Raw genomic sequence first — 55,192 nt, 5'->3', positions numbered from 1 at the left:
CCGCCATGCCGTTCGAGGCCGCGCTCGCCGAGCTCGAGGAAATCGTCGGCCGACTGGAGCGCGGAAACGTCGCGCTCGAGGACTCGATCGCGATCTACGAGCGCGGCGAGGCGCTGAAAAAACATTGCGAGACCCTGCTGCGGAAGGCGGAGGCGCGCGTTGAGAAAATCACGCTCTCGGCCGACGGGCGTCCACGCGGGGTCGAACCGCTGGATGTCGACCGCTAGCGAAGGCGACGACGGGCGTTTGTTTCTGCGCCTCGTTTTCGTGTAAACCGTCGCAGAGGATGGGGACCGCTCCCCAACAGGCTCCGATTGTGAATCACACCTTCCCTTCATCGTCCAAGACACCCCTGCTGGACCAAGTCGTCGACCCGCACGCGTTGCGGCGGCTCGAGCCCACGCAGTTGCGGCAACTCGCCGACGAGCTGCGCAGCGAGACCATCGACGCCGTGTCGGTGACGGGCGGCCATCTGGGCGCGGGGCTCGGCGTGGTGGAGCTCACGGTCGCGCTGCACTACGTGTTCAACACGCCGGATGACCGGATCATCTGGGACGTCGGCCACCAGGCTTACCCGCACAAGATCCTGACCGGCCGGCGCGACCGCATCCGGACGCTGCGGCAGGCGGGCGGGCTCTCCGGTTTCACCAAGCGGACCGAAAGCGAGTACGACCCCTTCGGGGCGGCGCATTCGTCGACTTCGATCTCGGCCGGCCTCGGCATGGCGGTGGCCCGCGATCTGGATGGCCGCAAGAACAACGTCGTGGCTGTTATCGGTGACGGCGCCATGTCGGCCGGCATGGCCTATGAGGCGATGAACAACGCCGGCGCGATGGATTCGCGGCTGATCGTGATCCTCAACGACAACGACATGTCGATCGCCCCGCCGGTCGGGGCGATGTCGGCCTATCTCTCGCGCCTCTTGTCCGGGCGCACCTACCTGACGCTGCGCGACATCGGCAAGCAGGTGACCGGGCATCTCCCGAAGCGGCTCGATCGCACCATCACGCGCGCGGTGGAGCATGCGCGCGGGTTCCTCACCGGCGGCACGCTGTTCGAGGAGCTCGGCTTCACCTATGTGGGGCCAATCGACGGGCACAACCTCGAGCACCTGTTGCCGGTTCTGAAGAATGTGCGCGACGGGCAGGCCGGGCCGGTGCTGATCCACGTCGTGACGCAAAAGGGCAAGGGCTACGCGCCCGCCGAGGCGAGCGCCGACAAGTACCATGGCGTCAACACCTTCGACGTGGTGACGGGCGCGCAGGCCAAGCCCAAGGCGAACGCGCCGTCCTACACGCGCGTCTTCGCCGACAGCCTGATCAAGGCCGCGCGCGCGGACGACAGGATCGTGGCCGTCACGGCCGCCATGCCGTCCGGCACGGGCCTCGACCTGTTCGGAAAGGAATTTCCGACCCGCACCTTCGATGTCGGCATCGCCGAGCAGCATGCGGTCACGTTCGCGGCCGGGCTCGCGACCGAAGGCTACAAGCCGTTCTGCGCAATCTACTCGACCTTCCTGCAGCGCGCTTACGACCAGGTGGTCCATGACGTCGCGATCCAGCGCCTTCCGGTGCGCTTCGCAATCGATCGCGCCGGGCTGGTGGGCGCTGATGGGGCGACGCATGCGGGGTCGTTCGACGTCGCCTATCTGGGCTGCCTGCCCGACATGGTCGTGATGGCGGCCGCCGACGAGGTCGAGCTGGTCCACATGACCGCGACCGCGGTGGCGTATGACGGGGGCCCGATCGCGTTCCGCTATCCGCGCGGGGAAGGCGTCGGGCTGGACCTGCCCGAGGTCGGGACCGTGCTGGAGATCGGCAAGGGCCGCATCATCCGCGAGGGCTCGCGCATCGCCCTGCTGTCGCTCGGCACGCGGCTGGCAGAGTGCCTCAAGGCGGCCGACGATCTCGCCGCCATGGGCCTATCGACCACGGTGGCGGATGCGCGCTTCGCCAAGCCGCTCGACGCCGCGCTGGTGGAGCTTCTCGCCCGCGAGCACGAGGTGCTGATCACCGTGGAAGAGGGCTCGATCGGCGGCTTCGGCTCGTTCGTGCTGCACCACCTCGCCGAAGTCGGCGCGCTGGACAAGGGCCTGCGCGTGCGCAGCCTGGTCCTGCCCGATGTCTGGCTCGACCACGACAAGCCCGAGCGCATGTACGCCCAGGCCGGCCTGGACGCGCGCGGGATCGTCGCCAAAGCGCTAGAAGCTTTGGGGCGCGACGAGAGCGCCGCCGCCAAGGCGGCGAGCCTCATCGCCTAAGCACCCCGTTCGCGTCAGGAGCAGGCCCGGTTCATGGTGGCCAGGGCGGCCGCGGCTTCGGCCATCGGGATCTCGACCGTGCGATCGGGCGACTGCACCACGATGGTGCGGGCGGACGCGAGCTCGCGCCACACCCACCCGGTGGTCGGAACCGGGACCCTGAAGTGCCACGCTGCATCAGGCTCATCGTAGACGAGATCGGCCGATACGGGGCCGTGCGCCTTGCCGTTGACCTCGATCGTGAGCATCGAGTCACGCGGCTTCACGGAGGCCGGCAGGCCGCCATGGTCGTTGGTGCTGCGAAACTCGATCTCGGCCACGTGAACGCCCGGCTTGCACATCACGAGAAATTCCATGTCGCCAAGTTCTGGCGACGGCTTGAGCCCGGCTTGCAAGACGCCGTCGCCGAGATGCTGAAGGCTCCAGGCAGGCGGGGCGGCGCTCGCGGAGCCTGCCGAAAAGGCAGTCGCGAGCGCCAGGGTCAACTTGATCAACTGCATGAAAGAAACTCCCAGTCCGCAGAACCAAAAATAACCTAACGAAAAAAAATGAATCGTTTCGGCCGGCGTTACTTCAAATGCGTACCACCGGCCAGAACAGGCGCGCCCTTACTTGATGACCGCGCAGGCCAGCCTTGCGCCGGAATTGCCGATCGGCTGCGAAGCGTGGTCGTCCTCGCTGGCGTGGATGACGAAGGCCGAGCCGTCGGCGTCCTTGAGGCCGTTTGCGCCGGTCAGCTTCACGAAAGGCGTGAAGAACTCGGCGTTCACCGATCCATCCGCCGCCGCGAAGAGGTTCGGCGCGTCGCCATTGTCGGGCCCCTCGGCGTTCAGCAGGCCGTGCTTCTTGTTGTCGTGGTTCACATGCGCCTTGGAGTTCATGAACTTCTCGGTGTCGCTGCAATCGCCGACCGCGTGCAGGTGCGAGCCGTGCCAGCCGGGCGACAGGGCGCCGGCCTTGAGAACGACCCTGATCACCACGCCCGCCGCCGAGCCGCGCAGCTGGATCGCGCCGATGGACGCGCCCTTGTTGTCGACCATTTCGGCCTGAGCCGTTTCCTGGGCGGCCGCTCCGGCGACGAACCCGGTCGCCAGGGGCAGGCTGGCGAGAACGGCAAGAACGAGGCGCTGCATCGAGATCTCCCTTTATGGTCATTGCCGCCGAAAGGCTTCGCCCCCGGCCGGGGCATGCTATAGGACCGGCCATTCCAACCAAAGGGCCTCGCCCGCAACCTGATGTCGCGATTTCGCCGATGAGCCGCCCCTCGCACGACGATCAACGACCCGCGGGCGGAGCTCGCGCTGCGAGCCGCGCGGATCTGTCGCTCGTGGAGCGCGGCTTTTTCGAGAGCCGCGCCAAGGCGCAGGAGGCCATCGCGGCCGGCCTCGTCACGGTCAACGGCGTCATCGTGCGCAAGCCTTCCGAGACAGTCGCGGCCGGCGCCACCGTGCGGGCGGAGCAGCCCTATCCGTGGGTATCGCGCGGGGGCTTGAAGCTCGCGGCCGCGCTGGCGCGGTTCGGCTACGACCCTTCAGGCGGCGCTTGCCTGGACGTAGGCGCCTCCACGGGCGGCTTCACGCATGTGCTGCTGACCCTCGGCGCGCGGGCGGTCACGGCCGTGGACGTCGGTCACGGCCAGCTGCATCGCACGGTGGCGGCCGACCCGCGCGTCATCTCGCTCGAAGGGCGGGACGCGCGCTCGATCGAGGCCGCGGACCTCGCCGAGGCGCCGTCGCTCGTCACCTTCGACCTCAGCTTCATCTCGCTGCGGCTCGTGCTGCCGCACGTGCTCCCGCTCGCGGCGCCGGACGCCGCCATGGTGGCGCTGATCAAGCCGCAGTTCGAGGCAGGCCGGGCGAATGTACGCAAGGGCATCGTCAAGGACCCGGCGATCCATGTCGCGGTTTGCGACGACATCGAGAAGCTCGTGCGCCGCCTCGGCTGGCGACCGGACGGCGTGATCGCATCGCCCGTGCCGGGCGGCGACGGCAATCTCGAATTCCTCATTGGCGCCCGACGCGGCGCGGCAACGGATAACCATGGCTGAGCGGCTCACCATCGAACGGCTCGGCCAGAGGGGCGACGGCGTCGCTCTGACGGATCGAGGGCCCGTTTACGTGCCTTATGCGCTGCCGGGCGAAACCGTTCTGGCCGAGGTGGCGGGAGACCGCGGTCGGCTCGTCGTACTGGAAACCGCGGCCCCGAGCCGGGTCGCCGCCCCCTGCCCGCTGTTTGGGACCTGCGGCGGTTGCGCGGCCCAGCACATGGGCGCGCCGGATTACCTGGCCTGGAAATCTGGCCAGATCGCCGCGACCTTGCGGCAGGCGGGCGTCGAGACCGAAATCCGGCCCATGGTTCATGCGCACGGCGCAGGGCGGCGCCGCGTGGTGTTTCATGCGCGCCGGGTGGAGAGCGAAGGCCGCAGCCGAATGGCGGTGGGCTTCATGGCGGCGCGTTCGCACGACCTTATCCCGATCGCGTTCTGCCCGCTGCTCGTGCCGGAACTCGGCCGCGCGCCCGAAGTGGCGCTCGCGCTTGCGGAAGCCTGCGCCAAGAGCGCCAAGCCGCTCGACATCCAGGTCACGGCGACGCTGGGCGGGCTCGACGTCGACCTGCGCGGCCATGGCCCCGCCTCGCCGCGGCTGCGGACCGATCTCGTCCAGCTTGCAGAACGGCTCGGCCTCGCCCGCCTGACCATGCATGGCGACCTGATCATCGCGCTCCGGCCGCCCGCCATCCAGATCGGCCGCGCCCAGGTGGAGCCGCCGCCGGGAGGGTTTCTCCAGGCCACCGCCGCCGGCGAGGAGGCTCTCGCCTCGCTGGTGCTGGAGGCGATGCCAAAGGCCAAGAAGGTCGCCGATCTCTTCGCCGGCGTTGGGCCGTTCGCGCTGCGCATCGCCGAGCGCGCGGCCGTTCACGCCGTCGAGGGCGAGGCCTTCGCCCTTCAGGCTTTGCAGGCCGCCGTGCGGCGCACGCAGGGCCTGCGGCCCGTCACGGTGGAGACCCGCGACCTCTTCCGGCGGCCGCTCGTGACGCTGGAGCTGAAGGGCTACGACGCCGTGGTGTTCGATCCGCCGCGCGCCGGCGCGGAGGCGCAGGTCCGGCAGATCGCCGGGTCGGCCGTCCCGACCGTGGTGGGCGTTTCGTGCAGCCCGTCCACCTTCGCGCGCGACGCCGCCATTCTGGTGGGAGGCGGCTATACGCTGACGCGTGTTACGCCGGTCGACCAGTTCCTTTATTCAGCCCATGTGGAACTCGTCGGCGTCTTCGAGCGCCCTCGGGCCAGCCGGGCCCGCCCTACCCTGGGATAGAACGATGCAGGACTCACCGCTCCCCGCCGCCGCGTCCGTGGTCTCGCAACTGGCCGCCATCGTGGGCGAGAAATACGCCTTCGCGGACCCGCAGGAGATGGCGCCCTATCTGGTGGAGTGGCGTGGGCTTTACCGGGGCAAGGCGCTTTGCGTCGTGCGGCCCGGCTCCACCGATGAAGTCTCGCGCGTGCTGGCGCTGTGCAACGCTCAGGGCTGGAAGGTGATCCCCCAGGGCGGCAACACCGGCCTCGTCGGCGGGCAGGTGCCGCACGAGACCGGCGACGAAATCGTGTTGTCGCTCACCCGCCTGGACCGCGTCCGCGAGGTGGACCCGCTGTCCGACACCATGGTGGTCGAGGCCGGCGTCACCCTGCTGCGCGCCCAGGAGGCCGCGCAGGCGGCCGACCGACTGTTTCCGTTGTCGCTGGCGTCCGAGGGCACCTGCACGATCGGCGGCAATCTCGGCAGCAACGCCGGCGGCACGGCCGTGCTGGCCTATGGCAACGCCCGCGACCTCGTGCTCGGCCTGGAGGTGGTGCTGGCCGACGGCCGCGTCTGGCATGGGCTCGGCAAGCTGCGCAAGGACAACACGGGCTACGACCTGAAGAACCTCTTCATCGGCGCAGAGGGCACGCTCGGCGTCGTCACGGCGGCGGTGCTGAAACTCTTCCCGCGCCCGCGCCAGATGGTGACGGCCCTGTGCGGCCTGCCCACGCCGGCGGCGGCGCTGGCCCTGCTCGGTCGCGCCAAGGCGGCGGCCGGCAACGGCCTGACGACGTTCGAGCTCGTGCCGCGGCTCGGGATCGAGATGTCGGTCAACCACATGGGCTGCCGCGACCCGCTGGACGGCGCGCATCCCTGGTACGTGCTGATCGAGCTTTCCTCGGCGCGCGACGAGGCCCTGGACGGCGCGCTCGAGGAGATCCTGGGCGCAGCCATGGAGGCCGGCGAGGTCGAGGACGCCGCCATCGCGACCTCGCTGGACCAGCGCAACGCCCTGTGGAAGCTGCGCGAGACGCTGTCGGAGGCGCAGGGCTTCGAGGGCGGCTCGATCAAGCACGACATCGCGCTGCCGATCGCCACGATCCCGCAGTTCATCGCCGAGACCAACGCGGCGCTGGAGCAAGCCATGCCGGGGTGCCGCCCCCTGCCCTTCGGCCATCTGGGCGACGGCAACTTGCACTACAACGTGACCCAGCCGGTCGGCATGGAGAAGGCGGCCTACATGGCGCAGTGGGACGCCATCAACCGCGTCGTCCACGGGCTCACGGCGCGCTATGGCGGGTCGATCTCGGCCGAGCACGGCATCGGCCGGCTGAAGCGACATTTGCTGGCGGAGGTCAAGGACCCGGTGGCGCTGGAGATGATGCGCGCCATCAAGGCGACGCTGGATCCCAAGGGCATCCTCAATCCCGGCAAGGTTCTGTAGGGCCCCACGCGCGCGAGCGATCGCGGCTTTGCGTGGATTGCTTAACGATCCGCAAACGCGAATGCGGCAGCCTTGACCCGCGCGCGCTTCGCGCGCCGGGAGAACAGCCGTGGCCGTGGGCGGCGTCACACCCATCAAGCCGGCCCTGCAGGCCGCAGCCGCCGAGGCGCTGACGCTCGAACCGGGCGCGGTCGTGGCCGCCCGCGTGGCCGCGATCACGCAGGAGGGGCTGGCGACGCTGATCACCGCGCTGGGTCCGCTGCAGGTCTCCGGGGCCGAGAACCTGCAGGTCGGCGCGAATGTGCGGCTCGCCGTGCTCTCGGCCGGGCAACAGCCCGCCGTCCAGGTCGTTCTCGACCCTGCTTCGTCGCCCGCGGCCGCCCGTCCGTTGCCGCCCGCCGCCACGGTGGAGCGCGCGCCCGCGCCGCTCCCGGCTTCGGACCCTCTCCCGTCGGCGACGCCCGCCACGGCGCTCGCGGCAGCTCTGGTGCGCGCCGACGCCACGCAGGCGCCTGCCTCGCAGCTGGTCAGCCTGCTCCGGAACGCACTTTCTGATCCCACCGTCGCGGCGTCCCTGCCCACGGCGGCCCGTGCGGCCGCGACCGCCCTTGTCGGGCGGGCGCTGGACGGCGGCGCGCCGATCGACCCCGTGACCCTGCAGGCCATGGCGCAGTCGTCCGGGCTGTTTCTGGAAAGCAGGCTCGCCACCGGCCGATCGCCGCGCGTCGCGGACGCAAAGTCCTTGCTGCTGACGCTCGCAAAGGCGCTGGTCGGGGCCGTCCCGGCCGTTGACGAACCAGCGCCGATCGACGAGCAGACAGGCGCGGCGGTCGGCGAGCGTGGCTTTCAGCCGCCGCGCCGCAACCCTGTCTCCGATCTTGACCTGCTGGCCGCCAAAGACATCGCGGGCTCGCCCAAGCCGGCCCAAAGCATCGCGGCGCCGGCGCGCAGCGCCGCCGAGCAAGTCGACGACGCGACCGCGCTCGTGGACACGGTTCTGCCGCTCGCGCAGGCGTTGCGCGCCGCCGCTTCGCCGATCGGCGACGCGCGCATGCTGGCGCACGCCTTGCGGGCCACGCTGGCGGCCGGAGGCGATCCCATCCCGGCCGACCTCGGCGAGACGCCGCCGGGATCCCCGGCTCCCCCGTCGCATCCTCGCGACGCGCCGCCGCGAGCCGACCAGCCTCCACGCCCGTCTTCGCCGGCCCTGCTCGCCGACACACCCGTCACGGACGCACCGCTGCAACGCATCGCCGAGCAGGTGGAAGCGAGCATCGATCGCATTCGCCTGTCGCAGGCGGCCTCGCTGCCGCTGAACGAGACGGACAGCACCCCGCAGCAGGCGCGTCCGCCGGGCCAGCAGGGCTGGGTTTTCGACATCCCGATCCTGCTACCGCGCGAAACCGCGAACGCGCAAGTTCGCATCCGCAACGAGGGATCGCGCGGCGGCGCGGCGGGCGCGTCGGCGCCGCTCTGGACGTTGGAGTTCGCGATCGACACATCGGAGGGCGGCCCCGTCCATGCGCGGCTGGCTCTGGGCGCGCAGGCGCTGGGCGTGACGCTGTGGGCCGAGAAGCTGGAAACACGCGCGCGCCTCGAAGCGGGCGCGGACGCGCTGCGCTTTTCGCTGGTGGACGCCGCCTTCGAGAACCCCGAGATCGCCGTGATCCCGGGCGCGCCACGCCGCCCGGCTTCCCCGCCCGGCGGGCGGCTGGACCAGCGCTCATGAGCGGAGCCTCGCCCCCGAAAGTCGCGGTCGCGCTCGAATATGAACGCGGCAAGAGCCGTGCGCCGCGCGTCACCGCCAAGGGGCGCGGCGCCGTGGCGGATCGCATCGTCGCGACCGCGCAGGAGCACGGCGTGGCCGTCGAGGAGAACCCGCTGCTGGCCGAGGCGCTCTCGCGCGTGCCGCTGGACGAGGAGATCCCGGAGGAGCTCTATCGGGCGGTCGCGGCGGTGCTCACCTTCGTGCTGCGGGCGACGCTGCGGCAGCGGTGACCGTGCGCCTCAGGGCTGCGCCACGGCGGCGGCCGGAGACGCGACATAGCTCCAGGGCCCGACCTCGTCGGCGCCGCCGGGCGTCACGCTCCACCCCTGGCTGCGATAGAACGCCAGCGCGGGCAGGTTCTTCTGCTGGCACTTCAGCCAGACGCGGGGCCCGAGCACCTCGAGCGCATGCGCAAGAAGACGCCGGCCGACGCCCGTGCGGTGATGATCGGGGTCCACGAACAGCAGGTGGATGAAGCGCTCATCCGGGCAGATGGAGAGCAGGCCAACCACCTGGCCCTCGCGCTCGGCGACCAGAACGGTCTCGTCCTGCGAATCGCGTTCGAAATCGGCCAGCGCGAAGCTCGTCGCCGGCCGCCACGGAAAGGCGACGATGCGGGCCCGGACGTAGATCGACGCGCAGGCTGCGCGATCCGAGGGCCGGTAGGCCCGGACCATCAGGCGCGCATCGATCGAGGCCGTGCCGTTCACCCGGGCCGATCCTAGAAGAGGCTGCCCTGCGCATCGCCGATCCCCGCCTTGCGGGGCGCCGGCGCGGGTTCGCGACGCGGCGGCGCGGGGCGCGGCGCGGCGGCGGCGCGGCGTTCGGGCTGGGGCAGTCGGGGGTCGCAGGGCTCCATCTCGATCACGTCGTCTGGGCAGGGCCGCACAAGGCGCAGCGCCGGGCCGGGATCCTCGTTGGCGCAGTCCAGCCAGAGGTCGAACTGCTCCGGCTCCAGGATCACGGGCATGCGATCGTGGATCGCCGCCATCGCGCCGTTCGCGCCCGTGGTGACGATCAGGGCCGTGTCGATCTCGCCGCCATCCGGCGACACATAGGTCTCCCACAGGCCCGCGAGGCCCATGGTGCGGCCGTCCCGGCGGCGGATCAGGTAGGGCTGCTTGCGCGCCGCCTTGCCCTCGCCTTCGCGCCGCCACTCGTAGAAGGCGTCGGCGGGCACGATGCAGCGGCGTCGCCGGATGGCGTTGCGGAACGCAGGCTTGGTCGCGATCGTCTCGCCGCGCGCATTGATCAGCAGCGGAAACGCCTTGGTGTCCTTCACCCAGGACGGAATGAAGCCCCAGCGGACCAGCCGGAACGAACGCTTTCCCTGGTCGGATGCCACCATGGCGATGGGCTCGGTGGGAGACACGTTCGTGCGCGGGGGAAAATTCGGCTGCTCCTCGTACTGGAACAGCGCGCGGATCTGGTCGGGCGAGGCGGTCAGGGCGAAGCGGCCACACATCGGGTCAATCTGGTGGCTTACGGCCGTTCGCGCAAGCCGGGCGCACTGCCGCGCGGCGCTCAGTTGCGCTGGCGGTGAGGCGTCCTGACTTCCTCGCCACCGGCGATCGGCTCGTCGGCTGCGCCGGTGGCCAGGCGGTGCTGGAAGCGCAGCATGGCGGCGGCGAGGCGGCCGGTATCGGTGGATGGATCGGCGAGGCTCGCCTCCGTCGCGTCGCACCAGGCCGCGCAGAGCTGGCGCACCTGCTCGGCGCCGACATTGCCGGCGGCGCTTTTCAGCGCATGACTGGCCTGGCGGAAGGTCTCGGAGTCGCGCTCCTCGCGCGCCCGGATCAGCGTCGCCATGGTCGCGGAGGCGGAATCGAGGAAGTCGCCCGTCAGTTCGGCCAGGAAGGCGTCGCCGCCCAGCTCGCGCAAGACGTCGCGCGCGGCTTCGTCGATCTCGCTGCCGGACAGGTCGGCGCCGGGCGCCTCGGCCGGACGCTCGCTCGCCGGGCGTGCGCCGACCACTTCGGCGAGCTTGGCGAGAAGCACGTCCTGGTTGATCGGCTTCGTAACGCAGCCGATCATGCCGGCTTCGCGGCAGCGCGCCTCCGTTTCGGGCGTGACGTCGGCCGTGAGCGCCAGGATGGGCGCGCCGCCGTCGGAGCCGCGGCCCACGCGGTAGAGCCGCGCGGCGTCGATGCCGTTCATCACCGGCATGTTGACGTCCATCAGGACGACGTCGAAGTCCGACGCCTCCAGGGCCCTGAGCGCCTCCTCGCCATTGTTGGCGAGCGTAACCACGATCCCGGCCTTGCCGAGGATCAGGCTCGCAACCTTCTGGTTCACGAGGTTGTCCTCCGCGACCAACACGCGCAGCCCCGAGAGCGAGACGGGAGCCATGGTGGGCGCGTCCTGGCGGGCGCCGCCCGCCTTGTCGACAATGGCGAGCGACCAGGCGAGCGCGTCGGCGTCCGGCGCGACGGGCGCAACGGCGTTGATCAGAGCTTCATCAGCCGGATCGAGCGCGAAGCCGCGATCCGGAGCCGCCAGCAGAACCGTGGGTCCGCCGACCTTGCGGTCCGCCGCGAGGGTTTCGGCGACGTCGCGCCAGCCCGAATCGGCGCCGTCCAGCACGATGACCTGGCCGGTCATGGAGGTTGCGCCCAGTGGCGCGATCACGACGCCGCGGCGGGTCAGCGCATTCGTCCAGCGCTGACGGAAGCGTTCGTCGGTCGAGACCAGCGAGACCACCGCGGCGCTGGCCGGTTCCGTCGTGGCGTCGGCCTCGAACGGCCATTCAAACCAGAACGTGCTGCCCTGGCCCGGCTCGCTGTCGACCCCGATCCTGCCGCCCTGCGCCTCGACGATGCCCTTGACGATGCTGAGGCCGAGCCCGGTGCCGCCGAAGCGGTCGATGATGGTGGCGTCGGCCTGGGTGAAGCGCTCGAAGATGCGCTCGCGGGCCTCCGAGGCGATGCCGATGCCGGTGTCACGCACCTCGAAGCGCAGCAGGCCGGGCGCGCCCGACGGCCCGGCCGCGATCACCACATGGCCGGACGCCGTGAACTTGACGGCGTTGCCGGCGAGATTGACCAGCACCTCGCCCAGCTGGCTGGCCTGCCCGCGCAGGCGCAGCGGCGCGCCCTCGCCGATGAACACGTTGACCTGGAGGTCCTTTTGCCGCGCCTGGACGAAGACCATGTTGCGGGCCGCGAAGAGCGCCGCCGCGAGGTCGAACGATACCGGCGGGGCTTCGCCCTGCTGGGCCTCGCGGCGCGACAATTCCAAAAGCTTGTTGATCAGCGTGAGCAGCGACCGCCCCGCGGCCCCGATGGCCCGGTTGAGTTCGGACTGGTCGCCCTGCAGCCGGCCGTCGTCGAGCAGGTCGCTGAAGCCGATCACGGCGTTCAACGGCGTGCGCAGCTCGTGGCTGACGCTGGCCAGAAAGAGGCTCTTTGCCCGGCTCGCAGCCTCGGCCTCGGCCTTGGCCTGGTTCAGCTTGCGGATCAGCGTCGACACATACGCGGGAAGCGCCGCGAGCGCGATCAGGAGGCCGATCGAGAGAGGCAGGTTGTCGCGCCAGAACGGCGTCACGGCGATTACGGTGGTGAAGCCGACAATGGAAACGACCGAGGCGGCGAACAGGTAGGACACGCCGAAGCGAAATCCGTTGCCCAGAATGACCCAGAGATAGATCGGGTAGATCGCGGCGGCGGCGTCCCCTCCCGCATAGGCGCCGAAGGACAGGCTGCCGAGATCCACCACGATGGCGACAAGGCGGCGCACCGGCGACGCGCCCGGCCGCATGATCAGGTGCCAGATCAGCAGCAACGTGACGACGTAGTGCCCGGCGAAGACGCGCCAGGACTTGGCGAGCATCGCCGAAGCGCCCTCGTGGCCTACAGCGGCCGCGATGCAAAGGTAACCGAGCACGAGCGACAACAGCACGACGCGATTGATCGTCATCTCGTGCTCAGTGTCGGGCCTGCGCCGCAACGCATCGCGCAGGACGCGGATTCGCCGCCCTAAGCTCTCGCGCGTGTTCACCAAGTTGCACCTCCGTTGGCGCATCCTATGGTTGTAACGTCTGCCATCAGGTTGATGGATCAGACACGTTTTCCGACAGAGTTACCGTTTCTTTAATCAGTGCAGGCTTAAAGATTACAACCTGTGGTCGCATTTTCGGCGAACCAGCGAGGTGTTCCATGCCCGAGGCACGCAAGCGCGTCCTCGTTGTCGACGACGATCCCACATTCCGGAAGATCGCGGAACGCGCCCTGACGGATGAGGCTGTCGAGGTCGATACCGCTGAAGATGGATCCGTTGCGATCGGCAAGCTCGGCGCGGCACATTTCGATCTCGTGATCGTCGACCTCGAAATGCCGCGCACCGACGGGTTCGGCGTGATCAAGCACGTGCGCGGCGACGCGCGAATGACGACGACGCCCATTATCGTGATCACCGGAAAGACCAATCTGAGCGCGATCGACAAGGCTTACCAGCTCGGCGCATCCGCTTTCGTATCGAAGCCGGTGAACTGGCGATTGCTGCCCTTCAAGGTCAAGGACACGCTTGCCCAGGGGCCTCATGCGAAGCCCATCCGATAAGCGCGACTGAGGCTTAGGCCGAAAGCGCCAGTGCCTCATGGCGGCCCATTATGGTGGCCAGATGCGTCCGGCTTTGCGCGCGCATCTTCTTCATGACAGTGCGCAGGTGGACCTTCACGGTGCTCTCGCACATGTTCAGTTCGTAGGCGATCAGCTTGTTCGGCTTGCCGCGGCGCAGCGCCTCGACCACGGCGGCCTGGCGCGGCGTGAGCGGCGGAAGGCCGGCGACGGCGGCCGGCCTGACGACCTTCGCGGCCGGGCCCGGATCCAGCGCCTGCAGGGCCGAGGCCGGCGCATAGGTCCCGCCGGCCATGACGAGCCGGACGATGTGAAGCAGGAGATCGAGGCTGACGTCGCCCGGAACCACCGCCGCAGCGCCGGCCCCGAGAGCGCCGATCATCGAGGCGGCGTCGCCTTTAGCGCAAAGCGCGATCACATGATCAAAGCCGTGCGGGCCGCGCAGGGCCGTGACGTCCGCCACCAAAGCGGCCGATCGCCCTTCGCCGCCGTTGATCAACGCAATCCGCAGGCGGCTGCTTGGCATGCGGCCGCGCCTAACCGGCGGCAGCGCCGCGGAAGCCGTGATCGAGAAGGCCTTGTCGGCCTCCGCCAATGCGGCCGCAAGGCATACGCGCATGATCTCGCGGGAATCGACGAGCATGAGCTCGATCCGATCTTCTTCTCCGGCTTTTGGCTGCATGACCGAACGGACAGATTGTTTCAGCACGAGCCAACTCCGAAGATTCCGGCGCAGAAACCGCGACACCCGCCGAGAAGTTGCAAACGGCTTGCCGACAACCGTGGTTCGTTTCGAAACGACCCGAGCGCCGGGCTGGTCCGACTGTTGCATCGTGGCATGGACGCAACCGCCGATATGTGTCAGCCGTCACAAGCCGGATGCATTACGGCCCGATTTGTCCGGTTCTGATGCGCCCGCCGAAACGCGACCGAGGATTTCCATTGCTCCCGACATTCTTCACGCGCCCGCCGGGCCGAACCGCATACAGGGCCGCAAAGCTGACCGCGCTCGCGCTGGTCGCCATCATCGTGATCCTGTCCGTGGTGCCCGGGGCCGATCGGCCGCATACGGGGGCGTCCGGGCAGTTCGAACATTTCATGGCCTATTCGGGCGCGACCTTCCTGATCGGGATCGCGGCCGCGCGACCGCCGACGTTGGCTTTGCCGCTGGCTTTCTCAGCCCTCGCCGCAGTGCTCGAGTGGGTTCAGCTGTTCATTCCGGGCCGGACGTCGCAATTGATCGACTGGGTTGCGAGTTCGTGCGGTGGCGCGTTCGGCGCGTTGCTGGCGGCGGCGGCGCTATGGGTGATCCGTTCGGCGTGGCGGGCGCGGGCCAGCCAATCGGCGGCGGATTGACGTGATTTAGCGGGGACAAGTTGAGCGCCGCTCGCGCTGGCGCTGGCGCGACGGGCTGATCCGGGCTGAATTGACGACCCATCCTCCGGCCATCCCTCGAGGCAGTCATGATTTCGTTTCTCGTTCGCGCACTCGTGATCGGCGCCGGAGCCACCGCTTTGATGGACCTCTGGGCCCTGTTCCTGTTCCGCAGCTTCGGGATCCCGCTCGCCAATTGGGGATTGGTCGGCCGCTGGTTCAGCCACCTGCCCTCAGGGCGCGTGTTTCACGACGACATCGCGGCGGCCGAGGCGCACCCCCGCGAAGTCGCGATCGGGTGGATCGCGCATTACGCGATCGGGGTGTTCTACGCGGGCGTCCTGCTCGCGATCCTACCCGGATGGGCGCAAGCCCCGACATTCGCGCCCGCGCTGGCGCTGGGGCTCGTGACCGTCGGGGCGGGCTGGTTTCTGCTGCAACCCGGCATGGGCGCCGGCTGGGCCGCCTCCAAGCGGCCGAACGCGATGCAGATCCGCGGCTTGAACATCGCCGGCCATGTAGTGTTCGCGCTGGGCCTCTACGGGTCGGCGCTGGCATTGCGGGCGGTGGCCTGAGGCTCGGCGAAGTCGAACAACGAAGGCCCCTGGCCCGCATAGCCCTCGATCGCCAGCAGGCGCAGCTTGGACGCCGCGCCGCCCGGAGCCGAGAAGCCCCCAGTTCTGCCCCCAGCCGCCAGCACGCGATGGCATGGGACCACGATGGGAACCGGATTGCGGCCGAGCGCCTGCCCGACGGCCCTGGCCGCGCCGGCTTCGCCAACCGCGGCGGCAACTTCGCCATATGTCATTGCGCGGCCGGGCGGGATCGAGCGCGCAACGGCGTAGACCTTGCGATGGAAGTCCGGCGCGGCGCGCAGATCGACCGGAATGAAGCCGAGATCCACCTTCTGCCCCTTCAGCAAGCGCTGGATCGCGTCGACGGCGTCGGCCAGCCATTCCGGATCATGTTCACGCTCGCCGGCAGCCGGAGAGGCCGAATCACCCTGCGGAAGGGCGCCGCCCGGCAACCACAACCTCGAGATTCCGCGGTCCGTCCAGGCCAGCGCGCAGTCGCCGATCTCGGTTTCGAAGATCAGGCGGTTGGTCACGACGTCGCGCCCTCCCTAGCGAGGCTGTTCATCCTGACAGCTCCGAAACGGGTTGTAGGGCCTGAAATCGGTGCAATGACCACAGGCCGATACAGTATTCAGGACCGCGAACAAGATCACCCAAGTCGTCAGCCGCGCCATCGTCAAACTCCGCAACTGCGCAGCTCAAGCTGCGCGATGACTTTCACGTTAAGATTTTATTAACCATGAGATGCTTGCCTTCGCTCGAAAGGATATCATGAATGTCCAGCCAATCCTTCTCTTTCGACGAGATCCCGGCTCCGCCGACCGGCCCTGAACTAATGTCGGCCATCAACGAACCGCTGCCGCCCTATCTGGTGCGGCTCGTCCATCTGATGGACCGGATCGAGCGGCGCGAGCAGCCGGCGCGGTCGACGCCGCTGCCGGATGCCGTGCCGGCGTTCGAGCCGGTCGTCCGCCGCAAGTCTTGAGCCCCGATCTGAACTGAATCCGTGGGGGCCGCGTTGGTGGGCATGCGCAGTCCTGCTTTCGCCTCCCTCCTGGCCGCCGCTTGCGTGGCAACCCCCGCGTTCGCGCTCGACCAACCCGTGGTCTGGCGCGACGACACCGGTTGCGCCTATCTCCTGACGCCCCAAGGCGGCATCTCGCCCCGGTTGAAGCGCGATGGCGTTCCGGACTGCCCGGACGCCACGCCCGGGCCGCCGCTGACGTCTGCACCGATCATCTCCGACAACGCGGTTCGGGAGATGCAGCGTGGACTTGATACGCTGCGTCGCGAAGTGGAACGGCTCGGGGACCGGCTGCGGCGTTGAACAGCCAAGGAACGCCCGATACAATCGTGCGTTGAGGCGGACGATGTTGCGTTTTTTCCGGCACCCCATCCATCGCGCCACCGCGGTCGTGCTGCTTTGTGCGGCCGTGCTCGGCTATGAGACGCCAGGCCTCATCGTAGAGCCGAACATCACATCCGCCATTCTGGTCGGCGCTGCCGTGCTCGGCCTCATCTTCGTGGCCTACAAGCTCCTTTCAGCCCGCCGTCGGCCGGTGGCGTGAACGCCGTCGGTCCTGGACCGTCGCAAGTTGGTTAAAGACTGACTGAGACGATCCTCAGTATTCGACGCTGATCTGGCGCCGCCCTGCAATCCTTCATCTTTAATGTTGGGACATCTGATCAGGGAGATCATGATGTCCCGCGTTCTCCGCGCGGCCGCGTTGACGGCCGTGATTGGCTTCAGCAACGGCGTCGCGCATGCGAGCCCCACTCCATCGCCGGGCGACCAGGCCCGCAGCCTGCCGCAGGCGACCGCTCTGGGCGACGGCGAACTGACGCTCGCGCCCCTCGCATTCGTTCAGTTCTGCAACGCCCATGCGGACCAGTGCCGGCCCGCCGGCGAGAGCGAGATCGCCCTCACGCCCGCGCGCTGGAGCGAGATGGCCGCCGTGAATGCGGCCGTGAACGCCCGCATCGCGCCGAACGCCGGCAAGGACGGCTTCAAGTGGTCGCTGGATACGCGTTACGGCAACTGCAACGACTACGCGGTGCAGAAACGTTCGGCGCTGATCGCGCGCGGGTTCCCGGCCAACGCCTTGTCGCTCGCCGCGGTGGTGACAGGGTCGGGCGAAAATCATCTGGTTCTCACCGTCCGCACCGACCGCGGCGACTTCGTGCTCGACAATCTGCGCGGGCGCGTCGTCGCCTGGAACCTCTCGGGCTACAAATGGGTCAAGCGCCAATCCGCGGCGCAACCGCGCTACTGGGTGTCACTCGAGCCCAGCCGAGCAGCGCGCCCGACGATCGCCCGGACCGCTCTGCCGGTTCGGCGCGGCGCGGAAAAGCCGGTGGCCAGCGCCTCGGCGGATCTCAACCCACTCGCCGCCGAGAGATGGACGCTGCGCGGCGGCGTGGACGGCTGAGACGGCCCCTCCCCCGATTTGCTTCTCCGATGTTCAGCCCGCCGCTCCCACGGCGGGCTTTTCGCTTGGCCCGCCACCAGAGGCCGACTGCAGGCGCCTGCCCAAACGAAAAAGCCGCCAGCGGTGCGCCGGCGGCTAAAGTCATTCGTCGCTGCTGAGCCGCAAACGCGGCTTTGCTGAACCCTACGGGCGACCGTTCAGGCGCAGGCGCTCCGTGCGTCGTCGCCCATGCGAACCACGGCGCCGTCGCGCCGCTCGGCCGCGTCGAGCGCGCCTCGCAGGGCGGCCACCATCTGGTCGGTCATGGCGTTCAGGTCGATTTCCACCACGTCCTCGGCGTCATCGGCGCTCACATCCGCGTCATCGCCCGGACGCGAGCCGCGCAGCAGCAGGGCCGCGACGCCGGCGCCCGTCAGCGTCCAGGCGCCGACGAAAGCGGAGACGAATGCGGCGGCGACGCCGAAGTTCAGGCCAGCCGCAAACCCGATCCCGCCGCCCAGAACCGCCAGGATCGCCCACATCGCCGCCATCTCACCCTCCTAAGGTCAATGCTGCGACGCCGGGGCCGCCTTCGCCCAAACCGGTAGCGCGGCGGCGGTTCAACGGTTCTGAGAAGGATTGATTCAATTTGAGCAACTCAGGCAGATGCGCCAGTCGCCGTGGCGGCGTGGTGAAAGGAGCGTTGCCAAAAGGCTCGGCGAGCATTTCCGTTCGCCAAGCTGTGCTTTACATCTCGGCTCTCAAAGGTTGAGGCACGCCTTGCGATTCGCGATTGCCGCCTGCGGGAGACGCGCGTGAACAGGCCGATCTGGGGCGACGCCGGCGTTCTGGCGCGCGTTGCATTGATCGCCGGCGTCTTGCTGGCCGCCGCGATCGGATTGGTCGCCACCATGGGCGACCGCCTGTCCCAACCTCCCGCCCCTCCACCGCCGCCGGTCGAGATTGCGGCCCCGCCTCCGGCGCCCGCGCCAGCTCCCAAGGTTCCCCCGCCGGCGGTTCTCGCGGTGGTTAGCGTGGAAGGGCCGTTCGACCCGATGGACTCGGTGTCGTTCTCCTCCAAGCCGAACGGCGAGATCGTCCTCGACGAAGTGACGGGGCCGGGGGCCGAAGCCGTCTGCGCGGATAGCGCCAAGTTGCGCTGGGCCTGCGGGCTTCGCGCCCGCGCGGCGCTCGCGAACCAGCTGCGCGATCAAACGCTCAGTTGCGAAGTCCTCGAGCGGCTTGAGAAACGACGCATTCGCGCCCGTTGCAAAGGGCGCGACGGCGACCTCGCGCGGATCATGGTCGCCAATGGGTGGGCGCGCCCGGCGGCCGGCGCAGAGCCCAAATACGAGCGCGAGACACAGGCCGCCAAAGCGGCGGCCGCGGGACTGTGGTCCGGCGGATGGACGGTCGTCCTCGAAGGACGGCCCGCGCGTGGGGCGAAGCCGAAGAGCTGAGGATCCTCGTCCAGCGAAAGCGGCGCGAGGCGTCCGGCCTCGTTCGGGGAACATTCAGGCGGGCCAACACGTTATAGCCCTGCAATGCTCAAGGCTCCGCCGGTGCGGCGGATTGTCTGAGCCTTGCCGCTGGACGGCAGATCGCCATCAGAAAGCGGTCGAATTCCGGCGTCCAGTTGATCAATAGGGCGACGAATGAAAACCTTCATCATATTTCGCCCGTGAATTCGCCGTCCGCTCGCCCTAGGCTACACCCAGCCTGAGCTTGGCGGATCAGGAACCGGAGCTGCGGAACCGTCGACGTGGCTAGGCATTCAAACGGACCAGGAGAAGACCCATGAGGATGTTTGCAACGGTGGCGTTCGCCTCTCTCGCCCTTGTGGCTGGAGCGGCTTCGGCTCAGGCGCAGTATTACTATGATGACGAACCTGACACGCCCATTTTCTACCGCAACGGACAGCAATGCCAGCAGGCGTCGTCCGGACGCGTTATCTGCCGGCCACTACGTCGTGAGCGCTACGGCTACGGCTGGGGTGGCGGGTATGGCGGCGGATACGGCGGCGGGTACGGGGGTGGCTACGGTTATCGTCGCGGCTACTCGGAAAATCCCGTCTGGTACCAGAACGGTCGACGCTGCCAGCAGGCTTCGTCCGGCCGGGTCATCTGCCGCTAAATTCGTCCTACCCCGACTCCGCCGGCCCGCCGGCGGAGTCGTCTCGTTCATCGAAGTCCACGTGGATGCACGCCAAGTCGCGGGCCCACGCGCAACCGGGAGGCGTCCTGCATGAGCGCCTATCCGGCCAACGCCGCAGAGCGGACCGGGCAACCCGGAATCATCGCAGCAGGCTCGACACGCAAGGCGCTGTCGCCGGCGCAAACCGTGACGCTCGACTGGACGCGCGGCATCGCGGCGCAACTCGTCCTGATTGGGCACTTCCTCTCGCTGAACGGCGTCGCCTCCCCGTTCACGATGCAGGATCTCGGCGTCATCCTGTTCTTCGTGATGTCCGGCTTCCTGATCGCCGCCAGCGTGGCGTCCAAGCCGAGCGACTATGACTATGGCGACTTCCTGATCGACCGAGCCGCGAGGGTCTTCACACCCTACGTGCCTGCCCTCGCCTTCCTGTGGCTTGCGGGCGTGTCCTTCGCCAAGGACGGCCCGACCGACCTCGTCACGGTTCTGGCCAATCTCTTCATGCTGCAGGATTTCCCCCTGCACGAGCGCTGGGAGTGGTTTCCGACCTTTGACCGGGTCGGCCCCGGGCGGACCCTGTGGTCCATCGCCGTGGAGTGGTGGTTCTATGTGGGGCTCGGCGCGCTGATGCTGCGCCGTCGGCAAAGCCTTTGGCCCTTTATTCCGCTGTTCCTGCCCGCCTTGGTCGTCTGGCACCACCAGACGGTGAGCGGCCGCCTGGCCTTGACGTGGATGCTCGGCGCGCTGGCGGCGTCGCTGTGGAGCCGCATGCCGCGCAACGCGCCTGTCTGGGCCGCATTGGCGGCGTCCTTCACGGCGCTGGCCGTGTTGCGCTGGGATGCTGTCGAGGGCCAATTCTACGATTTCCAGCTCAACGTGCTGATCGGCGCGAGCCTGTTCTCGTTCCTGCTGGCTGTGGAACGGCTGCAGCCGCCCGCGTGGCTCGCCCGCTCCGGGCGGGGTCTGGCCGCGTTCTCGTACTCGCTGTACCTGACCCATCTCGCATTCAGGTACTTCCCGTTCTGGACGGGCTTGGCAGCCGCGAACCTGCTTGCGATCGGGCTGTGGTGGACGGTGGAACGTCACCACCGGGCCGTCGCGCGTGGCCTGCGCACCCTGCGTAAGCGGCTCGGGCGGACGAATCGGCAGCCCCCACAATTGTTTCAGCCGACAAGCTCAAGGCCGAAGTGGAACCGCCCGGCCTTTCAAACGTCGTCGTTCGACAATCAGATATGTTCACGTGAGGGAGTAGAAACTTGAAAAAGACCGCAGCAATCGTCATCGCCGCCGCCGCAGCCTGGCTCGGAGCCTCTTCGGCGCAGGCCGCGCCGTTCCCGGTTGCGCCGCTTGCGGGCGCCGAGGATGGTCTCGTGCAGACCGTCCAGGAGAATCCCATCGTTTATCGCAACGGTCGCCAGTGCCAGCGGGCTTCGTCCGGCGCGGTGGTGTGCCGGCCGGCCGGCGGCGGCTACGGCTACGGGCGTGGTTATGACCGCGGCTATGGCCGGGGTTACGGACGTGAATACGGCCGTGGTTACGGCTATGGCCGCAGCGAGAATCCGATCGTTTACCGGAATGGCCGCCAGTGCCAGCGCGCATCGTCCGGCCGGGTGATCTGCCGCTAAATTACGATCTCGCTCCGGATCGAGCGCGAGCGCTTGATCCGGCTGCCGATCTGCCCCACTAGAGCGTCCGACCTCCTCAGGTCGGACGCTTTTTTGTTGTCGAGACGGCTGCTGGTCGCGTTCGCCAACGAGCTTCGCGGCAGGGACAATGACGAGCAGCGCATCGAGACCGGCGCATCCCTGGCGAAAGCTGCTGGCGGGATTCTTCGCCGCGCTGGCGCTGATCGGGGTCGTGCTCGGCGGCGCGCTCGCGGCGTTCGACCCCTACGGGGCCACGCCGCTGAGACGCAGCGGCGAACCGGCGCTGATGGATCTCAACCAGCGCTACATGTACCCGCAAGTGATCCGCACGCACCTGTTTGATGGGGCCGTATTCGGCACCTCCACGGTCAGGTTGCTGGATCCCAAACAGCTCGATGCGGCATTCGGCGCGCGCACGGCCAACTTCGCCATGAACTCGGCGACCGCTTGGGAGCAGGCGCAGATCGCCGCCCTGTTTCTGCGCGAGACGGCCGAAGCGCGGATCGCGATTTTCGGGATCGACCCGCTCTGGTGCGCCGAGGATGCCGACAGCGCCGAAAAGCGGATAACGTCGCGGGGATTCCCCGACAGCTTCTACGACGCGAACCCCTGGAACGACTGGCGCCACCTGTTCAACTTGCGCTCAATCGAGATCGCGTGGCGGCTGGCTCTCCACCGCCTCGGCCTCATGGCGCCCCGCCTGCCGCTGAACGGCTACGAGGTCTTCACGCCCGACGAGCGCGCCTATGATCTCGGGCGGGCGCGCGTTCACATCTACGACGACACCGGATTTAGTCGCGACGCACCCGCGAATGCGCCTCCGGCCCCGGACGTCGACCGCGCCGTGATGCGGTTTCCGGCTCTCGCATGGCTGGACGACCTGCTGGCGCGAACGCCCGCCGGCGCTATCCGCCTCGTGGTTTTCCCGCCGGCCCATGCGGCCGGAATTTACCCTACGGCGAGCCGCGAGGGCGCACGGTTGGAGGAGTGCAAGGCGCGGGTCGCCGCGATTGCGGGCATGAGAGGCGCGACGATGGTCGACTTTCGGTTGTCGAACCCGATCACCCGGGACGATTCCAACTTCTGGGACCACCTGCATTATCGGCTGCCGATCGCGCGTCGAATCGAGCAGGGCCTCGCCGACGCGTGGGCTACGGGCCGCGACGATCCGGACGGCTTCTACAAAGTGCCGACATGGAGCGGCCGCTCCGCTTCATGAGGCATGAACGCGAATTGCGCAGGCTGCGATCAAGCTCCATAAGGCGGGACTGCTCGGAGCCCTGACGCATGGTTGCCTCCTTCCCCCGCACGGCCGAACAAGCCTCTACCGGCGCGCCCGGGTCGATGCTGGCCGATCTCGCGACGGCCTGCCTCGTGGTTGTGTTGCCGGTTCTGATGATTTTCGCGAACAGGTCGTCGCCGCTCGTGCTCGGAATTGCGGCGGCGCTGGCGCTTGCAGCCGCGCTGGCCCGCTCGGGCGCGCCCTCGCTCCTCGGCTCGCTGGGATCCATGCTGCGCACGCCGGAAGCCTGGGCTGGATCGGCGTTTCTGGTTTGGGCGCTCGTTTCGATCCTCTGGAGCGTCGATCGGCGGTCCTCCTTGGCGGCCTATGGCGAACTGATCGCGCCGCTGGCGGCCGGAACCCTGCTCGCCGCTGCGCTGCCAAGCCGCCTGCCCGGCTGGGCGACGCCGGCGCTGGCCGTCTCTCTTGCGCTGGTGACGCTGGGGGTCGCGGTGGAGATCCACTTTGATTTTCCCATCCGACGCCTCTGGGGCGGCCGGCTCGAAGACTATGTGATGAACCGCCCGATCGTGACCGCCACGTTGCTGTTCTGGCCGCTGGCGGCGGCGCTGCGCGCGCGGGGGCGCAACGGGTTGGCGTTGGCGATCTTCGCCGTGGTAGCCGCCGGGGCCATCGTATCGACCAGCGGCACCTCCAAGCTGTCGGTGTTGGTCGGCGCCGCCGCATTCGTGTGCGCGCTCGCTGCGCCGCGGCTTGTCAAGGCGCTCGCCGCCCCCGTGCTGGTGCTCGCGATGGCGGTGCAGCCGGTGTTCGGGCTGGCGCTGTCGCGCGCGATTCCTGAAAGCGGCATGTCGGCGCTGAGCTCCGCGCATGCTCGGGAGCGAGTCGATATCTGGATCACCTTCGGCGAAGTGGCGATGCGCAGGCTCGCGACCGGGACGGGCTTTGGATCGTCGCCGAAGCTCGACAAGGATCCGGTCGCGCTCGAAGTTCCGGAGCGGCACCGCGCGATGGTGGCGGTCGGCCATCCCCACGATGCGTTGCTGCAGGCCTGGACGGAGCTCGGGCTTCCGGGCGCGCTGATCGGCATCGTGCTGCTCGGGCTGGTCGGTCTGCGGCTGGCGCGCCTGCCCAACGCATTGCTGCCGGAGCGGGCCGCCTGCGCGGTGGCCGTGCTGGCGATCGCGATGGAAAGCCACGGCGCCTGGCAGGGCTGGTGGATCGCGGCGGTCGCGGCAACCACCCTGCTGTTCCCCCGGCTGCAACCAGAACACCCGGCCGGCGGCGCGGACACGCTTGCGGCGACGGTCCCGGAGCGATAAGGCACGGCTCCCAAGCAGAAAGGCGCCGCCGTGGAGCATGATCGCAGGATCGCCGTTATAGGCCTCGGTTACGTGGGCCTGCCGGTCGCGGCGTCGTTCGCGCGGGCGGGAGCCCAGGTGATCGGCTTCGACATCGACCGCAAGCGGATCGCGGAGCTCTCGGCCGGGCATGACCGCACGCGCGAGGTCGAAGCCGCCGATCTGCGCGGCCTGCGGCTCACAGCCGATGCTGCCGATCTTGCGGACGCTGATTTCTTCATCGTGACCGTGCCGACCCCGATCGACGATGCGCGTCGGCCGGATCTCGGGGCCGTCCTCAAGGCGTCAGAAACGGTCGGCCGAGCGCTCAGACAGGGCGGCATCGTCGTATACGAATCCACGGTCTATCCCGGCGCGACCGAGGAAGACTGCGTGCCCGTGCTGGAGCGCGTTTCGGGCCTGCGCTGCGGGCCGGATTTCCGGGTCGGTTATTCGCCCGAGCGGATCAACCCGGGGGACAAGGAGCATCGCTTCGAGACGATCACCAAGGTGGTGTCCGGGCAGGACGACGAGAGCCTCGACATCATCGCGGCGGTGTATGGGTCCGTCGTGAAGGCCGGGGTCCACAAGGCGCCGTCCATCAAGGTGGCGGAGGCCGCCAAGGTGATCGAGAACACCCAGCGCGACCTCAACATCGCGTTCATGAACGAGTTGTCGGTGATCTTCCAGCAGCTCGGCATAGACACCGGGGACGTGCTGACGGCGGCGCGCACCAAGTGGAACTTCCTGCCTTTCAGCCCCGGCCTCGTCGGTGGCCACTGCATCGGCGTGGATCCCTACTACCTCACCTACCGGGCCGAGCGCGCCGGATGCCATCCCGAGGTGATCCTCGCGGGACGCCGCATCAATGACGGCGTCGGCCAGCGCGTGGCGCGCGAGTGCATCCGCATGATGCTGGCGGCCGGCAAGGCCAACCCGACGGTCACGGTGCTGGGCCTGACCTTCAAGGAGAACGTGCCGGACACCCGCAACTCCAAGGTGGTCGACATCATCGCGGAGCTGAAGAATTTCGGCGTCGCGGTCGCGGTTCACGACCCGCTCGCCGACCCCCGCGACGCCGAGCATGAGTACGGCCTGTCATTGACGCCGCTGGACCAGCTTGCGCCGGCCGACGCCGTGATCCTGGCTGTGCCGCATGCGGAGTTCGTCCGCGACGGCTGGTCGCTCGTTGGATCGCTTCTGAAGCCCGGCGCCACCACGGTGATCGACGTCCGCGGCGCGCTGCCACGCGATGCGAAGCCGGAGGGGCTGGAGCTGTTCCGCCTCTAGAGCTTAGGGCGCGCTGCCCCGGTTCTCCTTGCCGTCATTGCGAGCCGGAGGCGAAGCAATCCAGCCTGAAGGCCCGGTGGTCAGGCTGGATTGCTCGCTGGCGCTCGCAATGACGGGAGGGTGTCAACAACATCCCGCCGACCCTCCGCCGTTATCCCCGGCGACCTGCGCAGCAGGTCGGGAAGGGAATCCAGAGGCCATGGGCGCTCACCTCTGGATCCCCTTCCCGGCGCTGCGCGCCGCCGGGGATGACGGAGAGAGTCGAGCGTCACCCGACGCGCCACTCGTTGACGTACCAGTCAACGAAGGCCTTTACGCCATCGTCCACGGTGGTGGATGGGCGGTAGCCAGTCAGGCGCTCCAGCAGGTCGGCGTTGGCGTAGGTGGCCGGAACGTCGCCGGGCTGCATGGGCATGTAGTTGCGCTGCGCCGTGCGGCCGAGATGCCGTTCCAGGCAGGCGATGTAGTCCATCAGTTCCACTGGCTGGCCGCCCGCGATGTTGACGACGCGGAAGGGGGCGGCGAGCGACGCGCCGGTGAGCCGTGCCTCGTCCTCGTCCGCCGCGGTGGACGGCACGACGTCCAGCAGGCGCGCCATGGCTTCCACGAGGTCGGTGACATAGGTGAAATCGCGGCGCATCGCGCCCTGGCCGTAGATGTCGATGGGCTCGCCATCCAGTATCGCCTTGGCGAACTTGAACAGCGCCATGTCGGGCCGGCCCCAGGGACCATACACGGTGAAGAAGCGCAGCATCGTGGTGGGGATGCCCCACAAATGCGCGTAGCTGTGCGCCATGTGCTCGGTCGCCCGTTTGGTGGCGGCGTAGAGCGTCATCGGCATGTCGGCGCGCTGGTCCTCGGTGAACGGCATCGTGGTGTTGGCGCCGTAGACCGAGCTGGTGGACGCCATCAGCAGGTGCTTCACGGCGAGCTCGCGGGCGAGCTCCAGCACGTTGAAGGTTCCGACGAGGTTCGCGTCCACATAGGCGCGCGGATTTTCGAGGCTGTAGCGGACGCCGGCCTGCGCGGCGAGGTGGAAGATGGCGTCCGGGCCGGCGTCGCGCACGACCTTCGCGAGACCCTCCATGTCCTCCAGCATCACGACATGCTGCTGGAAATCTGGGCTCTGGTTCAAGAGCGCGACGCGCCGCTCCTTGAGGCGCACGTCGTAATAGGCCGTCATGCCGTCAACGCCCACCACCGTGTGGCCGGCCGCCATGAGACGCCGCGCAAGGTGGAAGCCGATGAACCCGGCCGAGCCGGTGACGAGGACCTTCATCGGCGTTCTCCGTTGTGGCTTCAGACGACGTAGTCGGTCGCCGCGCGGGCGCGGCCGGCCGACAGGCGCGCGCGCCACCACGCGACCGTGCGGGCGAGGCCTTCCTCGAGGCTCAGGCGCGGCTCCCAGCCGGTCGCGGCGGTGAGACGGCCGTGATCGGCCAGCAAGGCCCGCACCTCGGAGCCGGCCGGGCGCATGCGGGCGGCCTCGCTCTGGATCGGCTTGTTGGAGCCGGTGACGCGCTGCAGCGTCTCCACGAGCTGGCCGATGGTGACGGCCCTCCCCGTCCCGCCATTATAGGCGGAGCCGTAGTGCAGCCCCTCGGCGAGCCCGGTCGCCAGGAACGCCTCGGCGGTGTCGGTCACGAAGGTGAAATCCCGGCGCGGCGACAGGTCGCCCAGGCGGATTGCCTCGCAGGCGGGATCCAGGATCTGCCGGATCGTGGAGGCGATCACGGCGCGCTCGCTCTGGCGGGGACCGAAGGTGTTGAAGGGCCGCAGCGTCACGACGGGCAGCTCAAACGAGCGCGCATAGGCCTCGGCCATCATGTCGGCGCCGATCTTGGAAGCCGAATAGGGCGACTGGCCCTGGAGGGGATGGCTCTCGTCCATCGGCTCGGTCTGGGCCGTGCCGTAGACCTCGCTCGTGGAGGTGTGCACCACGCGGGCGAGGCCATGCGCGCGGGCGGCCTCCAGCACGTTGAGGGTGCCCTGCACGTTGGTGGCCACGTAGGACTGCGGCGCGTCGTAGGAATACGGGATGGCGATCAGTGCCGCGAGATGGAAACAGACTTCCTGCCCGGCCAGAAGCCGCATCACGAAGCCGGCGTCGCGCACGTCGCCGCGCACGAGCTTGACCTTGGCGCGTACATCCGGGGCCAGGTCGTCCAGCCAGCCATGGCTGTCGAAGGCGTTGTAGAGCGCCAATGCGGTGACATCCGCGCCGTCGGCCACGAGCGCCTCGACGACATGGGACCCGATGAACCCATCCGCGCCCGTCACGACCACGCGCCGACCCTGGTACCGCACCTGAGGCTCCTTTCGGTTGCAGGCCCGCAGTAGCCGAGATGGGAAGGTGGATCAACCTTGGGGTGCGCTCATTGACACGGCCGCAAGCGGCGCGGTACCTCGCAGGTCGAATGCCACCTGGAAGGCATGATGACCTCGGTCGACAACTCCCGCTTCATCGACGCCCTCAAGGGCGTGCTCGGCCCCGCCGATGCGCTGATCCCGTTGCATGAGCCGCGCTTCGCCGGCCGCGAGTGGGAGCTGGTGAAGGACTGCATCGACACCGGCTGGGTGTCGTCCGTGGGCCAGTATGTGGATGGCTTCGAGGCCAGGCTGGCCGAAACCTGCGGGGCCGGCCGCGCGGTCGCGGTGGTGAACGGCACCGCGGCGCTGCACATGGCGCTGCTGCTGGCCGGCGTGCGGCCCGATGACGAGATCATCGTCCCCACCCTCACCTTCATCGCCACCGTAAATGCCGTCGCGTATTGCTCGGCGGTTCCGCACCTCGTCGATTCCGAGATCACGACGCTCGGCATGGATCCGGCCAAGCTCGGCCGCCATCTGGAGCGCATCGGAACCCGGCGGGGCGGCGCGCTGGTGAACCGCGAGACCGGCCGGGTGATCCGCGCCATCGTGCCGATGCACACCTTCGGCCACCCGGTGGACATGGACTGGCTGAACGCGGTCGCCGACCAGTTCGGGTTGCCGGTGATCGAGGACGCCACCGAGTCGCTGGGCACCCTCTACAAGGGGCGGCCCTCGGGATCGCTGGCCCCCATCGGCACACTCAGCTTCAACGGCAACAAGATCGTCACCACGGGCGGCGGCGGGGCGGTGCTGACGCAGGATCCCGCGCTCGGAGCCCGCGCCAAGCACCTGACGACGACCGCCAAGGTCCCGCACCGGTGGGCGTTCGACCATGACGAGATCGGCTACAACTACCGCTTGCCGAACCTGAACGCCGCGCTGGGCGTGGCGCAGCTAGAACAGCTGCCCGGCTTCCTGACGGCCAAGCGCGACCTGGCCGAGCGCTATGCGCAGGCGCTGGAGGGGGTTCGCGGGCTGCGGTTCTTCCGTGAGCCGGACTTCGCGCGGTCGAACTACTGGCTCAACGCCGTGCTGTTGGACGCCGACGACGAAAGCGAGCGCGACCGCGTGCTTCAGGCCACCAACGATGCCGGGCTGATGACGCGGCCGGTCTGGACCGTGATGCACAAGCTCTCCATGTACCGCGATTGCCCGCGCGACGACCTGTCGGTCGCCGAGAGCATCGGCCGGCGGCTGATCAACATCCCCTCCTCGGCCAAGCACGGGCTGCGCTAGATGGCGTCGCACGTCGCCATCGTGACCGGGAGTCGCGCCGACTGGGGGTTGCTGGCCGGCCCCGCGCGGGCGCTGGCCGATCGGGGCCTGCGCGTGTCGGTGATCGCCACGGGGCAGCATCTCGGCCCCGCCAACACGCTGGAGGCGATCCGGCAGGACGGCTTCGAGCCTGCCGACACGATCGACATCCTGCTCGCCGCCGACACGGGCGCGGCCGCCGCGAAGGCGATGGGGCTGTTGCAGATTGGGCTGGCCGGAAGCTTCGGGCGGCTCGGGCCCGACCTGCTGCTGGTGCTCGGGGACCGCTACGAGATCCTGGCCGCCGTCTCGGCCGCGCTTGTCATGCGCATCCCGGTCGCGCATATCGCGGGCGGCGACGTCACCGAAGGCGCCATGGACGACGCCATCCGGCACGCCATCACCAAGATGGCGAGCCTGCATTTCACCACCACCGAGGACGCCGCCGCGCGGGTGCGGGCCATGGGCGAGCCCGCCGGCCGCGTGCACGCGGTCGGAAGCCCCGGGATCGACCGCATCAGGACGACGCCCCTGCTCTCCCGGGAGGAGACCTTCGCGGCGCTGGGGCTGGAGCCGGCGCGCAAGCTGGTGGTCGCGACCTTCCATCCGGTGACGCTGTCCGACGCGTCACGAGCTGAACTCGCCGCGCTGCTGGAGGCGCTGGGCGCGCTCGGCCCGGAGTTCGGCCTCGTGTTCACGGGCGTCAACGCCGACCCGGAAGGCGCGACGCTGGACGGGGACATCGCGACGTTCTGCGCCGGGCGGGCCAACGCCGTCCATCGGGGCTCGCTGGGCTCGCGGCTGTATTTTTCGGCCGTGGCGGCCGCCGACGTCGTGGTGGGCAATTCGTCCAGCGGGCTTTACGAGGTCCCGAGCTTCGGCACGCCGACGGTGGACATCGGCGACCGGCAGAAGGGCCGGTTGCGGGCCTCTTCGGTGATCCATTGCGCGCCCACCCGCGACGCCATCGCGGCCGCCATCGCGCAGGCGCTCGCCATGGACGCGAGCGGGGCATTCAACCCGTATGGCGACGGACATTCCTCCGCTCGCATCGCCGCCGTGATCGCCGCGATCGAGCGGCCGCGGGACCTGCTGCGCAAATCGGCCGGAGACGCGCCATGAGCCGCAAGACGCTGATCATCGCCGAGGCCGGCGTGAACCATGACGGCGATTTCGACGCCGCCGTTGCGCTCGTTGACGCCGCCGCGGATGCGGGCGCGGACGTGGTGAAATTCCAGACCTTCTCGGCCGACAAGCTCGCCAGCCGCAAGGCCGAGAAGGCCGCCTACCAGAAGGAAGCGACCGGCGCGGGCGAGAGCCAGCGAGACATGCTGCGCCGGCTGGAGCTGAGCCACGACGCGCACCGCCGCCTGGTGAAGCACGCGTCCGAGCGCGGCATCGGCTTTCTGTCGACGCCGTTCGATTTGGAGAGCCTCGCCTTTCTGGCCGACGACCTGCGCCTGCCGCAGCTGAAGCTCGGCTCAGGCGAGGTCACCAATGCGCCGCTGCTCGTAGCCGTCGGACGCACCGGCCGTCCCGTGATCCTGTCCACCGGCATGGCGACGCTGGGCGAGGTCGAAATGGCGCTGGCCGCCCTGGCGGTGGGCTATCTCGGCCGCGAGCCGAACCGGGCCGCGTTCGCGCGGGCGTTGTCGGACGCCGCCGCCTGGGAGGCGCTTCGCCGCAACGTCACGCTGCTGCAATGCACGACGCAGTATCCGGCGCCCGCCGCCGACGCCAACCTCGCCGCCATGGCGACGCTGCGGGCGGCCTTCGGGCTGCCGGTCGGCTATTCGGACCACTGCCTCGGCATCAATGTTTCGCTCGCCGCCGCGGCGCTCGGGGCCGTGGCGATCGAGAAGCATTTCACACTGGACCGGACGCGTCCTGGCCCGGACCACGCCGCGTCGCTGGAACCCGGTGAGCTGAAGCTGCTGGTGGACGGCGTGCGCGAGATCTCGGCCTCGCTCGGCGATGGCCTGAAGGCGCCCCGCCCGTCCGAGGTTCCGAACATCCCGGTCGCGCGAAAATCCATCGTGGCGGCGCGGCCGATCGCCAAGGGTGAGCGGCTGACGCTAGACGCGATCACGACCAAGCGCCCCGGGGATGGCCGGTCGCCCTTCGACCTTTGGGATCTGGTCGGGACCGAGGCGACCGCCGCCTTTGACGAAGACGATGCGATCCGATGAGGGCCGCCCGGTGACCGCACCTCTCCCGGTGATCGTGCTCGGCGCGGGCGGCCACGCGGCCGTGGTGATCGACTTGCTGCGTGCGCTCGGCCGCGAGGTGCGCGGCTGCGTGGCGCCGGAGGATGGCCCGGCCTCGGCAATGGCGCCGCTGCTGGGCGGCGACGACGCGCTGGACGGCGTGTCGGCGGACGCCGTCGCGCTCGCGCTAGGCGTCGGATCCATCGGCGATTCGCGAGTCCGCCGAATCGTTTGGGAGCGTTTCCGCATGCGGGGATTCAGCTTCCCGGCCCTCGTTCACCCTACGGCTGCACTGGGCTCCGGCGTGACGCTGGGCGACGGGGCCGTGGTGATGATGCGCGCCGCGGTGCAGACCGGCGTGCAAATCGGCGAGGCCGCGATCCTCAACACCGCCTGCAGCGTCGACCATCACGCGCGCGTCGGCGCCTTCGTGCATGTGGCGCCGGGCGCAACGCTCTGTGGCGACGTGACAATCGGCGATGACGCCCATGTCGGGCCGGGCGCGGTGGTGTGCCAAGGCGTGCGCGTCGGCGCGGGCGCGGTGCTGGCGGCCGGCGCCGTCGTGATCCGCGACGTTCGCGCGGGCTGCCGCATGCAGGGCGTTCCGGCGCGGGAGCGCCAGCCATGATCCGCCGCCCGATCAAGTGGCACGACGCCCGGGTGACGCCCGAGAGCCAGATCCTGGACGCCATCCGGATCATCGATTCGGGCCCCGGCGGCATTGCGCTCGTCACCACGCCCGACGACCGCCTGGTCGGCACCGTCACGGATGGCGACGTGCGCCGCGGCCTGTTGCGCGGCGTGAAGCTGGACGAACCCGTCACGGCCGTGATGAACGCCAAGCCGCGCTGGGTGGACCCGACCGCGTCGCGTGACGCAATCATCGGCAAGATGCGGGCCTGGGGGGTCGAGCAGGCGCCGCTGGTGGACGCCTTCGGCCGCGTGGTCGGGCTGGAGCTCTTCGGCGACCTGCTGCTGGCGCCGGGCGACGACACCTGGATCGTCCTGATGGCGGGCGGCATGGGCACGCGGCTGCGGCCCTATACGGAGACGCTGCCCAAGCCGATGCTGCCGGTGGGCGGCAAGCCGATCATCCAAACCATCGTGGAAAGCTTCGCCGCGCAGGGCTTCCGGCGCTTCTTCTTCTCGGTGAACTACCGGGCCGAGGACATCATGCGCCACTTCGGCGACGGCGAGCAGTTCGGCGTGCAGGTGGAATATCTGCACGAGACGGAGCGCAAGGGCACGGCCGGGGCGCTGTCGCTGCTGCGCGAGGCGCCGCCCGGGCCCGTGATCGTGATGAACGGCGACATCATGACCAGTGTCGACTTTCGCCAACTGCTGCGCTTCCACGAGGAGCACGGCGCGGACGCCACCATGTGCGTGCGCGAGTACTCCATCCAGGTGCCGTTCGGCGTGGTCGAGACGGACCAGCATCGGCTGAAGACGCTGCAGGAAAAGCCCGTCCACTCGTTCTTCGTGAACGCCGGCATCTACGTCCTTTCGCCCGACGCGCTGGCGCGTGTGCCGCGGGATCGCTTCTACGACATGACGGATCTCTTCGCGGACCTCATGGCCGAGGGGCGCGAGGCGAGCGTGTTTCCCCTGCGCGAATACTGGCTCGATGTGGGCCGCCACGAGGATCTCGCCCAGGCGCGCACCGACGCGGTGGAGCGCGCGGCGGGGGACGACGCCTCGTGAACGCCGGACGCGCAATGGTGGTGGGCTACGGCTCCATCGGCGCCCGGCACGCGCGGGTGCTGCGCGAGGACGGGCTCGACGTGGGCATCGTGAGCCGCAGCGGGGCGGTGGAGGGCTCCGTCGCGACGATCGAGGGTGGGCTGGAACGGTTTTCGCCGGACTATGTGGTCGTTGCGAGCCCCACGGCCGATCATCTCGGGGCCTTGGCGACGCTGGCCGGGCTGGGCTTCGCGGGACGCGTTCTGGTCGAGAAACCGTTGCTCGCCCAACCCACGCCGCTGCCGCCTCACGGCTTCAAGCGCCTCGGCGTCGGCTACAACCTGCGCTTTCATCCCCTCGTCGCCCGGCTTCGCGAGACGCTGGTCGGGCGACGCGTGCTCGCCGTCTCCATCCATTGCGGGCAGTACCTGCCGGACTGGCGGCCCGGCGCGGACTACCGCGCGACGTCATCGGCGAGCGTCGCCCAGGGCGGCGGCGTGCTGCGGGACCTGTCGCATGAACTTGACTTGGCAGCCCACCTGTTTGGCCCTTGGGCGGAGCTGACCGCCGCCGGCGGCCGGATCGGCCCTCTCGCCATCGAGACCGACGACGCCTGGGGCATCCTGATGCGCCTCGCGTCCGGGGCGATCGCGACCGTCGGGGTGGACTACTGGCACCGCCCTGCGCGAAGGAGCATCGTGGTCGAGACCGTGGAAGGGTCGCTCACGGCGGATTTCATCGCCGGGACCTTCACGCAAAACGATCAAGCCGAGAGCGTCACGGCGGAGCGGGACGCGACCTATCGGGCGATGCACCGGGCCATGCTGGGCGACGCCCCCTCCCCGCTTTGCACCGCGGCCGAGGGACTGGCGGTGGTGGACACGATCGCGGCGATCGAGCGCGCCGCGGACGACAGGGTGTGGATCTCGGCATGAAGCGCATCTGCACCATCTGCGCGCGGGGCGGCTCCAAGGGCGTGCCGGGCAAGAACCTGCGGGTGATCGCCGGGCGGCCGCTGATCGCCTGGTCGATCTGGCAGGCGGCCCAGACCGGCCTGTTCGGCGCGATCGCGGTTTCGAGCGACTCGGAGGACATCCTGCAAGCGTCCGAGGCAGCCGGAGCGCAGGTGCTGATCCGCAGGCCGGCCGAGATGGCGACCGACACCGCCCCAAAAGCGCCGGTGATCCGCCATGCCCTGCTTGCCGCCGAGGCGGAGCTCGGCTGGCAGGCCGACGTGCTGGTGGACCTCGACGCCACCTCGCCCCTGCGCGAGCCCGCCGACATCGCGGGCGCGGTGGCGCTGCTGGAGGCGGGCGGCCGCTCCTGCGTGATCACGGCCGCGCCGGCCCGGCGCTCGCCCTATTTCAATCTCGTGGAGGTGGACGGGGCCGGCAACGCGCACTTGTCCAAGCCGCTGCCGAACGCGGTGGTGCGCCGGCAGGACGCGCCGCGCTGCTTCGACATGAACGCGTCGATCTATGTGTGGCGGCGATCCGCGATCGTCGATGACCCGCGGGTGTTCTACCCCGACACGGGGCTCTACGAGATGCCCGAGGAGCGTTCGATCGACATCGACAGCCCGCTCGACATGGACATCGTCACGATGCTGATGGAACGACGCACCGCGGAGCGGCCGGAATGAGGGCGAAGGGCGGATACCGGGGATTGTTCGACCTCTCCGGCAAGGTCGCGGTGGTGACCGGCGGCGCCGGCATCATCGGCCAGGAGATCGTGGCGGCGCTGGCCGACCACGGCGCAGCGGTCGCGGTGGCGGACCTCGACGAGACCAAGGCGCAGGCCGTCGCGGCCGAGCTGGCGGCGACCTACGGCGTCCAGTCGCTCGGGGTCGGCGTGGACGTCAGCGACAAGGCTTCGGTGGTCGAGATGGCGGACCGGGTGGAGCGCGAGCTCGGGCCGATTGACGTGCTGCACAACAACGCGGCCGGCAAGGGCGCGTCGCTGGACGCCTTCTTCGAGCCGCTGGAAACGTTCGATCTGGAAACCTGGCGCGCCATCATGGCGGTGAACCTGGACGGCATGTTCCTGGTCGCGCAAGCGGTGGGCTCGCGCATGGCGCAGCGGGGACGCGGGTCGATCATCCAGACCGCGTCAATCTACGGCGCGATGGGGCCCGACCAGCGCATCTACGAGGGCTCCGAATATCTCGGCCGGCCCATCAACACGCCGCCGATCTATTCGGCCTCCAAGGCCGGCGTGATCGGCCTGACGCGTTATCTGGCGGCCTATTGGGGCAAGGCCGGCGTGCGGGTGAACACGCTCACGCCCGGCGGCGTCGAGAGCGGCCAGAACGAGCGTTTCTCGCGCCAGTACGGCGCGCGCGTTCCCATGGGCCGCATGGCGCTGGCGCATGAGATGACGGGCGCGGTTGTGTATCTGGCTTCGAACGCGTCCAGCTACGTGACCGGGCAGAACTTGTTCGTGGACGGTGGGCTGTCCGCATGGTAACCCGCAGCTCCGTCCGCGACCGTCGCCGGATCGCGCCCGACCGCCGGTAAGCCGCGCCCCGCGCCGCCGCCGCGCCCCTCGCGAGGCCTCTCAGCGCATGACCCTCCTGCACAAGCCCCATCCCGTCGAGCTGCTGCCCTTCGCTCCGGGGAACAACGCGCCCGAGACCCGCTACGGGCTGCCGCGGGAAGTCAGCTTCTGCAAGCGCTGCGTGATCTCCAACCAGCGGCCGAACTCCGCCGTGGAGTTCAAGCACACGGCGGCGAGCAAGAAGGCGACGATCCACTTCGACCACGAGGGCGTCTGCGACGCCTGCCGGGTCGCCGAGGAAAAGGCGAACATCGATTGGGAGGAGCGCGAGCGCAATCTGCTCGCCCTGCTGGACAAGCACCGCAGCCGCACCGGCCATTACGACTGCGTGGTGCCGGGCTCGGGCGGCAAAGACTCGTTCTACGCGGCCCATCTGCTGAAGTACAAATACAACATGAACCCGCTCACGGTGACGTGGGCGCCGCATGTCTACACGGATTGGGGCTGGAAGAACTTCCAGGCCTGGATCCACGCCGGCTTCGACAACTACCTCCACACGCCCAATGGCCGCGTACACCGGCTGCTGACCCGCCTCGCCGTGGAGCGGCTGTTCCACCCGTTCCAGCCCTTCATTCTCGGCCAGAAACAGCTCGCCGCGAAGATGTCGATCATGACCGGCATCCCGCTGGTGTTCTATGGCGAGAACGAAGCCGAATACGGCAACCCGAAGCAGGACACCGGCGACGCGAAGCGTTCGTGGGACTATTTCACGGCCCAGTCAGAGGACGAGATTTTCCTGGGCGGCACGTCGCTCACCGAGCTGAAGAACGACTTCGGCCTGCGCCCGGCTGATTTCGAGCCCTATCTGCCGGCCGACCCGGCCAAGCTCGCCAGCACGGGCACCGAGGTGCATTACCTCGGCTACTATGTGAAGTGGCATCCGCAGTCGGCCTACTACTACGCCGTGGAGCATGGCGGCTTCCAGGCCTCGCCGGAGCGCACGCCGGGCACCTACTCCAAGTACAACTCCATCGACGACCGCATCGACGACTTCCACTACTACACGACCTTCATCAAGTTCGGCATCGGCCGCGCCACCTACGACGCCGCGCAGGAGATCCGCTCGGCCGACATCGAGCGCGACGAGGGCGTGGCGCTGGTGCGCCGCTTCGACGGCGAATTCCCGGAGCGCTTCGCCGAGGAGATCTTCCGCTACCTGTCCATCCCGGAGAGCGAGTTCCCGGTCGCGTCGAAGATGTTCGAGCAGCCGATCCTGGACCGCGCCTATTTCGACCGGCTGGCCGACACTTTCCGGCCGCCGCATCTGTGGACGCACGAGAACGGCGCGTGGCGCCTGCGCAGCGCGGTCTGGCAGGATGCCCCCTGACGCTGGGCCCGCGCCCGGTTCGGCCGGGCCAGAGCCCGGTTCGCGCCCGCGCGTCATCCTGGCGCTCGGCAACGTCACCGAGGTGAACGCGCTGCTGCCCTATGGGGAGCGGCTGGCCGAAACCGCGGACGTGCACGTGCTGTTCGCCTCGCCGCTCGACGCGGCTCTGTACGGCGGGCGCATCGCCGGCAAACCCGGCATGCATGTGCTCGACCCCGGGCTCGCGGAGGGCGTTTCGCCGTGGCTGGCCGCCCGGTTCACAGCGATCGGCAGGCGCATCCCGCGCGCAGGGCGGATGGCCGAGAAGCTCGCAACCAAGGCGGATGCCGTCTGGCGGCACCTGAGCGCCGGGCGAGCCCTGCGCCGGCTCGAGCCCTGGTGCCGGGCCGTGCTGATGCGGCTGCGCCCCGCCGCCATCGTGACGGGCTCCGACCGCGATCTGCGGGCCCGGCTCATGCTGCTGCGATGCGCGCGTGAATCCGGCGTGCCCATCGTGGTGATCCCGGCCGCGCTGCCGGCTTTTCGCCAGAGCCTGATCGACTGGCGGATGCGCGACGCGCGCTTTCGCGTGCCCGCGGGCTCGGACCTGCGGTCCCGCCATCCGGCGCACGTGATCGAGGGTCCGGGCGGCGAGCCGCTGGCCTTCTTCAATCCACGGATCTACACGCCCGCGCTGGCGCAGGCCGGCGTCCTGCGCGGCGACCCGTGGGTGCTGGGCGGCATGTGGGGCGACGTGGTGCTCGCGCCGGGGCGCGACATCGCCCGGCAGTTCGTGGCCGAGGGCCTGCCCGCCGAACGCGTCAGGATGGTCGGCTCGCTGGAGCTAGACGGCCTCGCGGCCGGGCACGCGCGCCGCAGCGCGATCCGCGCCGCCCTGCTGGAGCGGTTCGGACTGGCCGGCGCCGAAGGAACGATCGTTGGCTGGTCCGTGCACCAGCATTTCGAGCACGATCTCCTGCCCGCCGCCGCGTCCGACCGGCTGATGCGGGAGGTCGCGAAGGCGCTGCTTTCCCTGAGCGGCGTGGTGTTCGCCTCGCTCCATCCCAAGATGGACCCTGCCCGCTACGCTTGGCTCGATGCGGTGGACCCGAGGCTGCGGATTGTGCCGGACAGGCTCGAAACCTGGCTCGGCGCATGCGACCTGTTCACGGCCGCCGGCTATTCCTCCACGATCGGCTGGGCGGCGGCGCTGGGCGTGCCCACGGCCGTGTACGACACGCTGCAGTTTCGCGACTCGCTCTTCGACCGCCGGCCCGGCGTGCGGGTCGCGTATGACGGCGCCGGCTACGCGGCCCTCCTGCAGGACTTCGCCGATCCCGCGAAGCGCGCCGCCTGGATCGCGGCCGCGCAGACCGACGGCGAGACGCCGGACCTCCTCGACGGGCGCAGCATGGATCGCATAAAGGCGGTGGTGTTCGGCCGCGATGCGACCGCCGACATCCCGGGCGGGTGGACAACCGGCCCGGCTGTTGCAACAACGCCCGCATGAGCACCATCCGGCTGATCCCGCGCCTCGACGTGAAGGCGCCCAACCTGATCAAGGGCGTGCACCTGGAAGGGCTGCGCAAGATCGGCGACCCCAATGTGCGCGCCAAGCGCTACTACGAGGCCGGCGCGGACGAGATCCTCTACATGGACGTCGTCGCGAGCCTCTACGAGCGCAACAGCCTGCTCGACATCGTGGAGCGCACCACCCGCGACGTGTTCGTGCCGATCACGGTCGGGGGCGGCATCCGCTCCGTGGAGGACGCCCGCGCGGCCCTGGGCGCCGGGGCCGACAAGGTTGCGGTCAACACGGCAGCGGTGCGCAGGCCCGAGCTGATCTCCGAGATGGCGCGGGTGTTCGGCACGCAATGCGTTGTGCTCTCCATCGAGGCCAAGCGCGACGGCGGTCGCTGGGAGGCCTACACGGATAACGGCCGCGAGCGCACCGGCCTCGACGCCGTGGAATGGGCGCAGCGCGCTCTCACCCTTGGCGTCGGAGAGATCCTGGTCACCTCCGTGGACCAGGAGGGAACCCGCAAGGGCTTCGACCTGCCGTTGCTGGCCGCGATCTCGGCCGTCGCCACCGTGCCGGTGATCGCCTCGGGCGGCATGGGATCGGTGGAGCACGCCGCCGCGGCTGTGCGCGAGGGCCGGGCCGACGCCATCGCGATGGCGGACATCCTCCATTATGACCGCATGCCGCTGCCGCAGATCCGGGCCGGCCTGCGCGGCGCGGGCATTCCGGTGCGCAGCGTCGAATGGGCGGAGAACGCCGCATGAGCGCGACCGTGGCGATCGCCGACTACGGCATCGGCAATCTGATGAGCGCCAGCCGGGCGTTCCACCATGTGGGCGCGGAGGTCGCGCTGGTTCGCGATCCGGACCAGTTGCGCAAGGCGGACCGCGTCGTGGTGCCGGGCGTCGGAGCTTTCGGCGACTGCGTGCGGGCGCTCACGGCGAGTGGGCTGCGCGAGGCCGTCATGGACGTGATCGCGGCCGGCCGGCCGGTGCTCGGCATCTGCGTCGGCATGCAGATGCTGTTCGACCATGGCGACGAGTTCGGCGGCCATGCGGGGCTCGGCGTCATCCCCGGCCGGGTGAGCCGCATCCCGGACGTCACGCTCGAGGGCGCTCCCCAGAAAATCCCGCATATCGGCTGGACCGCGCTGGAGCCGCCGCGCGAGGCGAACGACCCTGCGCTGTGGGAGGGCACCATCCTGCGTTCCACGCCGGTCGGCACGCCGATGTATTTCGTCCACTCATTTACGGCCATGCCGGACGACTGGCGCCATCGGCTGGCGGACGCCCACCATGGCGGCCAGCGTATCGCCGCCGTGGTGCGCAAGGACAACGTCTCGGGCGCGCAGTTCCATCCGGAGAAGAGCGGGCCGGCCGGCTTGCAGCTGATCGCGGATTTCGTGCGGTGACGCAGGGTTCTCCATGGCGTTCCTGAAGCGGTTCTACGGCTTCCTGACCACGCGCCAGCGCGTCGGCGTGCTGGCCTTCTTCGTGCTCGCGGTGGTGAGCTCTGTGGTGGAGCTTTTCGGCATCGGGCTCGTGGTGCTGCTGCTGCAATCCTTCGCGCAGGACCGCACGAGCGGGCTTCTGGCGAAGCTGGAGCCCATCGTCGATGTGTTCCGCTTCGGCACCCGCTACGACGCGCAGATCAACCTCATCCTTTTTCTGGTGGTCGCCTACACGGTCCGGCTCGGCGTCGCGCTGCTGTACTCGGACGTGCGCACCCGCCTGATCGTGAGCGTCCAGCACGCCGCGATGCGGCGCGTGTATCGCGGCGTGATGAGCCTGCCCTATCAGGCCTATGCGACGATCGATTCAGCCGCGGTGCTGACCACGCTCCTGAAGGTCGCGCCGCGGGTCGGCAAGAACCTGCTCAACGCCATCCTGATGGCCGGCGTGGAAGCCACGCTGGTGATCGCGGTGGTGATCGGCCTCGCCCTCCAGGAGCCGGTCACGACGGCCGCGGTCGGCATTGCGATGTTCACGCTCTATGGCGTCGTCCAGATGGTCACCGGCCGCAAGCTGCGCCGCAACGGCATCGCCGAGAACAAGGCCTCGGTGCGCTACCAGCAGCACGTGCTGGACAGCTTCCGCGGCTTCCGGGACATCCGCATCCACGGGCTCAACCGCGAGTTCAACCTGCGTCACAGCCGCCTCCTCGACGAGGAAGCCGAATTGCAGCGCCGGGCGCGACTGCTCACCGAGACGCCGCGGCTCTATATCGAGACCGGCATCGTGTTCGTCGTGCTCGCGCTGGTGCTGGCGCAGCTGCTGCTCGACGTGCCCCGCGCCGAGTTCGCCAGCCGCATGCTGGTGCTCGCCGTCGCGGTGGCGCGGCTGATGCCGAGCGCCAACCGACTGGCGAGCGCGTGGTCCAGCGTGCTCCACAACATCGGCTGCGTGCAGGACCTGGAAAGTCTCTACCGGCGCTATCCCGTGCCCGATGGGCCCGCGCGTCATGTCGAAGGCCCTACCCTGCAAGGGCAGATCGCGCTGGAGAACGTATCCTTCAGCTACCCGGACGCCCCGACGGTGATCGACCAGGTCTCGATGACCATTCCGCGCCACGCCATGGTGGGGATCATCGGCGGCTCGGGCTCAGGCAAGACGACGCTGCTGGAGATCATCGCAGGGCTGCTGCCGCCCTCGTCCGGCGCCGTGACGGTCGACGGCGCGGTCCTGCCACCCGCCGCCGCGCCGGGGTGGCTGGAGCGGGTCGGCTACGTGCCGCAGAGCACCATGGTGTTCGCCGGGAGCATCGAGGACAACATCGTGTTCGGCCGGCCGCTGAACCCGGACGCGGTTGCGCGCGCCGTCAAGGCCGCCCAGCTCGAAGGCCTCCTGGCCCGGTTTCCCGAAGGGATCGCCGCGCAGGTCGGCGACGCCGGCGACCGGCTCTCGGGCGGCGAGCGCCAACGCATCGGCATCGCGCGGGCGTTTTACCATCGCCCGGAAGTGCTGATCCTCGACGAGGCCACCAGCGCGCTCGACGTGAACACCGAAGCCGCCATCCTGGCGTCGCTGGATGCGCTACGCTCCGAGACCACCGTCATCGTCGTCGCCCACAGGCTTTCGGCCGTTGCGAGCTGCGACGTGATCTACTGGCTGGACAACGGACGCGTGCGCGCGCAGGGGGATTACGCAGCGGTTGTGTCCGCCTTCAGCGGCCTCGATGCGGCCGGCGGGCGGGACAGGATGGAGTTGATCGGGCATGGGTGACTTAGGCTCCCGGGAGGCCGAGGCCCTCGCCGAGGAAGCGCGCATCCGCGCCGCCTACCGGCGACCTGACGTGTGGCTGGCGCATCGCCTCGCCAACCGCTTCGGGCTGGCGGCGTTGCGCTCCCTTCCCGATGGCGGCGAGCGGCTGCGGGCGGCCGTGAAGCAATCCGGCACGACGCTGCGACCCTACAAGGTCCTGATTCTGTCGCGCCTGCTGCGCAACGCCCGGCCGGGCGTGGTGGTGGAATATGGCGGCGGCGCCTCAACGTTCCTGATCGCCGAGATCCTCGACCAGATCGCCCGCGAGGGCGGCCCGACGCCACGGTTCTACTCGCTCGAGCAATCCGAGGATTACGCGCAGCGGATCGAGCAGGCGATGCCGGCGGCCCTAAAGCCGTCATTCGAGCTCATCCGTAGCGCCGTCAAATCAGTCGACCTCGGTGGCTATCGGGCCGTCCACTATGTCGAGCGCCCGCAGGTCGACCATATCGACTTCGCGTTCATCGACGGCCCCGCGCCCATCGGGAGCGAGACGCCGTTCAGCGGCGACTTCGTGCTGGAGGTTCAGCGCGGCACACGGGTGGCGCTGGCCGCCACCGATGTTCGCCTGTTCAACGCCATGTTCTTTCGCGACCTGGTCGGCGACCGGTTCGACGTGCGGGTGAACGTGCATGGTCGGACCGTGCTGTCGACCCCCCGCAAGGCCTGACCGGGATGGCCCGCGCGCCACGCATCCTCACCGTCATCCCGGCCCGGGGCGGCTCCAAGGGGTTGCCGGGCAAGAACGTCATGCCGCTGGCCGGCTTGCCGCTGATCGGCTACCCGGCGCGGCTCGCGCAGGCGCATCCGGGGCTGCAGGACGTGATCCTGTCCACCGACGACCCGGCCATCGCGGAGGTCGGCCGCTCGCTCGGGATCGACGTTCCGTTTCTGCGGCCGGCGGATCTCGCCACCGACCAGGCTTCCAGCGTCGCGATGGCGCGGCACGCGATCGCGGCGATGGAGCAGCGCACCGGCGTGCCCTATGACGCGCTGCTGCTGCTGCAGCCGACCTGCCCTTTCACGACGCCCGCGCAACTGGCCGAGGCGCTCGATCTTTACGCCAGCGGGCGATACCGCTTCGTCGGCTCCATGGCGGAGGTGGTGGACCAGCACCCGGCCTATCTGCTGACCCGGGACCGAGACGGCGGCGTCGGCCGCGCCTTTCCGGACATGCAGCGCGAGGGGCCGCGCCAGAAGTTGCAGCGCTTTTTCATGCGCACCGGCAATATCTACCTCACGGCGCGCGACAGCCTCATGGCCGAAGGCCGGTTCATCGTCGATCCGGCGACCTATGTGGAGGTCGACCGCATCTCGGCCGTGAACATCAACGACCGGCTGGATTTCCTGGTCGCCGAGGCGGTCGCGGCGGAGCGGGCCCGGTGAGCCGGCCCGTGGTCGGCATCCTGGAGCCGGATGCGTTTTCGGCGAAAGCCCGGGCCGCTCTGGAAGCGGCGGGGTTCGAGGTCCGGGCCTATGCGGCCCCGCAACCGCTAGCGATGTTTCTGGCCGATGCCGACGCGCTGTTCATCCGGCTCGGCCATTTCATCAATGGCGACCTGCTGCGGCTCGCGCCCCGCCTGCGGTGGCTGATCTCGCCCACCACCGGCGTCACCCATATCGACACCGACGCGACCGCCGCGCGGGGTGTGACGGTGCTGACGCTCGCCGGTAAGACGCACCTGATCGAGCACATCACGTCCACGCCCGAGCATGCGCTCGGGCTGGCGCTGGCGCTGCTGCGCAATTATGGCCGCGCCTTCGTGACGGCCGACAACCTCCATTGGGATCGCGACAGCGTGCGCGGCCACATGCTGGCGGGCCAGCGCGTGGGCCTGATCGGCCACGGGCGCGTTGGCAGGCGGTTGGCGCAGACCTTCTCGGCGCTCGGCTGCAGCGTGTCGCTGCACGATCCCGCGCAGATCTCGGACGGCCCCGATGCGCGCCGCCTGCCGGACGCCGACGCCGTGATCGCATCGTCGGACATCGTTATCCTGGCCGCCTCCTATGCGCCGGGCGACCCGATGGTTCTCGACGCCGCGCGGCTGGATGCGCTGGCGGGCAAGTTCCTGGTCAACATCGCGCGCGGCGAACTGATCGACGAAGAAGCGCTGATCGAGCGGCTGGAACACGACCTGTTCGCGGGCGTGGCCCTGGATGTGATCCGGGGCGAGAACGATCCGGCGAACAACCTGCAAAGGCTTGCGGCGCTGACGGGGCGCCGCAACCTGCTGCTGACGCCGCATGTGGGCGGCGCCACGCGCCAGGCCATGGCGCTCACCGAGGAGATCATGGCCGACATGTTCGTGGCCGCTTGGCGGGCCGCCCCATGAGCATCCTCTGCATCGCCGTGGACGAGCCCTTCGCGGAAGCCGTCGCCCGGCGCCTCCACGAACTCGGCCTGCTCGCCGGCGTGACGAGCTACGACGCCGGAATGCTGCAGGGCCTTTCTCCGCCCCCGCCCGTCGTGGTGGCGCGCCGGCTTTTCCGGGTCGAGGACCTGCGGCTGGCCTTCCCGGGTGTGACGCCGATTCCACCCTCCCGCGAAACCCTCCGGGCTCTGGCCGAGGCCGAGCGCGGCTTCCTGGAGATGTCCGATCGCTTCCTGTTCGCGCCGACGCCAGTGGGCGAGCGCCTGCGCCTTTATCACGAGCTGGTCGCTTGGCTCGACGGGTTCCTGGCCGCACGGCCGGACATCACGGCGCTGTATTTCCCCAGCACGCCGCATCATGGCTGGGACATCGTGCTCTATCATCTGGCGCGGCTGCGCGGCCGGCGCACGCTGAGCCTGCATCGGACCACGATCGCGGACCGCGTGTATCTGGCGGAAGACTTCCGCGAGCCGCCGCGCCCGGCCGCCCTTCCCTCCCTGGCGGAGGCGCAGGCCGCGCTGGGGCCCGAACTGCTGGCCCAGATCCAGGGCGTCAGCGACTGGGTCCGGCTCTCCATCGCCAAGAACAAGGATGCGCTGGGCGCCGGCCGCTCGGCCAAGGCGATCGTCAAGGCGCTGCGCGACGAGGCCTGGTGGCTGAAGAAGCGCATCCGACACGCGCCCGACAGCGCCGACCGCTTCATCAACGCCTTCGCGGGCGAAGGCGCGCTCGGCCCCGCGGAAGTGTGGCGTCGCAAGATGCGCTTCCAGGCGGATATCCGCGCGCTGCGGCGGCGCTACGACGCGCTGGCGCGACCCCTCGATCCCGGGCGACCGTATGTCTACTTCGCGCTGCAATACCAGCCGGAGCGGACGAGCCAGCCCGAGGGGCTGGAGTTCGCCGACCAGATTCTCGTCGCCCAGTTGCTGGCGCGCGCGCTGCCGGACGGCTGGACGCTCGCCATCAAGGAGCATCCGCGCCAGCTCGGGGTGACGCCGCCCGCCATGCACCGCCGCCATGCCCGGGGCCCGGCCGACTATGAGGCGCTCGCCGCCCTCCCCAACGTTCGCCTGCTGCCGCTGGACGCGCCGAGCGAGGCGCTGATCGACGGCGCCCGCGCCTGCGCGACGCTCACCGGCACGGTGGGTTGGGAAGCGCTGCTGCAAGGCGTGCCTGCGCTGGTGTTCGGCGCGGCCTGGTATGGCTGCTGCGAGGGCGTCGCGCAGGTGGGCTCGGTGGAGGATATCCGCGCCGCGCTGGCGCGCTTCGAAGGGCGCGGGCGCGACCAGATCCGCGCCGACATGATCCGCTTCGTGGCCGGGCTCCTGCCCGACCTGATCGTTAGCAGCAACGACCACCGCTTCGCGACCAAGTCGGCCATCGCGTATGACCGGCTGGTGGCCACGCTGGCCGACGCGATCGCCACGCGGGCGACCGGGGCCCGAGAAAGCGCTTCGGCGCCGGTTTGAACATCTAAATTGGTTGCGTCCCTATCGTTCTGACAATCCTAGCGTGTATAGGCGACGGATGCCGTCGCCGCATCTGGCCCTCAAAGACCTGGGCGCTTCCCTGTTCGCACCGCGCAGTCGCCCCGGGCGGGAAGCCGCGTCGACGGGCGCGGCCGCGCGGCCGGCGTCCTACCGGGCGTTCGGCGCCTTTCGGCTGTTTCTCGCCCTGCTTGTCGTCGTCAGCCACAGCCGCGACCTCGGCAGCCCGGGCGCCATCTCGGCGCTGAAGCCCTGGGGCCTCGGCAACATCGCGGTGCTGGGCTTCTTTATGCTCTCCGGCTTCATCATCGCGGAGGCGCTGGAGCGGTTCTACGCCGGCCGGACCGGGCCGTTTCTGGCGAACCGGTTCCTGCGCCTGTTCCCGCCCTATCTGGCCGCCCTCGCGCTGTCGGTCGCGATCCACCTCGCCTTGGTCGGGCGTGGCCCCGTGCTGACCTTCGACTACGACACGCTGCCCGCGAACCTGTTCGGGCCCGGGAACCTGGCGTCCAACCTCCTCCTCGTCTTCGTATGGTATGGGCTCGATTCGCTTCACATCGCGCCGGTCTATCCGTTCGTCCGCTATGTGTGGGCGGTCAGCGTGGAGTGGCTGTTCTACGTCCTGTTCGCGGTCGCATTCGCGCCGGCGCTCGAGCGCGTGCGCCGGCCCGTCATCGTGTTCGCGGCTGCGCTCGCGGCGGGTTATCTCTACCGCTACACGCGGGTGTCGTGGTTCTACCCGCTGACCTTCGCGCCCTATTTCGTGGCCGGCGTGTGCCTCTACCACGCCGTGCAGTGGCGCGATCGGGCTGCACTGGTCGGCGCCGTGGTCGCGCTGGCGCTGTGCTACCACCACTACTACGGCTACGCGGACCGCACACGCGAGGCGCTGATGGGCGGCGTCCTGGTGGTCGCCATCGCGCCCGCGCTCGCTGGCCTCGCCCGGCTTCAACTCGGCGCGGGCTGGCGCAGGATCGACCGGTTTCTCGGCGACCTCTCCTACCCGGTCTACCTGAACCACTACGTCGTCACCATCGCGCTGCTGAATCTCACCACGGAACGGAGCGTGCGCATGATCGCGCTGTCGCTGGCGCTCTCCACGCTGGCGTCGCTCGCGCTGGCCCTGATGGTGGAGCCGCTGACCCGGCAGGTGCGCAACCGTTTCCGGGGAACCGCCATCAGCTAAGGTCGGCGGACAGGGCTGCAGGCAGGCGGCTTGAAACCCACGCTGATCCCCCGTAGCAATGCGCCACTCTCATTCCGCGCCCGAGTGGCCCCTACACACGCAGGAGCAGCCTCGTGACCACCCGCTGGCCTGTCGGCCAAGGCAAGCGCCTCATCATCGGCGAAGTGGGCCTCGCCCATGAGGGCAGCCTGGGCTCGGCCCAGAGCTTCATCGACCTCATCGCGGATGCGGGCTGCGACGCCGTGAAGTTCCAGACGCACATCGCCGAAGCCGAGAGCACGCCGGAGGAGAAATTCCGGGTGCCGCTCTCCGGCCAGGACGGGACGCGCTACGACTACTGGACGCGCACCGCCTTCACGGAAGCGCAGTGGCGCTCGCTGGTGGAGCGCACGCACGCCAGGGGCATCGCGTTCATCAGCTCGCCCTTTTCGGAGGAGGCCGTCGACCTGCTGGCCCGCGTCGGCGCGGATGCGCTGAAGATCGCGTCCGGCGAGGTCTCGAACCTGCCGCTGCTGGAGCGCGCCGCCGCCACCGGGCTGCCCGTGATCCTGTCGTCCGGCATGTCGCCGCAGGCCGAGCTCGACCGCGCCGTGGACGTGCTGAAGAGCGGCGGCGCGGCGGTGTCTATCCTCCAGTGCACCTCCGCCTATCCGTGCCCGCCCGAAAAGCTCGGCCTCAACGTGCTGGCCGAGATGCGCGAGCGATACGGCGTGCCGGTCGGCCTGTCGGACCATTCGGGCGACATCTTCGCCGGGCTGGCGGCCGTGACGCTGGGCGCCGACGTGCTGGAGGTCCACGTGTGCTTCTCCAAGGACATGTACGGCCCGGACGTGAAGGCCTCGCTGACCCGCGAGCAGCTGCAGGACCTTGTGCGCGGGGTCTCCTTCATCGACCGCGCGCTCAGCAACCCCGTGAACAAGGACGACCAGGCCCAGGCGCTGGACCCGCTGCGCAAGCTCTTCACCAAGAGCGTGGTCGCGGGGCGCGAGCTGCCGGCCGGGGCCGTGCTGGACCGGGCGTCGCTGGCCTTCAAGAAGCCGGGAATCGGCATCCCGGTGTCCGACTACGAGCGCCTTCTCGGCAAGCGGCTGGCGCGCTCCGTTCCGAAGGATCATTTCTTCGCGGACGGCGACTTCGACCGTTGAGGTGAGCACTGTGCGCAAAATCTGCGTGGTCGTCGCCAGCCGGGCCAATTACGGCCGGGTAAAGTACCTCATGAAGGCCGTGCAGCAGCGGCCGGACCTGGAGCTGCAGCTCATCGTCTCGGCTTCGACGTTGCTCTACCGTTTCGGCCGGGCCGTGGACGTGATCAAGGCGGACGGCTTCAAGCCGAACCGCTCGCTGTTCTACATCCTGGAAGGCGAGAACCTCGTCACGCAGGCAAAGTCCACCGGCGCGGGCATCTCCGAGCTGGCGACCGCCTTCGACGACCTGCAGCCCGACATCGTCGTGAGCGTCGCCGACCGCTTCGAGACCATGGCGACCGCCATCGCGGCGACCTACATGAACGTTCCGTTGGCGCACATCCAGGGCGGCGAGATCTCCGGCAACATCGATGACCGGGTGCGCCACGCCATCACCAAGCTTGCCGACCTGCATTTCCCTTCCAGCGAGCAGTCGCGCGAGCGCGTGATCCGCATGGGCGAGGACCCGGCCTATGTGTTCAACGTCGGCTGCCCTTCGGTCGACGTGCTCGTGAACCAGGACCTGCGCATCGACAACGAGATCATGGCCAGCTACGGCGGCACCGGCGCGGGCATCGACTGGACGAAGCCTTACGTGCTCTTGGTGCAGCACCCGGTGACGACCTCCTACGGCCAGGGCTTCGCACAAATCAACGAAAGCCTGGCGGCCGCCGTCGAGATCGGCCTGCCGACCGTGGTGCTCTGGCCCAACATCGACGCCGGCACGGACGATGTCGCCAAGGGCATCCGGGTGTTCCGTGAGCGGAACCCGACCCTGCCCTTCCATTTCTTCCGCAATTTCTCGCCGGAGGATTACGGCCGCGTGCTCGCCAATGCGGCGTGCCTGATCGGCAACTCGTCCTCGTTCATCCGCGAAGGCGCGTATCTCGGCGTTCCGGCCGTGATTGTCGGCGATCGCCAGATGGGCCGCGAGCATGGCCGCAACGTCACGTTCGCGCCCTACGAGCAGGCCGCCATCGCGGAAGCCGGCCGTCGGCAGATCGCGGCGAAACGTTATGACAGCGACCCGATCTTCGGACGCGGCGACGCTGGGCCGCGCATGGCCGAAATCCTCGCCAGCATCGCGCTGCCGGCGATCAAGCGCATGACCTACTGAGGAGCAGCCGCGTGACCGCAGAGGCAGGCGATTTCAAGTTCGGCTCCGTCGGCGCCTTCGACGATAGCTGGAAGGCGCTGCCGGCCAGCGAGCGTTACCACTTCGCCGCCGGAGAGCCCGCGCACCAGGTGCAGTTCGCGTTCCAGAACCATTGGCGCGTGTTCCAGAAGGTGATGGGCCACACCCGCGGCGGGCGGGCCATCGAGCTTGGCTGCGGCCGCGGCAGCATGGCGGCGTTCTTCGCCAAGGCGGGCTTCGAGACCCACCTGCTCGACACCTCGGCTTCCGCGCTGGACTGCGCGCGCCGCAACTTCGAGGCGGATGGGCTTACGGGGCACTACCATCAGGCCGACGCGCTCGCGACGCCGTTCCCGGACGACCACTTCGACGTGGCGGTCTCGATCGGCCTGCTCGAACATTTCGAGGACATCGCGCCGCCGCTCGAGGAGCAGATCCGCATCCTGAAGCCGGGCGGCGTGTTCCTGGGCTATGTGGTGCCGGAGCGGCCCGTGAGCGTCCAGACGCTCGGCGCGCCGCTCAACGCCGCGCTTCGGCTGTGGGACCGCTACACGTCGAGCGAGACACGTCCGGCCGCTCCGCCCAAGCAGGAGCTCTACCGCAACACTTTCGACAGCACGGCCTATCTCGACGTGCTCGACCGGCTGGCGGTGAAGAACCGCGGCGCGTTCGGCATGTTCCCGGTGCCGCTGGTGTCGCATTCGTGGAAGTTTCCGTTCACGGCCATGAGCCCGGCCGCCGAGAAGCGCCTGATGGCGACGTGGCGGGCGCTGCTGGCCGCGCGGCCCGGCAAGGACGCCGCATCGCCCGATCCGCTGCGGGATCCCTGGACCTGCGCCGAGCCATGGGGCCTCGCCTTCCTGGTCTGGGCCCGCAAATAACCGCCAACCATCACCGGAGCCGCCTGTGAGCGACGTCTTCATCATCGCCGAAGTGGGCTCCGTGCATGACGGGTCCTTCGGCAACGCCGGCAAGCTGATCGACCTCGCGGCCGATCTCGGCGCGAGCTGCATCAAGTTCCAGACCCACATCGCGGCGGCCGAGACCACCCGCAACGCGCCGATGCCGCCCTACTTCAAGGGCGAGCCGCGCTTCGAATATTTCGAGCGCACCGGCTTTCGGCTCGAACAGTGGAGCCTGCTGAAGGCGAAGGCCGACGAGCGCGGGCTGGAGTTCCTCTCGTCGCCGTTCTCGGTGGAGGCCGTGGAGCTCCTGGAGCGCATCGGCGTCAGCCGCTACAAGATCCCGTCCGGCGAGGTGACCAACATCCCGATGCTGGAAGTCGTGGCGCAGACCGGCAAGCCGGTGCTGCTCTCCTCGGGCATGAGCGACTGGCGCGAGATGGACCGCGCCGTCGAGACCATCCTGAAGCGCCACGACAAGCTCACGCCGATGCAGTGCACCTCGGCCTATCCGACCGCCAACGACCGCGTCGGCCTGAACGTTCTGGGCGAGATGCAGGCGCGCTGGGGCCTGCCGGTGGGCTATTCGGACCACACGCTCGACAACCACGCGATCTTCGCCGCCGTGGCGCTCGGCGCGGTGGCAGTGGAAAAGCACCTCACCTTCAGCCGCGCCATGTACGGCTCCGACGCGCCGCATTCGGCCGAGCCGCCGCAGTTCGCGGACCTGGTCAAGGGCGTGCGGGCGATCTCGGAGATGCTGGCGTCGCGGGTGGAGAAGAACGACCTCGACCCGTACCGGTCGATGAAGCAGATCTTCGAGAAAAGCGTCGTCGCGCGGGTGGACATCCAGGCCGGCGCCACGATCACGGCCGAGATGGTCACGGTGAAAAAGCCCGGCGACGGCATCCCGGCGGCGCGCCTCGGCGACGTCATCGGCCGCAAGGCGCGCGGGGCGATCGCGGCCGACTCGCTGCTGCGCCCGGACGACATGGAGCCGGTGCTGGAAAGCTGACCATTCCGATCGTCATTGCGATTAGCGCAGCGACGAAGCAATCCAGACCCCAGCCTTGGGGAGCTATGCCTGGTGCAGCTGATACGCTGCGGTCGCGGTGTTCGGGGAAAGGTGACGGTTGTTTCGGCCAAACTCAATCAACGCGCCGTCTCTCCACTGTCATCCCCGGCGACCTGCGGAGCAGGTCGGGAAGGGGATCCAGTGCCACTGGCCCGAGCATGCGCCCAGTCCCCTGGATCCCCTTCCCGGCGCTGTGCGCCGCCGGGGATGACGGCGGATCGGTCCAGGACACTCAGCTCTGGACGAAGTGCCGCCTCATCTCGACACCCGCACGCTGGGGTGGTACTCCCGCCCTCGCTGCGGATCGCCGTTCGGCTGAGCCGCCGTGTCCTTGTCGCGCGCAGCCGGGCTGCCGCATGGGAGCGCTTCCTTGCCCAAGAGAAAAATCTGCGTGGTCGTCGGATCGCGCGCGAACTACTCCTCCATCAAGGCCGTGATGCGGGCCGTGCAGGCTCATCCGGACCTGGAGCTGCAGCTCGTGGCGGGCGCTTCAGCGCTGCTCGACCGCTACGGCGCCGTCGTCGACATCATGGAGCGCGACGGCTTCACGGCAGCGGCCAAGATCTTCATGCTGGTCGAGGGCGAGACGCCCGTCACCATGGCGAAGTCGACCGGGCTTGGCCTGATCGAGCTTCCGACCGTGTTCGAGGCGCTGAAGCCTGACGTAGTGCTCACCGTCGGCGACCGCTTCGAGACCATGGCGACCACGCTGGCGGCCGCCTACATGAACATCCCGCTCGCCCACACGATGGGCGGCGAGGTGTCGGGCAACATCGACGAAAATATCCGGCACGCGATCACCAAGTTCGCGAACATCCACTTCCCGGCCTCCGAGGACGCGCGCCAGCGCATCGTCAAGCTCGGCGAGCGGCCCGAGATCGTCCACAACGTCGGCTGTCCGCGGATGGACATCGTCGCCGAGATCCTGCAGCAGGACCCCGAGGTGGATCACTATCTCGGCGGCGAGGGCGTGGGCGTCAGCATCCGCTCGCGTGAGCCCTTCGTGCTCGTGTCGCAGCATCCGGTGACCGGTGAATATGGTTCGGGCGAAGCGCAGATCAGCGCCACCCTGGCGGCCGTGCGCGAGACCGGGCTGCCCGCCGTGGTGCTCTGGCCGAACTCGGACGCCGGTTCGGAGGACGTGTCGCGCGGCATCCGCAAATACCGCGAGCGCAACCCGGACGCGCCCTTCCGCTACGTCAAGAACCTGCCGCCGGAGGTCTACATCCCGCTCATGGCGCGCACGTCCTGCCTGGTCGGCAACTCGTCGAGCGCCATTCGCGAGGGCGCGTTCATCGGCACCCCGGCCGTGAATGTCGGCTCGCGGCAGACCGACCGCGAGCGCGGGCGCAACGTGATCGATTCGGGCTATGAGAAGGACGAGATCCTGCGCGCCGTGCGCGACCGCATCAGCCATGGGCGCTTTGCGTTCGAGCCGATCTATGGCGACGGCACGGCCGGCCCGAAGGTCGCGGACCTGCTCGCCACCGAGACGATCAGCACCAGCAAGGTGATCACCTACTAAGGCGCGAGCCCGGCGAAGAGGAGCCCCATGCGCGTTCTGGCGCTCATCCCAGCCCGCGGCGGCTCCAAGGGGTTGCCGGGCAAGAACCTGGCCCTGCTGGCCGGGCGTCCGTTGCTGGACTGGACGATAGAGGCCGCGCTGTCGTGCCCGGCCGTGAGCCGCACCGTGCTCTCCACCGATGACGCCGCGATCGCCGAGGCTGGGAGACGGGCGGGCGCCGAGACGCCGTTCATGCGGCCCGCCACGCTGGCCGAGGACGCCACCCCTGCCCTGCCGGTGATCGTGCACGCGATCGAGACGCTAGCGGCGCAGGGCGCAGACTATGACGCGGTCGCGTATCTGCAGCCCACCTCCCCGCTTCGCGCCGCCGCCGACATCGCGCGCGCCATCGCGATGATGGTCGAGACAGGCGCTGACACGGTGGTGTCCGTCGTGCCGGTGCCGCACCCGTTCTCGCCGACCTCGCTGATGCTGGAGACGGCCGACGGGCGCCTGGAGTTCTGCGCTCCGCCGGAGGCGCGCAAGTTCCGCCGGCAGGAGAAGGAGCGGCTCTTCGCGCGCAACGGCCCCGCCATCCTGCTGTCCCGGACGGCGACGCTGCTGGGCGGCGAGCTTTATGGCCCGCACATTCGGGCGCTACCCATGCATGAGTTTCGGTCGATCGACATCGACACCGCCGAGGACCTGATGCTGGCCGAGGCCGTTTTCCCGCTCGCGGCCGCGACGCTGGCCGGGGAACGCGCATGAGCCGGACGGCGACCATTCTGGTTCTGTCGCCGTTCGACATGATCACGCGCAACATGGTGGCGACCGACGTGGCGCATCGGCTGGCGGAGGAGCCGGGCCTGCGCACCATCCTGGCGACCCGCAACGATGCGGATGCGGCGCGGCTCGCCGCCCTGGGGCCGCAGATCACGCATGAGCCCATGGTGCGCTTTCTGAGAGCGCCGCGGAACTGGCGCGAACGCGCCGCCGAAGCGCTGCTGACGGCCGGCTACGGCCTGCATCTCGTGCTCACGCACCGGTTCAACGCGGTGCGTGGGTTCAAGGGACATCAGGACCGGCTGGCGCAGTCGTGGGCCATGCGCAAGCCGGCGCTGCGCGAGGGGCTGCCGGTGCTGCGGTTCCTGGACAAGCCCTTCCCGCGCTCGCGCGGTCTCCTGGATGGGCTCGGCCGGCTCTATTGGGCCGGCTGGCAGCGGCATCCGCGCGCCGTGGAGCTCTTCGATCGGGAGAAGCCCGACATGGTGGTGCTGGCGCATTGCCAGAACCATTTCGTCGCGCCTTACGTGCTCGAGGCTTTGAAGCGTGGCGTTCCGATCCTGGGCGTGAACGGCAGTTGGGACCAGCCCACCACCAAGGGCCCGCTGGTTCCGGGCATCCGCCGCATGCTCGCGCAAAGCCGCAACGTCGTGCGCGATCTCGTTGAGCATCATGGCGTTTCGGCCGAGGACTGCGTCGTCGTCGGCTGGCCGCAGATGGACATCTACGCCCGGCCGGAGGCGCATGTCGGGCGCGAGGACTTTCTGCGACAGGTCGGCCTTCCACCCGGGCGGCGCTACATCCTGGTCGGCGCCTACACGGAGCGGCTCGGCCCGCACGAGCCCGCAATGTGCCGCTGGATCGCGGACGCCAATGCGCGCGGCGTGTTCGGGCCCGACGTGACGCTTTGGATCCGTTGCCACCCCAACGAGACGCAGGCGGCCGAGCGCTTCGGCGATCTGGAGAAGCGCCCGGACGTCGTGGTCGAGAAGCCCGGCATGGGCGACCTCGCCGGCCTCGCCAATCTCGTGCGGCACGCCGCCTGCGTGGTGTCGTCGGCCGGAACGATCTCGCTGGATGCGGCGGCGCTGGACACCCCCGCCATCGCGGTGGCGTTCGAGGACGAGAGCCTGCCCTTCCATGACCGGCCGTCGCGGCGCTACGACATGGAGCACTATGCGGCCGTGATGGCGACCCGCGGGGTGCGCAAGGTGACGAGCATCGACGAACTCGGCGCGGCGATCACGGCCTATCTGGCCGACCGCGCCCGTGACGCCGCCGAGCGCGCAGCGCTGCGGGCCGAGCACCTCGAACCGCTGGATGGCCGTTCGGCCGAGCGGACCGTCGCCGAGATCATGCGCGCCCTGCGCGATTTCGCCGGAGCCGCCGCGTGAGCGCGCCGCGCGTCCTGTTCACCTACTGGGGGCGGCGCGGGCCGATCTCAAACCTTGCCCTGGAGCTCGGGCGTGCGGCGCAAACATCCGACGTCCTCGACGTCCATGTGAGCGTATCCAGCCAGAACGAAATCTTCGAACGCTTCAAACAGCTTGGGCCGCGGCTCCACCCCGTCGAGACGTTCAGGCGCGGCGCCGGGGCGGCGGCGCTGTGGCGGGCGTTCGCGATCCGCCGGCAGGTCGCCGCGCTGGTCCGACGCGAGCGGATCGACGCCGTCGTGGAGTTGATGCCCCATGTCTGGTCGCCCCTCGCGATGCCGGCGGCGCGTGGCGCGGGCGCGCGTTACATCACGGTGGTGCATGACGCGCAGGCGCATCCCGGCGATCCGACCAGCGCGGCCAACGCCATCATGAACCTGTGTGTGCCGCTGGCCGATCACGTCATTACGTTGAGCAACGCCGTCGCAAAACGCCTGGTCGACGCCCGCCGGGCGCCGGCGGCCAAGATCACGACGCTGTTTCATCCCGACCTGACGCTGGCGGGCGAGCCCGCGATCCGGACACTGCGGCCAGGCGCGCCGGTCAGGCTGCTCTTTCTTGGGCGCATCCTGCCCTACAAGGGCCTGCCGCTCTTTCTGGA

General features: G+C 69.2%; 58 protein-coding genes (2 of these 58 running past the window's edge). 47 read left to right on the top strand and 11 right to left on the bottom strand.

All coding sequences use genetic code 11. The features are described 5' to 3' along the window. Both AC1DSZ_RS16200 and dxs read left to right on the top strand, forming a co-directional pair. A protein-coding gene (locus AC1DSZ_RS16200) for an exodeoxyribonuclease VII small subunit (protein WP_476839375.1) crosses the window boundary here: on the top strand, positions 1–227 show its 3' portion. It extends 49 nt beyond the left edge of the window; the window shows 227 of its 276 coding nt (coding positions 50–276); its start codon lies beyond the left edge, outside the window; its stop codon occupies positions 225–227. Positions 228–316: 89 nt separating this feature from the next. Continuing rightward, the gene (gene dxs / locus AC1DSZ_RS16195) at positions 317–2,260 is read left to right on the top strand and encodes a 1-deoxy-D-xylulose-5-phosphate synthase (RefSeq protein ID WP_476839374.1); all 1,944 of its coding nucleotides are present in this window, start codon (positions 317–319) and stop codon (positions 2,258–2,260) included. 14 nt (positions 2,261–2,274) lie between these two features. Here dxs and AC1DSZ_RS16190 read toward each other — a convergent pair whose 3' ends face one another. Both AC1DSZ_RS16190 and AC1DSZ_RS16185 read right to left on the bottom strand, forming a co-directional pair. Beyond that, positions 2,275–2,760, bottom strand: coding sequence for a hypothetical protein (locus AC1DSZ_RS16190; protein WP_476839373.1), 486 nt, complete (start codon positions 2,758–2,760; stop codon positions 2,275–2,277). A 108-nt stretch (positions 2,761–2,868) separates the two neighbouring features. Beyond that, positions 2,869–3,393 carry a superoxide dismutase family protein gene (locus AC1DSZ_RS16185; RefSeq protein ID WP_476839372.1) on the bottom strand — a complete coding sequence of 175 codons (525 nt, stop codon included), beginning with the start codon at positions 3,391–3,393 and terminating at the stop codon, positions 2,869–2,871. Between the two features lie 119 nt (positions 3,394–3,512). Here AC1DSZ_RS16185 and AC1DSZ_RS16180 point away from each other — a divergent pair, with 119 nt between their 5' ends. The 5 genes from AC1DSZ_RS16180 to AC1DSZ_RS16160 all read left to right on the top strand — a co-directional run bounded on the left by AC1DSZ_RS16180 (position 3,513) and on the right by AC1DSZ_RS16160 (position 8,998). Further along, on the top strand, positions 3,513–4,307 hold the full coding sequence (locus AC1DSZ_RS16180; protein ID WP_476839371.1) for a TlyA family RNA methyltransferase: 795 nt from the start codon (positions 3,513–3,515) through the stop codon (positions 4,305–4,307). Continuing rightward, positions 4,300–5,571, top strand: coding sequence for a class I SAM-dependent RNA methyltransferase (locus tag AC1DSZ_RS16175; RefSeq protein WP_476839370.1), 1,272 nt, complete (start codon positions 4,300–4,302; stop codon positions 5,569–5,571). The genes AC1DSZ_RS16180 and AC1DSZ_RS16175 overlap by 8 nt, the downstream gene beginning before the upstream one ends. 4 nt (positions 5,572–5,575) lie before the next feature. Continuing rightward, positions 5,576–7,000: an FAD-binding oxidoreductase gene (locus tag AC1DSZ_RS16170; RefSeq protein ID WP_476839369.1), complete on the top strand. Its 1,425-nt coding sequence runs from the start codon at positions 5,576–5,578 to the stop codon at positions 6,998–7,000. 109 nt (positions 7,001–7,109) lie between these two features. Then, on the top strand, positions 7,110–8,729 hold the full coding sequence (gene fliK / locus AC1DSZ_RS16165) for a flagellar hook-length control protein FliK (RefSeq protein WP_476839368.1): 1,620 nt from the start codon (positions 7,110–7,112) through the stop codon (positions 8,727–8,729). Further along, positions 8,726–8,998, top strand: coding sequence for an EscU/YscU/HrcU family type III secretion system export apparatus switch protein (locus AC1DSZ_RS16160; RefSeq protein ID WP_188517116.1), 273 nt, complete (start codon positions 8,726–8,728; stop codon positions 8,996–8,998). The genes fliK and AC1DSZ_RS16160 overlap by 4 nt, the downstream gene beginning before the upstream one ends. 9 nt (positions 8,999–9,007) lie before the next feature. On the opposite strand, the gene AC1DSZ_RS16155 is transcribed toward AC1DSZ_RS16160, so the two are convergent. The 3 genes from AC1DSZ_RS16155 to AC1DSZ_RS16145 are packed head-to-tail and all read right to left on the bottom strand — an operon-like array spanning position 9,008 to position 12,683. After that, the gene (locus tag AC1DSZ_RS16155) at positions 9,008–9,478 is read right to left on the bottom strand and encodes an N-acetyltransferase family protein (RefSeq protein WP_476839367.1); all 471 of its coding nucleotides are present in this window, start codon (positions 9,476–9,478) and stop codon (positions 9,008–9,010) included. Positions 9,479–9,489: 11 nt separating this feature from the next. Next, positions 9,490–10,233 carry an SOS response-associated peptidase gene (locus AC1DSZ_RS16150; protein WP_476839366.1) on the bottom strand — a complete coding sequence of 248 codons (744 nt, stop codon included), beginning with the start codon at positions 10,231–10,233 and terminating at the stop codon, positions 9,490–9,492. A 59-nt stretch (positions 10,234–10,292) separates the two neighbouring features. After that, complete coding sequence (locus AC1DSZ_RS16145; RefSeq protein ID WP_476839365.1) at positions 10,293–12,683, bottom strand: ATP-binding protein; 2,391 nt, start codon at positions 12,681–12,683, stop codon at positions 10,293–10,295. 239 nt (positions 12,684–12,922) lie between these two features. Between AC1DSZ_RS16145 and AC1DSZ_RS16140 the strand changes: the two genes are divergently transcribed. Then, a complete protein-coding gene (locus tag AC1DSZ_RS16140) occupies positions 12,923–13,324 on the top strand; it encodes a response regulator (RefSeq protein WP_476839364.1) in 402 nt (133 codons plus the stop codon). Positions 13,325–13,337: 13 nt separating this feature from the next. Here the strand turns inward: AC1DSZ_RS16140 and AC1DSZ_RS16135 are convergent, their stop codons facing one another. Beyond that, the gene (locus AC1DSZ_RS16135; protein WP_476839363.1) at positions 13,338–13,985 is read right to left on the bottom strand and encodes a helix-turn-helix transcriptional regulator; all 648 of its coding nucleotides are present in this window, start codon (positions 13,983–13,985) and stop codon (positions 13,338–13,340) included. A gap of 299 nt (positions 13,986–14,284) precedes the next feature. On the opposite strand from AC1DSZ_RS16135, the gene AC1DSZ_RS16130 reads away from it, so the two are divergent. Further along, complete coding sequence (locus tag AC1DSZ_RS16130) at positions 14,285–14,698, top strand: VanZ family protein (protein WP_476839362.1); 414 nt, start codon at positions 14,285–14,287, stop codon at positions 14,696–14,698. 107 nt (positions 14,699–14,805) lie between these two features. Next, positions 14,806–15,291, top strand: a complete 486-nt coding sequence (locus AC1DSZ_RS16125) for a DUF2938 domain-containing protein (protein ID WP_476839361.1) — start codon at positions 14,806–14,808, stop codon at positions 15,289–15,291. On the opposite strand, the gene AC1DSZ_RS16120 is transcribed toward AC1DSZ_RS16125, so the two are convergent. Continuing rightward, complete coding sequence (locus tag AC1DSZ_RS16120; RefSeq protein WP_476839360.1) at positions 15,255–15,824, bottom strand: methylated-DNA--[protein]-cysteine S-methyltransferase; 570 nt, start codon at positions 15,822–15,824, stop codon at positions 15,255–15,257. The two genes, AC1DSZ_RS16125 and AC1DSZ_RS16120, sit on opposite strands and share 37 nt — an antisense overlap. A gap of 242 nt (positions 15,825–16,066) precedes the next feature. Between AC1DSZ_RS16120 and AC1DSZ_RS16115 the strand changes: the two genes are divergently transcribed. The 4 genes from AC1DSZ_RS16115 to AC1DSZ_RS16100 all read left to right on the top strand — a co-directional run bounded on the left by AC1DSZ_RS16115 (position 16,067) and on the right by AC1DSZ_RS16100 (position 17,720). Continuing rightward, positions 16,067–16,276: a hypothetical protein gene (locus AC1DSZ_RS16115; protein ID WP_476839359.1), complete on the top strand. Its 210-nt coding sequence runs from the start codon at positions 16,067–16,069 to the stop codon at positions 16,274–16,276. An 84-nt stretch (positions 16,277–16,360) separates the two neighbouring features. Beyond that, on the top strand, positions 16,361–16,618 hold the full coding sequence (locus AC1DSZ_RS16110; protein ID WP_476839358.1) for a hypothetical protein: 258 nt from the start codon (positions 16,361–16,363) through the stop codon (positions 16,616–16,618). A 43-nt stretch (positions 16,619–16,661) separates the two neighbouring features. Further along, positions 16,662–16,859 carry a hypothetical protein gene (locus AC1DSZ_RS16105; protein WP_476839357.1) on the top strand — a complete coding sequence of 66 codons (198 nt, stop codon included), beginning with the start codon at positions 16,662–16,664 and terminating at the stop codon, positions 16,857–16,859. Positions 16,860–16,991: 132 nt separating this feature from the next. After that, complete coding sequence (locus tag AC1DSZ_RS16100; protein WP_476839356.1) at positions 16,992–17,720, top strand: transglutaminase-like cysteine peptidase; 729 nt, start codon at positions 16,992–16,994, stop codon at positions 17,718–17,720. Positions 17,721–17,917: 197 nt separating this feature from the next. Here the strand turns inward: AC1DSZ_RS16100 and AC1DSZ_RS16095 are convergent, their stop codons facing one another. Beyond that, positions 17,918–18,250: a hypothetical protein gene (locus AC1DSZ_RS16095; RefSeq protein WP_476839355.1), complete on the bottom strand. Its 333-nt coding sequence runs from the start codon at positions 18,248–18,250 to the stop codon at positions 17,918–17,920. Between the two features lie 312 nt (positions 18,251–18,562). Between AC1DSZ_RS16095 and AC1DSZ_RS16090 the strand changes: the two genes are divergently transcribed. Next, entirely contained in the window at positions 18,563–19,159 is a 597-nt protein-coding gene (locus AC1DSZ_RS16090) for a thermonuclease family protein (RefSeq protein WP_476839354.1), read from the top strand. Positions 19,160–19,230: 71 nt separating this feature from the next. Here AC1DSZ_RS16090 and AC1DSZ_RS16085 read toward each other — a convergent pair whose 3' ends face one another. Continuing rightward, positions 19,231–19,368 carry a hypothetical protein gene (locus tag AC1DSZ_RS16085; RefSeq protein WP_476839353.1) on the bottom strand — a complete coding sequence of 46 codons (138 nt, stop codon included), beginning with the start codon at positions 19,366–19,368 and terminating at the stop codon, positions 19,231–19,233. A 128-nt stretch (positions 19,369–19,496) separates the two neighbouring features. On the opposite strand from AC1DSZ_RS16085, the gene AC1DSZ_RS16080 reads away from it, so the two are divergent. The 6 genes from AC1DSZ_RS16080 (at position 19,497) to AC1DSZ_RS16055 (ending at position 25,372) form a co-directional block, all read left to right on the top strand. Beyond that, positions 19,497–19,832 carry a hypothetical protein gene (locus AC1DSZ_RS16080; RefSeq protein WP_476839352.1) on the top strand — a complete coding sequence of 112 codons (336 nt, stop codon included), beginning with the start codon at positions 19,497–19,499 and terminating at the stop codon, positions 19,830–19,832. 111 nt (positions 19,833–19,943) lie between these two features. Then, positions 19,944–21,113, top strand: a complete 1,170-nt coding sequence (locus AC1DSZ_RS16075) for an acyltransferase family protein (RefSeq protein WP_476839351.1) — start codon at positions 19,944–19,946, stop codon at positions 21,111–21,113. Beyond that, positions 21,110–21,478 carry a hypothetical protein gene (locus AC1DSZ_RS16070; protein ID WP_476839350.1) on the top strand — a complete coding sequence of 123 codons (369 nt, stop codon included), beginning with the start codon at positions 21,110–21,112 and terminating at the stop codon, positions 21,476–21,478. The genes AC1DSZ_RS16075 and AC1DSZ_RS16070 overlap by 4 nt, the downstream gene beginning before the upstream one ends. A gap of 148 nt (positions 21,479–21,626) precedes the next feature. Continuing rightward, positions 21,627–22,718: a hypothetical protein gene (locus AC1DSZ_RS16065; protein WP_476839349.1), complete on the top strand. Its 1,092-nt coding sequence runs from the start codon at positions 21,627–21,629 to the stop codon at positions 22,716–22,718. A gap of 68 nt (positions 22,719–22,786) precedes the next feature. After that, a complete protein-coding gene (locus AC1DSZ_RS16060) occupies positions 22,787–24,064 on the top strand; it encodes an O-antigen ligase family protein (protein ID WP_476839348.1) in 1,278 nt (425 codons plus the stop codon). 30 nt (positions 24,065–24,094) lie between these two features. Next, on the top strand, positions 24,095–25,372 hold the full coding sequence (locus tag AC1DSZ_RS16055) for a nucleotide sugar dehydrogenase (protein ID WP_476839347.1): 1,278 nt from the start codon (positions 24,095–24,097) through the stop codon (positions 25,370–25,372). 268 nt (positions 25,373–25,640) lie between these two features. On the opposite strand, the gene AC1DSZ_RS16050 is transcribed toward AC1DSZ_RS16055, so the two are convergent. Together AC1DSZ_RS16050 and AC1DSZ_RS16045 are read right to left on the bottom strand one after the other, a co-directional pair. After that, positions 25,641–26,651: an NAD-dependent epimerase gene (locus tag AC1DSZ_RS16050; protein ID WP_476839346.1), complete on the bottom strand. Its 1,011-nt coding sequence runs from the start codon at positions 26,649–26,651 to the stop codon at positions 25,641–25,643. A 20-nt stretch (positions 26,652–26,671) separates the two neighbouring features. After that, positions 26,672–27,679 carry a GDP-mannose 4,6-dehydratase gene (locus tag AC1DSZ_RS16045; RefSeq protein WP_476839345.1) on the bottom strand — a complete coding sequence of 336 codons (1,008 nt, stop codon included), beginning with the start codon at positions 27,677–27,679 and terminating at the stop codon, positions 26,672–26,674. Positions 27,680–27,808: 129 nt separating this feature from the next. Between AC1DSZ_RS16045 and AC1DSZ_RS16040 the strand changes: the two genes are divergently transcribed. From AC1DSZ_RS16040 to AC1DSZ_RS15915, 26 genes are all read left to right on the top strand, one after another. Continuing rightward, the gene (locus tag AC1DSZ_RS16040) at positions 27,809–28,981 is read left to right on the top strand and encodes a LegC family aminotransferase (protein WP_476839344.1); all 1,173 of its coding nucleotides are present in this window, start codon (positions 27,809–27,811) and stop codon (positions 28,979–28,981) included. Beyond that, complete coding sequence (neuC, locus tag AC1DSZ_RS16035) at positions 28,982–30,121, top strand: UDP-N-acetylglucosamine 2-epimerase (RefSeq protein WP_476839343.1); 1,140 nt, start codon at positions 28,982–28,984, stop codon at positions 30,119–30,121. Continuing rightward, positions 30,118–31,188 carry an N-acetylneuraminate synthase gene (gene neuB / locus AC1DSZ_RS16030; RefSeq protein WP_476839342.1) on the top strand — a complete coding sequence of 357 codons (1,071 nt, stop codon included), beginning with the start codon at positions 30,118–30,120 and terminating at the stop codon, positions 31,186–31,188. The genes neuC (AC1DSZ_RS16035) and neuB overlap by 4 nt, the downstream gene beginning before the upstream one ends. A gap of 10 nt (positions 31,189–31,198) precedes the next feature. After that, complete coding sequence (locus AC1DSZ_RS16025) at positions 31,199–31,834, top strand: NeuD/PglB/VioB family sugar acetyltransferase (RefSeq protein WP_476839341.1); 636 nt, start codon at positions 31,199–31,201, stop codon at positions 31,832–31,834. Next, positions 31,831–32,907 carry a nucleotidyltransferase family protein gene (locus AC1DSZ_RS16020; protein WP_476839340.1) on the top strand — a complete coding sequence of 359 codons (1,077 nt, stop codon included), beginning with the start codon at positions 31,831–31,833 and terminating at the stop codon, positions 32,905–32,907. The genes AC1DSZ_RS16025 and AC1DSZ_RS16020 overlap by 4 nt, the downstream gene beginning before the upstream one ends. Next, complete coding sequence (locus AC1DSZ_RS16015) at positions 32,904–33,821, top strand: Gfo/Idh/MocA family protein (protein WP_476839339.1); 918 nt, start codon at positions 32,904–32,906, stop codon at positions 33,819–33,821. The genes AC1DSZ_RS16020 and AC1DSZ_RS16015 overlap by 4 nt, the downstream gene beginning before the upstream one ends. Then, positions 33,818–34,528, top strand: coding sequence for an acylneuraminate cytidylyltransferase family protein (locus AC1DSZ_RS16010; RefSeq protein ID WP_476839338.1), 711 nt, complete (start codon positions 33,818–33,820; stop codon positions 34,526–34,528). The genes AC1DSZ_RS16015 and AC1DSZ_RS16010 overlap by 4 nt, the downstream gene beginning before the upstream one ends. After that, positions 34,525–35,352, top strand: a complete 828-nt coding sequence (locus tag AC1DSZ_RS16005) for an SDR family oxidoreductase (RefSeq protein ID WP_476839337.1) — start codon at positions 34,525–34,527, stop codon at positions 35,350–35,352. The genes AC1DSZ_RS16010 and AC1DSZ_RS16005 overlap by 4 nt, the downstream gene beginning before the upstream one ends. A gap of 97 nt (positions 35,353–35,449) precedes the next feature. Then, complete coding sequence (locus AC1DSZ_RS16000; RefSeq protein ID WP_476839336.1) at positions 35,450–36,769, top strand: N-acetyl sugar amidotransferase; 1,320 nt, start codon at positions 35,450–35,452, stop codon at positions 36,767–36,769. Then, positions 36,759–38,258, top strand: coding sequence for a hypothetical protein (locus AC1DSZ_RS15995; protein ID WP_476839335.1), 1,500 nt, complete (start codon positions 36,759–36,761; stop codon positions 38,256–38,258). Before AC1DSZ_RS16000 ends, AC1DSZ_RS15995 begins: the two co-directional genes overlap by 11 nt. Then, entirely contained in the window at positions 38,255–39,034 is a 780-nt protein-coding gene (gene hisF, locus AC1DSZ_RS15990) for an imidazole glycerol phosphate synthase subunit HisF (RefSeq protein WP_476839334.1), read from the top strand. Before AC1DSZ_RS15995 ends, hisF begins: the two co-directional genes overlap by 4 nt. Beyond that, positions 39,031–39,681 (top strand): imidazole glycerol phosphate synthase subunit HisH, encoded by a 651-nt coding sequence (hisH, locus tag AC1DSZ_RS15985; RefSeq protein ID WP_476839333.1) that lies wholly within the window; start codon positions 39,031–39,033, stop codon positions 39,679–39,681. The genes hisF and hisH overlap by 4 nt, the downstream gene beginning before the upstream one ends. A gap of 13 nt (positions 39,682–39,694) precedes the next feature. Next, complete coding sequence (locus AC1DSZ_RS15980; RefSeq protein WP_476839332.1) at positions 39,695–41,491, top strand: ABC transporter ATP-binding protein; 1,797 nt, start codon at positions 39,695–39,697, stop codon at positions 41,489–41,491. Further along, positions 41,484–42,200 (top strand): O-methyltransferase, encoded by a 717-nt coding sequence (locus AC1DSZ_RS15975; RefSeq protein ID WP_476839331.1) that lies wholly within the window; start codon positions 41,484–41,486, stop codon positions 42,198–42,200. The genes AC1DSZ_RS15980 and AC1DSZ_RS15975 overlap by 8 nt, the downstream gene beginning before the upstream one ends. Positions 42,201–42,205: 5 nt before the next feature. Further along, complete coding sequence (locus AC1DSZ_RS15970; RefSeq protein ID WP_476839330.1) at positions 42,206–42,916, top strand: acylneuraminate cytidylyltransferase family protein; 711 nt, start codon at positions 42,206–42,208, stop codon at positions 42,914–42,916. Further along, positions 42,913–43,863, top strand: coding sequence for an NAD(P)-dependent oxidoreductase (locus AC1DSZ_RS15965; protein WP_476839329.1), 951 nt, complete (start codon positions 42,913–42,915; stop codon positions 43,861–43,863). The genes AC1DSZ_RS15970 and AC1DSZ_RS15965 overlap by 4 nt, the downstream gene beginning before the upstream one ends. Then, positions 43,860–45,371 (top strand): capsular polysaccharide export protein, LipB/KpsS family, encoded by a 1,512-nt coding sequence (locus AC1DSZ_RS15960; protein ID WP_476839328.1) that lies wholly within the window; start codon positions 43,860–43,862, stop codon positions 45,369–45,371. Before AC1DSZ_RS15965 ends, AC1DSZ_RS15960 begins: the two co-directional genes overlap by 4 nt. 58 nt (positions 45,372–45,429) lie before the next feature. Then, positions 45,430–46,575, top strand: coding sequence for an acyltransferase family protein (locus AC1DSZ_RS15955; protein WP_476839327.1), 1,146 nt, complete (start codon positions 45,430–45,432; stop codon positions 46,573–46,575). A gap of 113 nt (positions 46,576–46,688) precedes the next feature. After that, entirely contained in the window at positions 46,689–47,720 is a 1,032-nt protein-coding gene (locus AC1DSZ_RS15950; protein WP_476839326.1) for an N-acetylneuraminate synthase family protein, read from the top strand. 10 nt (positions 47,721–47,730) lie between these two features. Next, the gene (gene neuC / locus AC1DSZ_RS15945) at positions 47,731–48,876 is read left to right on the top strand and encodes a UDP-N-acetylglucosamine 2-epimerase (RefSeq protein WP_476839325.1); all 1,146 of its coding nucleotides are present in this window, start codon (positions 47,731–47,733) and stop codon (positions 48,874–48,876) included. 11 nt (positions 48,877–48,887) lie between these two features. Continuing rightward, positions 48,888–49,775 (top strand): class I SAM-dependent methyltransferase, encoded by an 888-nt coding sequence (locus AC1DSZ_RS15940; RefSeq protein WP_476839324.1) that lies wholly within the window; start codon positions 48,888–48,890, stop codon positions 49,773–49,775. A gap of 25 nt (positions 49,776–49,800) precedes the next feature. Beyond that, a complete protein-coding gene (locus AC1DSZ_RS15935; RefSeq protein ID WP_476839323.1) occupies positions 49,801–50,811 on the top strand; it encodes an N-acetylneuraminate synthase family protein in 1,011 nt (336 codons plus the stop codon). A 430-nt stretch (positions 50,812–51,241) separates the two neighbouring features. Beyond that, the gene (gene neuC / locus AC1DSZ_RS15930; RefSeq protein WP_476839322.1) at positions 51,242–52,396 is read left to right on the top strand and encodes a UDP-N-acetylglucosamine 2-epimerase; all 1,155 of its coding nucleotides are present in this window, start codon (positions 51,242–51,244) and stop codon (positions 52,394–52,396) included. Positions 52,397–52,423: 27 nt separating this feature from the next. Continuing rightward, positions 52,424–53,143 carry an acylneuraminate cytidylyltransferase family protein gene (locus AC1DSZ_RS15925; RefSeq protein ID WP_476839321.1) on the top strand — a complete coding sequence of 240 codons (720 nt, stop codon included), beginning with the start codon at positions 52,424–52,426 and terminating at the stop codon, positions 53,141–53,143. Continuing rightward, positions 53,140–54,552 carry a hypothetical protein gene (locus tag AC1DSZ_RS15920; RefSeq protein WP_476839320.1) on the top strand — a complete coding sequence of 471 codons (1,413 nt, stop codon included), beginning with the start codon at positions 53,140–53,142 and terminating at the stop codon, positions 54,550–54,552. Before AC1DSZ_RS15925 ends, AC1DSZ_RS15920 begins: the two co-directional genes overlap by 4 nt. Continuing rightward, on the top strand, positions 54,549–55,192 hold the 5' portion of the coding sequence (locus AC1DSZ_RS15915; RefSeq protein WP_476839319.1) for a glycosyltransferase. The gene runs 469 nt beyond the window's last position; only the first 644 of its 1,113 coding nucleotides appear in the window; its start codon is at positions 54,549–54,551; its stop codon lies off the right edge, out of view. The genes AC1DSZ_RS15920 and AC1DSZ_RS15915 overlap by 4 nt, the downstream gene beginning before the upstream one ends.

Source organism: Alsobacter sp. P4_H11 (assembly GCF_056400925.1).
The sequence above is the reverse complement of the archived record's forward strand: the minus strand, read 5'-3'. Positions and strand labels throughout refer to the sequence as shown.

Excerpts from the sequence above, each read along its gene's own strand:
- AC1DSZ_RS16170 (WP_476839369.1), top strand. The coding sequence starts at position 5,576 with ATGCAGGACTCACCGCTCCCCGCCGCCGCGTCCGTGGTCTCGCAACTG.
- AC1DSZ_RS16100 (WP_476839356.1), top strand. The coding sequence starts at position 16,992 with ATGTCCCGCGTTCTCCGCGCGGCCGCGTTGACGGCCGTGATTGGCTTC.
- neuB (WP_476839342.1), top strand. The coding sequence starts at position 30,118 with ATGAGCCGCAAGACGCTGATCATCGCCGAGGCCGGCGTGAACCATGAC.
- hisH (WP_476839333.1), top strand. The coding sequence starts at position 39,031 with ATGAGCGCGACCGTGGCGATCGCCGACTACGGCATCGGCAATCTGATG.
- AC1DSZ_RS15995 (WP_476839335.1), top strand. The coding sequence starts at position 36,759 with ATGCCCCCTGACGCTGGGCCCGCGCCCGGTTCGGCCGGGCCAGAGCCC.
- AC1DSZ_RS16000 (WP_476839336.1), top strand. The coding sequence starts at position 35,450 with ATGACCCTCCTGCACAAGCCCCATCCCGTCGAGCTGCTGCCCTTCGCT.
- AC1DSZ_RS16065 (WP_476839349.1), top strand. The coding sequence starts at position 21,627 with ATGACGAGCAGCGCATCGAGACCGGCGCATCCCTGGCGAAAGCTGCTG.
- AC1DSZ_RS16180 (WP_476839371.1), top strand. The coding sequence starts at position 3,513 with ATGAGCCGCCCCTCGCACGACGATCAACGACCCGCGGGCGGAGCTCGC.
- AC1DSZ_RS16010 (WP_476839338.1), top strand. The coding sequence starts at position 33,818 with ATGAAGCGCATCTGCACCATCTGCGCGCGGGGCGGCTCCAAGGGCGTG.
- neuC (WP_476839343.1), top strand. The coding sequence starts at position 28,982 with ATGGCGTCGCACGTCGCCATCGTGACCGGGAGTCGCGCCGACTGGGGG.
- AC1DSZ_RS15975 (WP_476839331.1), top strand. The coding sequence starts at position 41,484 with ATGGGTGACTTAGGCTCCCGGGAGGCCGAGGCCCTCGCCGAGGAAGCG.
- AC1DSZ_RS16140 (WP_476839364.1), top strand. The coding sequence starts at position 12,923 with ATGCCCGAGGCACGCAAGCGCGTCCTCGTTGTCGACGACGATCCCACA.
- AC1DSZ_RS16005 (WP_476839337.1), top strand. The coding sequence starts at position 34,525 with ATGAGGGCGAAGGGCGGATACCGGGGATTGTTCGACCTCTCCGGCAAG.
- AC1DSZ_RS16105 (WP_476839357.1), top strand. The coding sequence starts at position 16,662 with ATGTTGCGTTTTTTCCGGCACCCCATCCATCGCGCCACCGCGGTCGTG.
- AC1DSZ_RS15955 (WP_476839327.1), top strand. The coding sequence starts at position 45,430 with ATGCCGTCGCCGCATCTGGCCCTCAAAGACCTGGGCGCTTCCCTGTTC.
- AC1DSZ_RS15960 (WP_476839328.1), top strand. The coding sequence starts at position 43,860 with ATGAGCATCCTCTGCATCGCCGTGGACGAGCCCTTCGCGGAAGCCGTC.
- AC1DSZ_RS16145 (WP_476839365.1), bottom strand. The coding sequence starts at position 12,683 with ATGACGATCAATCGCGTCGTGCTGTTGTCGCTCGTGCTCGGTTACCTT.
- AC1DSZ_RS15970 (WP_476839330.1), top strand. The coding sequence starts at position 42,206 with ATGGCCCGCGCGCCACGCATCCTCACCGTCATCCCGGCCCGGGGCGGC.
- AC1DSZ_RS16185 (WP_476839372.1), bottom strand. The coding sequence starts at position 3,393 with ATGCAGCGCCTCGTTCTTGCCGTTCTCGCCAGCCTGCCCCTGGCGACC.
- AC1DSZ_RS16040 (WP_476839344.1), top strand. The coding sequence starts at position 27,809 with ATGACCTCGGTCGACAACTCCCGCTTCATCGACGCCCTCAAGGGCGTG.
- AC1DSZ_RS16060 (WP_476839348.1), top strand. The coding sequence starts at position 22,787 with ATGGTTGCCTCCTTCCCCCGCACGGCCGAACAAGCCTCTACCGGCGCG.
- AC1DSZ_RS16085 (WP_476839353.1), bottom strand. The coding sequence starts at position 19,368 with ATGAAGGTTTTCATTCGTCGCCCTATTGATCAACTGGACGCCGGAATT.
- AC1DSZ_RS16050 (WP_476839346.1), bottom strand. The coding sequence starts at position 26,651 with ATGAAGGTCCTCGTCACCGGCTCGGCCGGGTTCATCGGCTTCCACCTT.
- AC1DSZ_RS16095 (WP_476839355.1), bottom strand. The coding sequence starts at position 18,250 with ATGGCGGCGATGTGGGCGATCCTGGCGGTTCTGGGCGGCGGGATCGGG.
- AC1DSZ_RS16115 (WP_476839359.1), top strand. The coding sequence starts at position 16,067 with ATGTCCAGCCAATCCTTCTCTTTCGACGAGATCCCGGCTCCGCCGACC.
- AC1DSZ_RS16020 (WP_476839340.1), top strand. The coding sequence starts at position 31,831 with ATGATCCGCCGCCCGATCAAGTGGCACGACGCCCGGGTGACGCCCGAG.
- AC1DSZ_RS16175 (WP_476839370.1), top strand. The coding sequence starts at position 4,300 with ATGGCTGAGCGGCTCACCATCGAACGGCTCGGCCAGAGGGGCGACGGC.
- AC1DSZ_RS15920 (WP_476839320.1), top strand. The coding sequence starts at position 53,140 with ATGAGCCGGACGGCGACCATTCTGGTTCTGTCGCCGTTCGACATGATC.
- AC1DSZ_RS15925 (WP_476839321.1), top strand. The coding sequence starts at position 52,424 with ATGCGCGTTCTGGCGCTCATCCCAGCCCGCGGCGGCTCCAAGGGGTTG.
- hisF (WP_476839334.1), top strand. The coding sequence starts at position 38,255 with ATGAGCACCATCCGGCTGATCCCGCGCCTCGACGTGAAGGCGCCCAAC.
- AC1DSZ_RS16150 (WP_476839366.1), bottom strand. The coding sequence starts at position 10,233 with ATGTGTGGCCGCTTCGCCCTGACCGCCTCGCCCGACCAGATCCGCGCG.
- AC1DSZ_RS16125 (WP_476839361.1), top strand. The coding sequence starts at position 14,806 with ATGATTTCGTTTCTCGTTCGCGCACTCGTGATCGGCGCCGGAGCCACC.
- AC1DSZ_RS16135 (WP_476839363.1), bottom strand. The coding sequence starts at position 13,985 with ATGCTCGTCGATTCCCGCGAGATCATGCGCGTATGCCTTGCGGCCGCA.
- AC1DSZ_RS16190 (WP_476839373.1), bottom strand. The coding sequence starts at position 2,760 with ATGCAGTTGATCAAGTTGACCCTGGCGCTCGCGACTGCCTTTTCGGCA.
- AC1DSZ_RS15980 (WP_476839332.1), top strand. The coding sequence starts at position 39,695 with ATGGCGTTCCTGAAGCGGTTCTACGGCTTCCTGACCACGCGCCAGCGC.
- AC1DSZ_RS16080 (WP_476839352.1), top strand. The coding sequence starts at position 19,497 with ATGAGGATGTTTGCAACGGTGGCGTTCGCCTCTCTCGCCCTTGTGGCT.
- AC1DSZ_RS16075 (WP_476839351.1), top strand. The coding sequence starts at position 19,944 with ATGAGCGCCTATCCGGCCAACGCCGCAGAGCGGACCGGGCAACCCGGA.
- AC1DSZ_RS16160 (WP_188517116.1), top strand. The coding sequence starts at position 8,726 with ATGAGCGGAGCCTCGCCCCCGAAAGTCGCGGTCGCGCTCGAATATGAA.